This window comes from Streptomyces sp. NPDC004284 (assembly GCF_042874035.1).
In the GTDB taxonomy this organism is placed as follows: domain Bacteria; phylum Actinomycetota; class Actinomycetes; order Streptomycetales; family Streptomycetaceae; genus Streptomyces.
Genome location: NZ_JBIAMJ010000023.1, coordinates 1 through 54,627, shown reverse-complemented (window position 1 = coordinate 54,627; position 54,627 = coordinate 1). Strand labels below are relative to the sequence as shown.

The 54,627-nt window shown below is 73.6% G+C and carries 53 protein-coding genes, 2 pseudogenes and 1 riboswitch (1 of these 56 only partly in view); of the genes and pseudogenes, 29 read left to right on the top strand and 26 right to left on the bottom strand.

The genetic code is table 11. The annotated features are described in order from the left end of the window. Positions 1-997, bottom strand: partial view of an MFS transporter gene (locus ACFYUS_RS36120; RefSeq protein WP_388861992.1) — the 5' portion only. 266 nt of this gene lie to the left of the window's left edge; 997 of the gene's 1,263 nt are visible here — the first part of the coding sequence; its start codon is at positions 995-997; its stop codon lies beyond the left edge, outside the window. A gap of 130 nt (positions 998-1,127) precedes the next feature. Here ACFYUS_RS36120 and ACFYUS_RS36115 point away from each other — a divergent pair, with 130 nt between their 5' ends. Continuing rightward, positions 1,128-2,012, top strand: coding sequence for a LysR family transcriptional regulator (locus ACFYUS_RS36115; RefSeq protein ID WP_388861990.1), 885 nt, complete (start codon positions 1,128-1,130; stop codon positions 2,010-2,012). On the opposite strand, the gene ACFYUS_RS36110 is transcribed toward ACFYUS_RS36115, so the two are convergent. From ACFYUS_RS36110 to ACFYUS_RS36085, 6 genes are all read right to left on the bottom strand, one after another. Next, positions 2,009-3,307: a M20 family metallopeptidase gene (locus ACFYUS_RS36110; RefSeq protein WP_388861988.1), complete on the bottom strand. Its 1,299-nt coding sequence runs from the start codon at positions 3,305-3,307 to the stop codon at positions 2,009-2,011. The genes ACFYUS_RS36115 and ACFYUS_RS36110 overlap by 4 nt on opposite strands. 91 nt (positions 3,308-3,398) lie before the next feature. Continuing rightward, positions 3,399-3,932 (bottom strand): VOC family protein, encoded by a 534-nt coding sequence (locus ACFYUS_RS36105; RefSeq protein ID WP_388861986.1) that lies wholly within the window; start codon positions 3,930-3,932, stop codon positions 3,399-3,401. An 84-nt stretch (positions 3,933-4,016) separates the two neighbouring features. Then, positions 4,017-5,675, bottom strand: coding sequence for an acyl-CoA dehydrogenase family protein (locus ACFYUS_RS36100; RefSeq protein WP_388861984.1), 1,659 nt, complete (start codon positions 5,673-5,675; stop codon positions 4,017-4,019). Beyond that, positions 5,659-6,276, bottom strand: coding sequence for a TetR/AcrR family transcriptional regulator (locus tag ACFYUS_RS36095; protein ID WP_388861982.1), 618 nt, complete (start codon positions 6,274-6,276; stop codon positions 5,659-5,661). The genes ACFYUS_RS36100 and ACFYUS_RS36095 overlap by 17 nt, the downstream gene beginning before the upstream one ends. A gap of 72 nt (positions 6,277-6,348) precedes the next feature. Further along, positions 6,349-6,867 carry a hemerythrin domain-containing protein gene (locus ACFYUS_RS36090; protein ID WP_388861980.1) on the bottom strand — a complete coding sequence of 173 codons (519 nt, stop codon included), beginning with the start codon at positions 6,865-6,867 and terminating at the stop codon, positions 6,349-6,351. A 112-nt stretch (positions 6,868-6,979) separates the two neighbouring features. After that, entirely contained in the window at positions 6,980-7,564 is a 585-nt protein-coding gene (locus ACFYUS_RS36085; RefSeq protein ID WP_388861978.1) for a TMEM165/GDT1 family protein, read from the bottom strand. A gap of 298 nt (positions 7,565-7,862) precedes the next feature. On the opposite strand from ACFYUS_RS36085, the pseudogene ACFYUS_RS36080 reads away from it, so the two are divergent. From ACFYUS_RS36080 to ACFYUS_RS36070, 3 genes and pseudogenes are all read left to right on the top strand, one after another. After that, positions 7,863-8,471: pseudogene (locus ACFYUS_RS36080) on the top strand (TetR/AcrR family transcriptional regulator); the annotation flags it as partial. 248 nt (positions 8,472-8,719) lie between these two features. After that, positions 8,720-10,234 carry an MFS transporter gene (locus tag ACFYUS_RS36075; protein ID WP_388861976.1) on the top strand — a complete coding sequence of 505 codons (1,515 nt, stop codon included), beginning with the start codon at positions 8,720-8,722 and terminating at the stop codon, positions 10,232-10,234. Between the two features lie 88 nt (positions 10,235-10,322). Next, a complete protein-coding gene (locus ACFYUS_RS36070; protein WP_388861974.1) occupies positions 10,323-11,435 on the top strand; it encodes a PP2C family protein-serine/threonine phosphatase in 1,113 nt (370 codons plus the stop codon). 248 nt (positions 11,436-11,683) lie between these two features. On the opposite strand, the gene ACFYUS_RS36065 is transcribed toward ACFYUS_RS36070, so the two are convergent. Next, complete coding sequence (locus tag ACFYUS_RS36065) at positions 11,684-12,520, bottom strand: DUF4436 family protein (RefSeq protein WP_388862110.1); 837 nt, start codon at positions 12,518-12,520, stop codon at positions 11,684-11,686. Positions 12,521-12,878: 358 nt separating this feature from the next. Here ACFYUS_RS36065 and ACFYUS_RS36060 point away from each other — a divergent pair, with 358 nt between their 5' ends. Beyond that, entirely contained in the window at positions 12,879-13,886 is a 1,008-nt protein-coding gene (locus tag ACFYUS_RS36060; protein WP_388861972.1) for a magnesium and cobalt transport protein CorA, read from the top strand. Between the two features lie 202 nt (positions 13,887-14,088). Beyond that, positions 14,089-15,972, top strand: a complete 1,884-nt coding sequence (locus tag ACFYUS_RS36055; protein ID WP_388861970.1) for a CocE/NonD family hydrolase C-terminal non-catalytic domain-containing protein — start codon at positions 14,089-14,091, stop codon at positions 15,970-15,972. Positions 15,973-16,027: 55 nt separating this feature from the next. Here the strand turns inward: ACFYUS_RS36055 and ACFYUS_RS36050 are convergent, their stop codons facing one another. Together ACFYUS_RS36050 and ACFYUS_RS36045 are read right to left on the bottom strand one after the other, a co-directional pair. Beyond that, a complete protein-coding gene (locus ACFYUS_RS36050; protein WP_388861968.1) occupies positions 16,028-17,392 on the bottom strand; it encodes an NtaA/DmoA family FMN-dependent monooxygenase in 1,365 nt (454 codons plus the stop codon). Continuing rightward, positions 17,389-18,504, bottom strand: a complete 1,116-nt coding sequence (locus ACFYUS_RS36045) for an LLM class flavin-dependent oxidoreductase (RefSeq protein WP_388861966.1) — start codon at positions 18,502-18,504, stop codon at positions 17,389-17,391. Before ACFYUS_RS36045 ends, ACFYUS_RS36050 begins: the two co-directional genes overlap by 4 nt. Before the next feature lie 471 nt (positions 18,505-18,975). On the opposite strand from ACFYUS_RS36045, the gene ACFYUS_RS36040 reads away from it, so the two are divergent. Beyond that, the gene (locus ACFYUS_RS36040) at positions 18,976-20,148 is read left to right on the top strand and encodes an alpha/beta hydrolase family protein (RefSeq protein WP_388861964.1); all 1,173 of its coding nucleotides are present in this window, start codon (positions 18,976-18,978) and stop codon (positions 20,146-20,148) included. A 5-nt stretch (positions 20,149-20,153) separates the two neighbouring features. On the opposite strand, the gene ACFYUS_RS36035 is transcribed toward ACFYUS_RS36040, so the two are convergent. The 3 genes from ACFYUS_RS36035 to ACFYUS_RS36025 all read right to left on the bottom strand — a co-directional run bounded on the left by ACFYUS_RS36035 (position 20,154) and on the right by ACFYUS_RS36025 (position 23,110). Next, on the bottom strand, positions 20,154-20,738 hold the full coding sequence (locus ACFYUS_RS36035; protein WP_388861962.1) for a nucleosidase: 585 nt from the start codon (positions 20,736-20,738) through the stop codon (positions 20,154-20,156). Between the two features lie 90 nt (positions 20,739-20,828). After that, complete coding sequence (locus tag ACFYUS_RS36030; protein WP_388861960.1) at positions 20,829-22,226, bottom strand: VWA domain-containing protein; 1,398 nt, start codon at positions 22,224-22,226, stop codon at positions 20,829-20,831. Then, positions 22,223-23,110 carry an AAA family ATPase gene (locus ACFYUS_RS36025; RefSeq protein ID WP_388861958.1) on the bottom strand — a complete coding sequence of 296 codons (888 nt, stop codon included), beginning with the start codon at positions 23,108-23,110 and terminating at the stop codon, positions 22,223-22,225. Before ACFYUS_RS36025 ends, ACFYUS_RS36030 begins: the two co-directional genes overlap by 4 nt. 179 nt (positions 23,111-23,289) lie before the next feature. On the opposite strand from ACFYUS_RS36025, the gene ACFYUS_RS36020 reads away from it, so the two are divergent. After that, positions 23,290-24,399, top strand: a complete 1,110-nt coding sequence (locus ACFYUS_RS36020; RefSeq protein ID WP_388861956.1) for a PP2C family protein-serine/threonine phosphatase — start codon at positions 23,290-23,292, stop codon at positions 24,397-24,399. A gap of 136 nt (positions 24,400-24,535) precedes the next feature. Continuing rightward, positions 24,536-24,901 carry a luciferase family protein gene (locus ACFYUS_RS36015; RefSeq protein WP_388861954.1) on the top strand — a complete coding sequence of 122 codons (366 nt, stop codon included), beginning with the start codon at positions 24,536-24,538 and terminating at the stop codon, positions 24,899-24,901. A gap of 9 nt (positions 24,902-24,910) precedes the next feature. Here ACFYUS_RS36015 and ACFYUS_RS36010 read toward each other — a convergent pair whose 3' ends face one another. Next, a complete protein-coding gene (locus ACFYUS_RS36010; protein WP_388861952.1) occupies positions 24,911-25,402 on the bottom strand; it encodes a PaaI family thioesterase in 492 nt (163 codons plus the stop codon). A gap of 98 nt (positions 25,403-25,500) precedes the next feature. Between ACFYUS_RS36010 and ACFYUS_RS36005 the strand changes: the two genes are divergently transcribed. The 4 genes and pseudogenes from ACFYUS_RS36005 to ACFYUS_RS35990 all read left to right on the top strand — a co-directional run bounded on the left by ACFYUS_RS36005 (position 25,501) and on the right by ACFYUS_RS35990 (position 27,785). After that, positions 25,501-25,974, top strand: a complete 474-nt coding sequence (locus tag ACFYUS_RS36005; protein ID WP_388861950.1) for a winged helix-turn-helix transcriptional regulator — start codon at positions 25,501-25,503, stop codon at positions 25,972-25,974. Positions 25,975-26,050: 76 nt separating this feature from the next. Continuing rightward, positions 26,051-26,908, top strand: coding sequence for a YhjD/YihY/BrkB family envelope integrity protein (locus tag ACFYUS_RS36000; RefSeq protein WP_388861948.1), 858 nt, complete (start codon positions 26,051-26,053; stop codon positions 26,906-26,908). 49 nt (positions 26,909-26,957) lie between these two features. Further along, positions 26,958-27,176: pseudogene (locus ACFYUS_RS35995) on the top strand (response regulator transcription factor); the annotation flags it as partial. Between the two features lie 114 nt (positions 27,177-27,290). After that, complete coding sequence (locus tag ACFYUS_RS35990; protein ID WP_388861946.1) at positions 27,291-27,785, top strand: NUDIX domain-containing protein; 495 nt, start codon at positions 27,291-27,293, stop codon at positions 27,783-27,785. A 43-nt stretch (positions 27,786-27,828) separates the two neighbouring features. On the opposite strand, the gene ACFYUS_RS35985 is transcribed toward ACFYUS_RS35990, so the two are convergent. Next, positions 27,829-28,353 carry a hypothetical protein gene (locus ACFYUS_RS35985; RefSeq protein ID WP_388861944.1) on the bottom strand — a complete coding sequence of 175 codons (525 nt, stop codon included), beginning with the start codon at positions 28,351-28,353 and terminating at the stop codon, positions 27,829-27,831. 109 nt (positions 28,354-28,462) lie between these two features. On the opposite strand from ACFYUS_RS35985, the gene ACFYUS_RS35980 reads away from it, so the two are divergent. The 3 genes from ACFYUS_RS35980 (at position 28,463) to ACFYUS_RS35970 (ending at position 29,953) form a co-directional block, all read left to right on the top strand. Continuing rightward, complete coding sequence (locus ACFYUS_RS35980) at positions 28,463-29,116, top strand: DUF6629 family protein (RefSeq protein ID WP_388861942.1); 654 nt, start codon at positions 28,463-28,465, stop codon at positions 29,114-29,116. Between the two features lie 7 nt (positions 29,117-29,123). Continuing rightward, entirely contained in the window at positions 29,124-29,336 is a 213-nt protein-coding gene (locus ACFYUS_RS35975; RefSeq protein ID WP_388861940.1) for a hypothetical protein, read from the top strand. A 122-nt stretch (positions 29,337-29,458) separates the two neighbouring features. Next, positions 29,459-29,953, top strand: a complete 495-nt coding sequence (locus ACFYUS_RS35970; protein WP_388861938.1) for a peptidylprolyl isomerase — start codon at positions 29,459-29,461, stop codon at positions 29,951-29,953. A 116-nt stretch (positions 29,954-30,069) separates the two neighbouring features. Here the strand turns inward: ACFYUS_RS35970 and ACFYUS_RS35965 are convergent, their stop codons facing one another. From ACFYUS_RS35965 to ACFYUS_RS35955, 3 genes are all read right to left on the bottom strand, one after another. After that, positions 30,070-30,906, bottom strand: coding sequence for an SDR family oxidoreductase (locus tag ACFYUS_RS35965; protein ID WP_388861936.1), 837 nt, complete (start codon positions 30,904-30,906; stop codon positions 30,070-30,072). A 120-nt stretch (positions 30,907-31,026) separates the two neighbouring features. Then, positions 31,027-31,275 (bottom strand): type B 50S ribosomal protein L31, encoded by a 249-nt coding sequence (locus ACFYUS_RS35960; protein WP_388861934.1) that lies wholly within the window; start codon positions 31,273-31,275, stop codon positions 31,027-31,029. Between the two features lie 123 nt (positions 31,276-31,398). Next, a complete protein-coding gene (locus ACFYUS_RS35955; RefSeq protein WP_388861932.1) occupies positions 31,399-33,930 on the bottom strand; it encodes a SpoIIE family protein phosphatase in 2,532 nt (843 codons plus the stop codon). Positions 33,931-34,140: 210 nt separating this feature from the next. Between ACFYUS_RS35955 and ACFYUS_RS35950 the strand changes: the two genes are divergently transcribed. The 3 genes from ACFYUS_RS35950 (at position 34,141) to ACFYUS_RS35940 (ending at position 37,101) form a co-directional block, all read left to right on the top strand. Next, positions 34,141-34,905: an alpha/beta fold hydrolase gene (locus ACFYUS_RS35950; RefSeq protein WP_388861930.1), complete on the top strand. Its 765-nt coding sequence runs from the start codon at positions 34,141-34,143 to the stop codon at positions 34,903-34,905. A gap of 149 nt (positions 34,906-35,054) precedes the next feature. Beyond that, on the top strand, positions 35,055-35,651 hold the full coding sequence (locus tag ACFYUS_RS35945; protein WP_388861928.1) for a hypothetical protein: 597 nt from the start codon (positions 35,055-35,057) through the stop codon (positions 35,649-35,651). Between the two features lie 145 nt (positions 35,652-35,796). Then, positions 35,797-37,101, top strand: coding sequence for a phosphoribosyltransferase family protein (locus tag ACFYUS_RS35940; RefSeq protein ID WP_388861926.1), 1,305 nt, complete (start codon positions 35,797-35,799; stop codon positions 37,099-37,101). Here ACFYUS_RS35940 and ACFYUS_RS35935 read toward each other — a convergent pair. Continuing rightward, positions 37,085-37,933 carry a transglycosylase SLT domain-containing protein gene (locus ACFYUS_RS35935; protein WP_388861924.1) on the bottom strand — a complete coding sequence of 283 codons (849 nt, stop codon included), beginning with the start codon at positions 37,931-37,933 and terminating at the stop codon, positions 37,085-37,087. The two genes, ACFYUS_RS35940 and ACFYUS_RS35935, sit on opposite strands and share 17 nt — an antisense overlap. A gap of 3 nt (positions 37,934-37,936) precedes the next feature. Beyond that, positions 37,937-38,122: riboswitch (cyclic di-AMP (ydaO/yuaA leader) on the bottom strand. A gap of 352 nt (positions 38,123-38,474) precedes the next feature. Here ACFYUS_RS35935 and ACFYUS_RS35930 point away from each other — a divergent pair. Continuing rightward, positions 38,475-39,101, top strand: coding sequence for a hypothetical protein (locus ACFYUS_RS35930; protein ID WP_388861922.1), 627 nt, complete (start codon positions 38,475-38,477; stop codon positions 39,099-39,101). A 62-nt stretch (positions 39,102-39,163) separates the two neighbouring features. Here the strand turns inward: ACFYUS_RS35930 and ACFYUS_RS35925 are convergent, their stop codons facing one another. Beyond that, positions 39,164-41,188 (bottom strand): phosphocholine-specific phospholipase C, encoded by a 2,025-nt coding sequence (locus ACFYUS_RS35925; protein ID WP_388861920.1) that lies wholly within the window; start codon positions 41,186-41,188, stop codon positions 39,164-39,166. A gap of 157 nt (positions 41,189-41,345) precedes the next feature. Beyond that, positions 41,346-42,152: a DeoR/GlpR family DNA-binding transcription regulator gene (locus ACFYUS_RS35920; protein ID WP_388861918.1), complete on the bottom strand. Its 807-nt coding sequence runs from the start codon at positions 42,150-42,152 to the stop codon at positions 41,346-41,348. 175 nt (positions 42,153-42,327) lie between these two features. On the opposite strand from ACFYUS_RS35920, the gene ACFYUS_RS35915 reads away from it, so the two are divergent. Together ACFYUS_RS35915 and ACFYUS_RS35910 are read left to right on the top strand one after the other, a co-directional pair. Further along, the gene (locus ACFYUS_RS35915; protein ID WP_388861916.1) at positions 42,328-43,251 is read left to right on the top strand and encodes an SIS domain-containing protein; all 924 of its coding nucleotides are present in this window, start codon (positions 42,328-42,330) and stop codon (positions 43,249-43,251) included. A gap of 39 nt (positions 43,252-43,290) precedes the next feature. Further along, entirely contained in the window at positions 43,291-44,130 is an 840-nt protein-coding gene (locus ACFYUS_RS35910) for a ketose-bisphosphate aldolase (protein WP_388861914.1), read from the top strand. A gap of 66 nt (positions 44,131-44,196) precedes the next feature. Here the strand turns inward: ACFYUS_RS35910 and ACFYUS_RS35905 are convergent, their stop codons facing one another. Beyond that, positions 44,197-44,643: a nitroreductase family deazaflavin-dependent oxidoreductase gene (locus ACFYUS_RS35905; protein ID WP_388861912.1), complete on the bottom strand. Its 447-nt coding sequence runs from the start codon at positions 44,641-44,643 to the stop codon at positions 44,197-44,199. Between the two features lie 170 nt (positions 44,644-44,813). Between ACFYUS_RS35905 and ACFYUS_RS35900 the strand changes: the two genes are divergently transcribed. The 4 genes from ACFYUS_RS35900 to ACFYUS_RS35885 all read left to right on the top strand — a co-directional run bounded on the left by ACFYUS_RS35900 (position 44,814) and on the right by ACFYUS_RS35885 (position 48,583). Next, positions 44,814-45,608 (top strand): alpha/beta fold hydrolase, encoded by a 795-nt coding sequence (locus ACFYUS_RS35900; protein WP_388861910.1) that lies wholly within the window; start codon positions 44,814-44,816, stop codon positions 45,606-45,608. Between the two features lie 226 nt (positions 45,609-45,834). After that, positions 45,835-47,049 carry a S8 family peptidase gene (locus ACFYUS_RS35895; protein WP_388861908.1) on the top strand — a complete coding sequence of 405 codons (1,215 nt, stop codon included), beginning with the start codon at positions 45,835-45,837 and terminating at the stop codon, positions 47,047-47,049. 137 nt (positions 47,050-47,186) lie between these two features. Beyond that, positions 47,187-48,035 carry a pyridoxal-phosphate dependent enzyme gene (locus ACFYUS_RS35890; RefSeq protein ID WP_388861906.1) on the top strand — a complete coding sequence of 283 codons (849 nt, stop codon included), beginning with the start codon at positions 47,187-47,189 and terminating at the stop codon, positions 48,033-48,035. 14 nt (positions 48,036-48,049) lie between these two features. Beyond that, positions 48,050-48,583, top strand: coding sequence for a GNAT family N-acetyltransferase (locus tag ACFYUS_RS35885; protein ID WP_388861904.1), 534 nt, complete (start codon positions 48,050-48,052; stop codon positions 48,581-48,583). 35 nt (positions 48,584-48,618) lie between these two features. Here ACFYUS_RS35885 and ACFYUS_RS35880 read toward each other — a convergent pair whose 3' ends face one another. After that, on the bottom strand, positions 48,619-49,866 hold the full coding sequence (locus ACFYUS_RS35880; RefSeq protein ID WP_388861902.1) for a serine hydrolase domain-containing protein: 1,248 nt from the start codon (positions 49,864-49,866) through the stop codon (positions 48,619-48,621). 281 nt (positions 49,867-50,147) lie between these two features. Here ACFYUS_RS35880 and ACFYUS_RS35875 point away from each other — a divergent pair, with 281 nt between their 5' ends. The 3 genes from ACFYUS_RS35875 (at position 50,148) to ACFYUS_RS35865 (ending at position 52,958) form a co-directional block, all read left to right on the top strand. After that, positions 50,148-51,104 carry a GlxA family transcriptional regulator gene (locus tag ACFYUS_RS35875; RefSeq protein ID WP_388861900.1) on the top strand — a complete coding sequence of 319 codons (957 nt, stop codon included), beginning with the start codon at positions 50,148-50,150 and terminating at the stop codon, positions 51,102-51,104. Between the two features lie 119 nt (positions 51,105-51,223). Beyond that, entirely contained in the window at positions 51,224-52,222 is a 999-nt protein-coding gene (gene gap, locus ACFYUS_RS35870; protein WP_388861898.1) for a type I glyceraldehyde-3-phosphate dehydrogenase, read from the top strand. Between the two features lie 169 nt (positions 52,223-52,391). Further along, positions 52,392-52,958, top strand: a complete 567-nt coding sequence (locus tag ACFYUS_RS35865) for a DUF4291 domain-containing protein (protein WP_388861896.1) — start codon at positions 52,392-52,394, stop codon at positions 52,956-52,958. A gap of 91 nt (positions 52,959-53,049) precedes the next feature. Here the strand turns inward: ACFYUS_RS35865 and ACFYUS_RS35860 are convergent, their stop codons facing one another. The 3 genes from ACFYUS_RS35860 to ACFYUS_RS35850 all read right to left on the bottom strand — a co-directional run. Next, positions 53,050-53,580, bottom strand: coding sequence for a hypothetical protein (locus tag ACFYUS_RS35860; RefSeq protein ID WP_388861894.1), 531 nt, complete (start codon positions 53,578-53,580; stop codon positions 53,050-53,052). Between the two features lie 18 nt (positions 53,581-53,598). Next, positions 53,599-53,859 (bottom strand): hypothetical protein, encoded by a 261-nt coding sequence (locus ACFYUS_RS35855; protein ID WP_388861892.1) that lies wholly within the window; start codon positions 53,857-53,859, stop codon positions 53,599-53,601. A 540-nt stretch (positions 53,860-54,399) separates the two neighbouring features. Beyond that, the coding region (locus tag ACFYUS_RS35850; RefSeq protein ID WP_388861890.1) for a heme-binding protein at positions 54,400-54,627 on the bottom strand (228 nt) is incomplete at its 5' end.

Genomic DNA, 54,627 nt, shown 5'->3' with positions numbered 1-54,627 from the left:
AGATCCGCGCCTGACTGGCCACCTGGCACGAGCTGACCCCCACCACCAGCAGGTTCGCCCCGGCCACCAGGGCCGCCGGGGAGTACGGGGCGAGCCCGGCCACCGCGAGGCCGAGCCCCGCGCACGCGAGGCCTCCGGCGTTCACCGCCGAAGTCCCGTACCGGTCGGCCAGCGGCCCGGCCACCGCCGAGAGCAGCGCCGCCGGCAGCGTCAGCACCCCGAAGAGCCCCGCGGCCCCCGGACCGTACCCGAGCGGCGGCGCCGCCAGATGGAAGGCGAGCACCGACCAGAAGACACTGAACGCGGCGAAGACGCACGCCCCGAGCAGTGCCGAGATCCGCAGCTCCCGGTGGACCGCGAGGAGCCGGGGGAGTCCGGCCAGGAGCCCGGCGTACGAGGTGGGGCCCCGCGATCCGAGCCGCTCGGGCAGCCGGCGGGGCAGGACGAGGAGCAGCGCCGCCGTCGCCACGGCCGCGACCGCGTACGCGACCCGCCAGCTGCCGCTCGCGTCGGTCACGGCGCCCGAGACCGTACGGGACAGGGTCGAGCCCAGCGTCAGGCCGAGGCCCACCAGGCCCACGACCCGGCCCTGCCGCCCGGGGCCCGCGAGCACCGCCGCCACCGGGGTGAGGATCTGCGGCAGCACCGTCGTGGTGGAGAGCGCGAGCGTCGCGAGGGCGAGGGTGACGATGCCGGGCGCCGCCGCGGCGACGAGCAGGGCGGCGCTGGTCAGGGCGAGCAGCACCGAGGTGAGGCGGCGCAGCCGCGCGGAGTCGGCGAGCGGCACGAGCAGCAGGATGCCGAGCGCGTACCCGATCTGGGCGGCCGAGGCGACCAGTCCCGCCGTCCGCTCCGACACGTCCAGACCGCGCGCCACGGCGGCGAGCAGCGGCTGCGGGAAGTAGATGTTGGCGACGGTGACGGCTCCAGCGACGGCGAGGAGCAGGACGTTCACGGGCCGGGCGGGGACGTCGGAGGCGAGGGGGCGTGGGGCCATGGAGGCTCTTCCATGAGGGGGAGGGGGACGCCTTCAGGTTCCTCGCCGCCACCCCGGCGCATCAAGGTGTCATCATGAAACCGGCGTTGAGTCACGCTCAACGATCGGTGGATGGCGAAGGGTGGGACCGGTGCTCGAACGGTACGAACTGGAGGCGTTCCTCACGCTCGCCGAGGAACTCCACTTCGGGCGCACCGCGGAGCGCCTCGGCGTCTCCACCGGCCGGATCAGCCAGACCGTCAAGAAGCTGGAACGCCGCGTCGGCACCCCCCTCTTCGCCCGCACCAGCCGCAGCGTCCGGCTCACCCCCGTCGGCCACGCCCTGTACGAGGACCTCCTGCCCGCCCACCGGCAGATGCGGGCCGCCCTCGAACGCGCCATCGCCGCCGGCCGCGGGGGCCACGGCAGGCTGCGCGTCGGCTTCGGCACCCCGTGGGGCGGCGAACTGCTCACGGCCGCCGCCGACGCCGTGGCCGCGCTCCACCCCGGCTGCGAGATCACCGTCCACGAGGTCCCCCTCGACGGCGGGGTCCGCGCCCTCCAGGACGGGACGCTCGACATCCAGTGCGCCGGCTTCCCCGTCCGCGAACCGGACCTCACCACGGGGCCCGTCGTCGTCACCGACGAACGGGTCCTGCTCCTGCCCGCCGGCCATCCGCTGGCCGACCGCGCCTTCCTCGGCCCGGAGGACCTCGCGGGCCTCGACCTGATCGCCCCCGGCGGCGACGTCCCCCGTTACTGGGTCGACCACCACTACCCCCGCAGCACCCCGTCCGGCGCCGCCGTCGGCCGGGGCCCGACCGCCGCCACCTGGCAGGAGGTCCTCTCCCACGTGAGCGCCGGCCGGGGAGCCTCCCCCGGTGCGGCCCGGGGCGCCCTGTACCACCCGCGCCCCGGCATCGCCTACGTACCCCTGCGCGGCACCCCGCCCCTCACGTATGGCCTCGTCTGGCCCACCGCGTCCGACTCCGCCCTGCTCAGGGCCTTCGTGGCGGCGGTCGGCCAGGCCCGCTAGCCCTCCCGCCGGGCGACCAGGGCACCCGCCAGATGGTCGTACGCCACGTGCGCGTGGAGGCGGACACCGGTGACGAGGGTGTCGTCGTCGGCGTAGAAACGCGGGTTGTGGTTGGTGGCCAGACCGCGCCCGCCCGCCACGGGCACCGGCCGGCCGGCGGCGTCCAGCACCGCGTCCTGGACGCCGAGCATCACGTACAGGCCGCCGAACCGGCTCACGAACTCGGAGACGTCGTCGTACCCGAGCGTCGCGCCCGTCTCCACCACGCGCTCCGCGCCGGCCACCCGGCGGAAGGTCGGCAGCCCCGCCTCCACCCACGGCCCGCTGTTGTGCACGGGCGGCACGGACTGGAGGTACTCCACCGAGGCCGTCGCCCCGTACGCCGCCGCAGAGTGCTCGGCCAGCGTCGTCAGACGCCGCCGGACCTCGGCCATGTCGGACTCCACGGCACAGCGGACCGTGCCCCACAGGGTCACCGTCTCGCCGATGATGTTGAAGCGGCCCACGTCCTCGACGTGCCCGATCGTCACCGTGACCGGGTCGAAGGCCGAGACCTGCCGGTACAGCTGGCCGATGCCGGTGAGGACCGCGCCGGCCGCCGGCATCGGGTCGACCCCCTCCCACGGCGTGGAGCCGTGGACCTGCTTTCCGGTGAGGACGATGCGGACCAGGGTGGACGCGCCGTACTGGTTGCCGACCTTGTACCCCACGTACCCCTTCGGATACGGCGTCACATGCATGCCGAAGGCCATCGTCGGCACCGGGTCGGCGAACGCGCCCGCCTCCACCATCGCCCGCGCCCCGCCCGCCTCCGTCACCGGCGGGCCCTCCTCGGCGGGCTGGAAGACGAAGAGGACCGTGCCGGGAAGCCGGTCCCGGACACCCGCGAGCACCGTCGCCGCGCCCATCAGCATCGCGGTGTGGCAGTCGTGCCCGCAGGCGTGCGACACGGGGAACGGGCCGCCCGGGTAGTCGGCGTCCACCGCGGCGGAGGCGAAGTCCGTCCCGCAGAGGTCCCTCACCGGCAGCGCGTCCATGTCCGCCCGCAGCGCCGCGACCCGCCCGGCGCCCGGCGCCGTTCCGCGCAGGACGCCCACGACCCCGTGCCCGGCGATGCCCGTACGGACCTCGTCGAGACCCAGCGCGCGCAGGTGGTCCGCCACCAGACGGGCCGTGTTCACCTCACGGTTGGGCAGTTCGGGATGCCGGTGCAGATGGCGCCGCCAGGCCACCACCTGCTCCGCCGCCTTCGCGGCCCGCCCGTCCAGTTCGTCGTGGATCGCCTCGCTGCCCAACGGGGACTCCCTCTCGTACCGGCTGACGCCGTGGCCCGGGAACCGTGCCCGACCAGACTGCCATCCGGGACGAGCGACGGCACCGCTCCGGTCAGCGGGCCGGGTCCACGGGGGCACTGCTGCGCCCCCGGTCCTTCCCGGTGAGCTCGGCGTCGAGCGTCTCCTGGGCCACGCGCATGGTCTCGGCGTACACCGGGTCCTTGAGCCGCCGCCACATCTCGTCCTCGGCGACCTCCTCGACGAGGCCGCTCACCCACCAGATGTTGCCGAACGGGTCGCGGACCCGCCCGCCGCGCTGCCCGAAGGCGTCGTCGGCGAGCGGGGTCACGACATGGGCCCCGGCGGCGGTGGCCCTGGCGAACGCCTCGTCCGCGTCGGCGACGAACACCCGCAGCAGGCTCGGCAGCACCGGCCAGTCCGCGCGCCGGTCGAAGGCCAGCACAACGGTGTCGCCGACCCGGATCTCGCCGTGACCGATCGCGCCGTCCTCGGTGGCCACCCGGGCGAGCTCCTCGCCGCCGAACGCCCGGGCGACGAAGTCGAGGAAGGCCCCCGTGTCATCGGTGACGACCCAGGGCGCCACGGTCGTGTAGCCCTGCGGAGTGGTGCCGGTGTGCTCGGACATCCTGATCCCTTCGCCGATGTGCCCCTCGTCGTACGGGAGTCACGCTAGGCGCGAAGTAGGTCAGGTGCTGTCCGGCATGACCGGTCAGGCCGGCGCGCCCACCGCGTCCGGGCCGCTGCGCGCGATGATCGACTCCGTGTCCACGCCCGCCGGGAGCGTGCCGAAGGCCAGGCCGCGGTCGCCGTCGAGGCGGGAGGCGCAGAAGGCGTCGGCGATCGCCGGGTGGCCGTGCCGGACGAGCAGCGAACCCTGGAGGACCAGGGCCAGGCGCTCGACGAGCCGCCGCGCCCCGTACGCCACCGCGTCCGGGTCGCCGAGCCCCGCGAGGTCCTTGCGGAGGCCCGCGACCGCCGCGTCGAGCCGCCGGTCGGCGCCCGCGCTCCGGTCGACCTCCGCGAAGTACGCCTCCACCGCCTCCGGCTGACGGGCCATCGCCCGCAGCACGTCCAGGGCGGCGACGTTCCCGGAGCCCTCCCAGATGGACGGCAGCGGCGACTCCCGGTAGAGCCTCGGCAGGCCCGAGTCCTCGACGTAGCCGTTGCCGCCGAGGCATTCGAGCGCCTCCGCCGCGTGCGCGGGCGCCCGCTTGCAGACCCAGTACTTGGTGACCGCCAGCCCGAGCCGCCGCAGCTGCTCCTCCTCGGCGTCACCGCGCGCCGCCCGGTCCACCGCGCCCGCCAGGCGCAGCGCCGCCACGGTGGCGGCCTCCGCCTCCACGGCCAGGTCGGCGAGCACGTTCCGCATCAGCGGCTGGTCCACGAGCCGCGCCCCGAACGCCTCGCGGTGCGTGGCGTGGTGCACCGCCTGCACGAGCCCGAGGCGCATCCCGGAGGCCGAGCTGATGGCGCAGTCGAGCCGCGTCATGTTGACCATCCGGATGATGGTGGCCACCCCGCGCCCCTCCTCGCCGACCAGCGTGCCGAGGGCGCCCTCGTACTCGATCTCGGAGGAGGCGTTGGACCGGTTGCCCAGCTTGTCCTTGAGGCGCTGGAGCCGGATCGCGTTGCGCGTGCCGTCGGGCAGCACCCGGGGCACCAGGAAGCAGGACAGGCCGCCGGGCGCCTGCGCCAGGGTGAGGAAGACGTCCGACATCGGCGCCGAGGTGAACCACTTGTGGCCGGTCAGCGCGTACTGCCCGGGCTCGCCCGTGGGCACGGCCCGGGTCGTGTTCGCCCGGACGTCCGAACCGCCCTGCTTCTCGGTCATCGACATCCCGGCGATGAGCCCGCGCTTCTGCGTCGGCACCCGGAGCCCGAAGTCGTAGGTCGAGGAGGTGAGCAGCGGCTCGTACACCTCGGCGAGCTCCGGCTGCACGCGCAGCGCCGGCACCGCCGCGTACGTCATGGAGACCGGGCACAGGTGCCCCGCGTCGGCCTGTCCCCACACGAACACCTTCGCCGCCCGCGCCACATGGGCGCCCGGCCGCTCGTCGCGCCAGGGAGCACCGTGCAGTCCGTGCCGGACGGCCACGTCCATCAGCTCGTGCCAGTACGGGTGGAACTCGACCTCGTCGATCCGGTGCCCGTACCGGTCGTGGGTGTGCAGGACGGGGGAGTGGCGCTCGGCGAGCCGCCCCCACTCCTGGGCCTCCTCGCCTCCCGCCCTCGCCCCGAGCTCGCGGACCTCGGCCTCGGCCCAGCCGGCGCCCTCGCGGCGCAGCGCCTCCAGGAGCGCGGGGTCGGCGGAGACGTCGTAACCGGTCAGCGGCGGTGCCTGGTTGGTGACCTCATGCGTGGTCGGCATCGGGAACTCCCAGTGCTCGCAGGGTGAAGGTGACGAGTGCGGGTACGGTCTCGGGCCCGACGGAGCCCTCCGCCAGCGGCCCGACGAGCGCCTCTGCGCCCGCCCCGACCAGCGCCGAGGCCGTCAGGACCGGGTCCTGGGGCGGCAGTTCGCCCGAGCGCACGCCCTCCTGGACGCGCGTGGCGAACACGTCGCGGAACGTGCGGCGGAAGACGAGCCGCTCGGCGTCCACGGCCGGGTCGACCGGTTCGGCGAGCAGCGCGTAGGCCAGGCGCGGCGACTTCAGGGCCCGCAGGGCGAAGGTCTCGATGACGGCGACCACCCGCTCGGCCGCCGAACCGTGCCCCGGGTGCCCGGCCGCCTCGGAGACGGCCGCGACCTCCCGGCCCACCACGGTCCTGAACAGCTCGACGGAGAGCTCGGCCTTGCTCGGGAAGTGGCGGTACACGCTGCCCGTGGCGATGCCGGCGCGCGCGGCGACGGCGGCCATCGTGCAGCCCGCGTACCCCTGCTCGGCGAGCAGCCCGAGGGCCGCGTCGACGACCGAGGCGCGCTGGGCGTCGAGCCGGGCCTGGACGGCGGGGGTGCGTCGGTAGGGCATGGAAGGAGTGAAGCAGCGATTCAGTGCTTCATCAAGAGGCCGGACAGGGCGCGCGCCCGGCGGCGCCGGGGATCAGCCGCCCGTCAGGTCGCGGAGCGCGAAGTCGTCCGGCAGCGGGGTGTCGAGCTCGTCGAGGGCCGAGACGAGCTTCTTCTCCTCGTACGTGAAGTGCGACTCCACCAGCGCGAGGAGACCGTCCAGCTCGCCGCGCACCCGCCGTGCCTCCGCCGGGTCCGGGTCGGTCCCCGGCTCGGCCGGGAGCGTGTCGAGGAGTTCCTGGAGGCGGACCAGGACCTCCTCCACCTGCACGTGGTCGCGGGCCAGTTCGTCGAGCACGGGCCGCAGCGCCGGATGCGTCTCGGCGAGGGCGGGGAAGACGTCCCGGTCCTCGGCGGTGTGGTGGCGGGTGAGCGCGGAGCAGAAGGCGAGGCAGTGCGCGCGGAGGTCGCGGGGGCGGGCGCCGCCGCCGGAGAGGAAGGAGTCGAGATCCTCGCGGAGGCGGGCGAGCTCCTCGCGGAGCCAGAGGTGTACGTCGACGAGCTGGTTCCCGAACGCCGCGAGGCGGTCGGTTGGTTCGGAGGTGGTGGCCATGCGGCGCATGATTCCACCGGGTGCGGGGCCGGTGCACGCCCCTGTGCCGCACCGGAAACGGCGTACGCCCCTTCCCGGGAGGGAAGGGGCGTACGCCGGACGGGGAGCGGGCTCAGCCGGTGAAGACCTCGGTGAGGGACCAGAGCGCGAGGCCCGCCATGCAGATGCCGCCGATGCGCTGCACGGTCTTGAGGGGGACGCGCTTCGCGATGAAGCGGCCCGCGACCAGGGCGAGGGCGGAGACCGTCGTCAGGGCGGCGAAGGAGCCGATCGCCGTCGACCAGGTGCCGTTGGTGGCGGCCAGGTTGGCGGTGGTGATCTGGGTCAGATCGCCCCACTCGCTGATGAAGACGGCCATGAACGCGGTCGAGAAGACCGGGAAGAAGCCGCTGACCGTCCGGCCGCCCTCGTCGGCCTCGTCGTCGTCGCCCCCGCCGCGCAGCAGCATGAACGCGCCGAAGCCGAACATCAGGGCCGAGACCAGTTTGACGGACCAGCCCGGGAGCAGCCCGAGCAGGCTGCCGGCGCCCACCGCGATGGCGACATGGGCCAGGAAGGCGGTGGAGGTGCCGATCCACACGTACAGCGGACGCATGCGCGTGCCCATGGCGAGGGACGCGAACATCGTCTTGTCGGGAAGCTCGGCGAGGAAGATCAGCCCGAAGGCGGTGAGGATCGCCAAGGGGTCGAGGTGCATACCGGGGCTCTCTGCTCGGTCCGGGCCCCGTGGCTCCGGGCACCGCCTCGGTGGGCGACGGGAGGACCACTCGGCCCGGCATGACGGACCACGCCCACGGGAACGCGGACGCGGTTGTTGCCTGGCCGAAGGTCTCGCCCGTCCGCGTCGTGCGCGGACCCGGTCACCGGGAACCCGGGGGTTCCAGTGTGTCGACGACCGGTTCGCAGGGCTACTCCCCTTCGCTGTCGCCCAGTGTAACCGATGGGGGCGCGAAGGTGAGTAGACACTGTCTACTCGATCTTGGTAGACAGTGCCCATGTCCCTGTACGAGAACGGCTCCCCACACGAGAACGGCCACGAGGGCGACGGCGCGGACGGGCTGCGCGCCCGGCTCGTCCGGGTCGGCGTCGAACTGGTGAACAGCGAGGGCGCCCAGGCCCTCTCCCTGCGCGAGATCGCCCGCCGCGCCGGCGTCTCCCACGGAGCTCCGCGCCGCCACTTCCCGACCCACCTGGACCTGCTGTCCGCCATCGCCCGCCAGGGCTTCGCCGAACTGGCCGCGCGCGTCGCCGGGGAGGACCCCGAAGGAGCCGCGCCGCGCGAGCGGATCGAGGTCCTCGCCCGCGTCTACCTCGACTTCGCCGGCGAACGGCGCGGCATGTACGAGCTGATGTTCCGGCACGACCTCCTGGAGAGCGGCCGGCTCGGGCTCCGCGAGACCAGCCTGCCGCTCTTCGCCCACCTCACCGGCCTCGTCGCCCGCGTCCGCCCCGAGGCCGACGCCACCCTCCTCACCGGCGCCCTCTGGGCCAACCTCCACGGCATCGCCCAGCTCTGGCACTGGGGCAGCCTCCGCCTCGCCACCGGCGCCGACACCCCGGCCCCCCTCCTTGCCACCGCACTCACCGCCCACCTCGGACCCGCCGGGGCCGCTGCCCGCGACGCCGGCCTCGGCCCGGGGGAGCCCGCCGCTCTCGGTGCCCGCCTCGCCCCGGGGGAGTCCGCCGCTCTCGGTGCCCGCGTCGGCCCGGGGGAGCCCGTCGCCGACCCCGTGAAGCCCACCGCGCTCGACGCCCGCTCCGGCCCCGGGGAGTCATCCGCTCCTGAGGCCGCCCTCGGCCCGGTGGAAGCCACCGCCTTCGACGCTCCCCCCGCCCCCGGGGAGCCCACCCCGTGAACCGCACCCTCGCCTGCAGTGTCCTCGGTGCCGCCGTCGTCGCCCTCGACGGCACGGTCCTGACCGTCGCCCAGCCCGCGCTCCAGCGGGACCTGCACGCGCAGGTCGGTCAGGTGCAGTGGACCAGCACCGGCTACCTCGTCGCCGTCGCGAGCCTGCTCGTCCTCGCGGGCCGCCTCGGTGACCGCTACGGCCACCGCAGGGTGTTCGCCGTCGGCGCCCTCGGCTTCGCCGCCGCCTCCACCGGCATCGCCCTCGCACCCGGCATCGGCACCGTGATCGCGCTGCGCGTGCTCCAGGGTGTGAGCGGGGCGCTCCTCCAGCCCGCCACCCTCGGCATGCTGCGCACCGCCTTCCCGCCCGAACGGCTCGCGACCCCGATCGCCGTGCGCACCGCCGCCATCGGCCTCGCCGCAGCGGCAGGCCCCCTCGTCGGCGGCGCCCTGGTCTCCTCGTACGGCTGGCGCGCGGTCTTCCTCCTCGGCGTGCCCCCGACCCTCGCGATCGGCCTGCTCGCCCTGACCTCGCCGGACCGCCCACGGACGGACCTCCCCGACCGCCCGGCATCCGCCCCGGCCTCGCCGGACCAGCCGCCGACGGGTCCGCCCGGCCGCCCGGCGTCCGGCCTCGCCGCGCTCGATCCGCTCGGTGCCCTCCTCCTCGCCGCCGCGCTCGCGCTGCTGGTCCACGGCCTCGACGAGACGTCCCGCCCCGGGGCCGCCGGAGCCGCCGTCCTCGCCTGCGGTGCGGCTCTCGGCGTGGGGGTCGCCTTCGCCCGGCACGAGCGTCGGGTCGCGCACCCCCTGCTGCCCCCGGAGCTGCTCCGGAGCAGGCCGATCGTCGCGGGGCTCGGCGTGCTCCTCGCGGCCTCGGCGGCCCTCTCCGGCTCGCTCTTCGTGGCGACGTACTTCCTCCAGGACGTCCAGGGCCTCGACCCCCTCGACTGCGCGCTGCGCGTGCCGCCCCTGGCCGCCCTCATGGTCCTGGGCGCGCCGTTCTGCCCGCCGCTCCAGCGCCGCTTCGGGCCGCGGCGCACCGCGACCGCGGGGGCAGCGCTGCTCACGCTCGGGGTCCTGCTGCTCTCCCGGCTCGACGCGACGGCGGGCGCGGCCTCCGTCGGGGCCGCCTCCGCGCTCCTCGGCGCCGGGTTCGTCACGCTGATGGTCACCGCGACCTCCGTCGTGGTGCACCGTGCCCCCGAGGCCCACGCCGGAGTCGCCGGCGGCCTCCAGCAGACCGCGATGAACGTCGGGCCGGCGCTCGGCGTCGCCACCGCGGCCCTCCTCCTCGCCCTCGTCCCGGACGGCGGCTTCGTACCGGCCGGGGGCACCGCCCTCCCGGCCCTGGCGGTGCTCGCCGCGCTCGCCCTCCCCGCCGCCCTCGCGCTGCCCGGCCGCGCCGAAGGCCCCGGGGCCCGTCCGGCCGATCCCGTCGGGTCGGGTCCGCCCGGCACCCGCTACGGGGGAGTCCCGGCCGCACACCGATCGCACGCGCCGGACGACCCGGCCTGATCCGGCAGGCGGGGGCGGACCGGCCCCGGGACACGCCAGGAGTCGACGGCACCCCGGCCCGGCCGGGAGCCGTGCGTACGATCATGAGATGCCCGAAGCCGGTCTCCGCCGCCCTCCCGGCCCGGCGACGCGCACCCAGTTCAACCTGGGGCGCGCTCTGCCCTTCCTGGTCCTGGTCCTGACCGTCGTCATCGATCTGGTCACCCCGGACCGGGAGCGTTTCGACCGTCTCCTCGTCGCCGCGCCCGCGCTCGCCGCCGTCACCTGGAGCGTCCGCGAGACCATCGGCATCGGACTGACCGCGATGGGCGTCCGCGCGCTCCTCGCCGTCACCAGGGGCGAAGGGTTCGGCTCCGAGCTCCTCGCCAGCGAGGCCATCATCGCCGCGGTGACCGCCGCCGCTGCCTGGATCAGCCGGGTCAGGACCCGCTACGAGCAGGACCTGCGGGAGGTCACCGCCGTCGCCGAGGTCGTCCAGCGGGTCGTCCTGCGCCCGCTGCCCGAACGCCTCGGACGGTTCGAACTGCACCTGCTGTACGTCGCGGCCGCGGCCAAGGCGAGGATCGGCGGCGACTTCTACGAGGCCGTCAGGATCCCCGGCGCGGTGCGCGTCATGCTCGGCGACGTCCAGGGCAAGGGCCTCGGCGCCGTCGAGACCGCCTCCGTCCTGCTCGGCTCCTTCCGCGCCGCCGTCAACGACGCCCGCGACCTCGCGGCCCTCGCGGACCGGCTCGACGAGGGCCTCGCCCGCTACGGCGCCTGGGACCCGGACTCCGACGCCGCCGAACGCTTCGCCACCGTCGTCCTGGTGGAACTCCCCGACGGCCGCGACGTCGTACGGCTCCTCAGCTGCGGCCACCCCGCCCCGCTGCTCCAGCGCGCGACCGGCGTCGAGCCCGTCCACTTCGCCGACCCCTCGCTGCCCGTCAACCTCGCGGGTCTCGCGGAGAACCACCACCGGATCGAGGAAGTGCCCTTCGGGCCGGGCGACCGGCTGCTCCTCTACACCGACGGCGTCAGCGAGACCCGCGACCGGACCGGCACCTTCTACCCGCTGGAGCTGCGCCTGCGCGGCTGGGCCCGGGAACCCGCCGCGGAGCTGCCCGAACTCCTCCACCGCGACCTCGCCGCCTACGGGGCGGGCGGCCTCGACGACGACGTCGCCGCCGTCGTCGTGGTCCGCCCGCCCGAAGCCCCCTGAGACGCGGTCTCGCACCCCCGGCCTCCCACCGGCACGGGAGGGCGGCGCTCCCGCACCGCACCTCGTCACGCCCGCTCGGGCGGCCCTGACCAGGTGAGGACGGACCGCTCCGAGCGGCGCTCCCCGCGCCGCTCGGCACGGTCGCCCGGACGGCGGGCGACAGCCGGGTCCCTGCCCGAGGACGGCGGGCCCGATCCCCGGCCCGGCGCCCGCCCGCCGCGGAACGCCCACCGTGCCCGAGAACCGCCCTACGAGGAGTGGGCCTCGTCCGGGCGGAGGGCGGTGCGGACGCCGGTGACCACCACGGCGATCAGACACAGGGCGATGATCGTCTCGGCCCACAGGAAGGCGAACCAGTCCAGCACACAGCCGATCGGCGGAGTGCCGGGGGCGGTGTTGCGGAACGCCGCCAGGGCGAACAGCGTGGCGGCCATCCAGGCGAGGGCGGGCCAGACCAGGCCCTCGCCACGGGTGCCCAGGTACCAGGCTCCGATGAGCACGGAGGCCGCCAGCGCCCACATCACCACCATCATGAAGACCGCGAAGACCAGCAGGCTGCCCGATCGGACCACCCTCAGCCCCACGACCGCCTCTTGAGGCGGGGTCGTGGACGTCGGGGAGATCGAGAAGAGCGTGTCGTTGTGGGAGAACAGCACCCGCACCGGCACCTGCTCACCACCGAGCACCGCCCAGAACTCGATGTCCGTCTCGTAGGCGTCGAACGGATAGTCGCTGATCGAGCCGCCCGTGAGCGCGACCTTCACGTCCCTGGTCGTGATCCGCTCGTGCGCCTTGAACACCAGGTCGCCCTGGGTCGCCGCGGAGGTCTGGAGGACGAGATCGGCCGCCGGGGCGATCCCGCCTTCCTCGGCGAGGGTCCCCCGCGGGGTGACCCGGACCCGCATCACCAGCTCCCGGGCCGCGGCGTCGACGCGCTGGACGGTGGCCTCGACGTCCACCCGGTCGGCGGCTCCGGAGCCGGACGTGTGGACCGTGTCGAGCGCCTGCCGCTCGGCGAACTGCAGCCACGACCCCACGGACACCGCCACCACGATCAGGATCGCGAGGGGGACCAGAACCGCCAGGATCGACCCCCCGAAGCGGCGTGGGCGAGGCGGGGCCGAAGGTTCCGGAGGTGGGGCCACGGCGACTCCGACGCGCTGGGAGGGGGGACGGCCCTGTCCGGCCCGACGCCGGGAGGAGACCCCGCAGGGCGATCCTCGTCGACCTCGCCCGCGAACCGCCGCATCCGGGCGGGCGTGTCGGCGCCGACCGGACGGCCCGGTCCGTCTCGACGGGCGCGGGGGTCACCGGGGCCGGACGTGAGGACATTCCCGACGCGCCGGAGGAGCATCTATTGCTGTGAGGCCGACACGACGCGCCACGCGCCGTGAGCAAGGGACGGCGCACGTCGGCCGGCCGCGAGGAGGAGGCCAGGAGGCCATGATCGTCGACTGCGCACACTACCGGGACGGGCGCCGGCAGCACGAGGGCGCGATGCCCCTGGAGCAGGCGGCCGCGCGCTGCAAGCAGGGCGGTTTCGTCTGGCTGGGCGTCTTCGAACCGGGGCCCGAGGAACTGACCCGGGTCCGTGAGGTCTTCGGACTGCACGAGCTCGCCGTCGAGGACGCCCGGACGTTCCACCTGCGGCCGAAGGCCGAGCAGTACGAGGACGGCACCGAACTGATCATCCTGCGCACGGCACGCTACGACGACGAACGCGAGGAGATCGACACCGGAGAGATCAGCGTCTTCCTCGCCGAACACTTCGTGATCACCGTGCGCCAGGGCATCGCGAGCGAGCTGCACGAAGCCCGGAACCGGCTCGAAAGCCGCCCCGAACTGCTGAAGGCCGGCAGCGCCTCCACGCTGTGGGCCATCTTCGACCAGGTGGTCGACAGCTACGCGCCGGTCGTCGAGGAGCTCGAACGCGACATCGAGGAGATCGAGGCCACCGTGTTCTCCGGGACGGTCGCCCCGACCGAACGGATCTACTTCCTGCGCCGCGAGGCGACGGACTTCTACCGCGCCGTACACCCGCTGCTCGCGGTACTGGGACGCCGCCTGCAGCCCGGCAAGTCACCGCCCGCGCTCCTGCCGTACATCCGCGACGTGCACGACCACCTGCTGCTCGTCAACGAGGAGGTCGCCGCCCAGCGCGACCTCCTGACCACCGTCCTGGAAGCGAACATCGCGGTCATCTCCGTCGAGCAGAACAAGATCAGCCTCCGGCAGAGCGCCACGATGGAGCGGCTGACCATCCTCGCCAGCGTGTTCCTCCCGCTGTCCTTCGTGGTCGGCTTCTTCGGGCAGAACTTCGACTGGCTGGTCGGCCACATCAACGGCTTCGCGACCTTCCTCACCCTCACCGTCGTCGGACTGCTGCTGCCGAGCCTGATGCTCTACCTCTGGCTGCGCCGACGCCGCAGCCGCCCGCCCCCCACGGAGTGAGGGCCGAGCCGCCGCACGTACGGAAACCCGGAGCGCGGGCCGGGCGCCGGACACCGGCTCCGGGACGTCTTGTGCCGTTGACGCCCGGTTGCGCGTCCCGTGCGCCGTTCGTGCGCTCTGGCCGCTCCGTTCCCGGTACGTGAGGCTTGCGACCGTCCGCAGCGCGGACAGCCAGCAGCCCAGTCGAGAGGAACGGGTGCACGTGCCCCAGGACAACCCCTTCGCCAACGGATCGTCCGAAGAATTCCCCGGCTTCCCGGGCGTCACGGCGCGCCTCACCGCCGCCGAGGTCTCCCGCATCGCAGGCCGCGGCCTGTGGGCCGCCGACGGAACCGTCGACCCCGACGCCGTCCGGCTCGGCCAGACCCTCACCACCGCCCTCCTGAACGGAAGCGGCGGCGAACTCCCCGCCGAGCTCGCCGCGCACGTCGAGGAGGTACGGGGGCTCGCCCTGCCCGCGTACCACCGCATCGAGGCCACGGACGGCATCCGGCTCTCCGCCTTCAGCCTCCGGCAGCTCGGCCCCGGCCCGCACCCGCTGGTCGTCGTCCCGGCCGGCTGGACCCCCTTCGGCTGGCCGCTGTTCCTCTGGTCGTACCTCTCCCTCGCCCGCCGGGGCTACCACGTCCTCGCCTACACGCCCCGCGGCCTCGGCATCCCCGGACTGCCCTCCACCTCCGAGGGCTTCGTCGACGTCGCCGGACCCCACGACTGGGCCGACGGCTCCGCCGTCATCGACTTCGCGACCGAGCACCTCGCCCCGAGCGCGATCGGCTTCCTCGGCGAGTCCTACGGCTCCGGCATCAGCCAGCTCGTCGCCGCCCACGACGACCGCGTCGCCGTCGTCGTCGCGCTCAGCACCTGGGGCAACCTCGCCACCAGCCTCTACGACCACGACACCCGCCACCTCGCGGCCGTGAAGGCCCTCCTCGCCCTCACCGGCGGCCCGGTGGAGACCAAGTTCGACGAGGCCAACCGGGAGGTCCTGGCCGACTTCCTCGCCGGCCGGAACCTCGACAGGGTCGTCGAGTGGGGCCGGCTGCGCGCCCCCGAGTCCTACCTCCACCTCACCGACGACAACGAGACCCCCACCTTCTTCTCGAACACCTGGCACGAGGGCCTCTTCGCCGTCAACCAGCTCCTGACGACCTTCGACGGCCTCGACGTCCCCAAGCGGCTGAACCTGTGGATCGGCGACCACGCCGCCCCCGAAGGGCCCGGGCTCATCGGCACGGAGCCCGGGAAGACCGATCTCCCCCTGGCCGAGGCGTACGCCTGGCTCGACCACCACCTCAAGGGCGAGCGCAACGGCGTGGAGGAGTGGGAGCAGGTCTGCAACCAGGTGATGTTCACGTACGTCACCGAACCCGTCCCGGACCCCGTCACCGGCGAGCCGACCGGCGAGAACCGGATCGTCGAGGAGGCGGTCCGGGAGAGCCGTGCCGACTGGAGCCGGGTCACCACCGGCGTCGAGGTCCTCGGCCTCACCGGCGACGGCGCGGGCGGCGCCGACGGCCGGCTCCTCCCCGCGGGCGAGACCGCGGACCCCTCGGAGGTCACCGGCTGGCGCCGCGCCTTCCTCGCGGGCGTGGACACCGAGGCCACCGTCATGGACGCGCTCATGAAGACCGGTCAGGCGGAACGGGCCGGCAACCCCAAGACCTACGACACCCGCAAGATCGACCGCCGGCACGCCCTCGTCTGGACCACCGCGCCGCTCACCGCACCGGAGGGCGAGGGCACGGCCGGCCGCCGGATCCGGGGCATCCCGAGGCTGCGCCTGACGGTCCGCTCCACGGCCGCCTCCGCGAGCCTCATCGCCCACCTCTTCGACGTCGCCGAGGACGGCACGGCCCGGATCATCACCCACGAGCCGCTCAGCGTGTACGGGCTGACGCCCGAGGAGGACCGCACCGTGACCTGGAAGCTCCAGGCCGCCGCGTACGACATCGCCGCGGGCCACCGGCTGATGCTGGTCGTCGACAGCAAGGACCCGCTGTACGGGGACGCCTCCGTCACCTGGACGCAGACCGTCGTCACCTCCCCGGGGGAGGCGCCGGCCTTCCTGGAACTGCCGCTGGGCTGACGGCCGTACGACGGACGCGGGCCCCCGGGAAGCCGGGCACCCGCGTCCGGGGGCGTCACGCCACCGGCGCGAGCCCCAGATGCTCCCGGAGCGTCGTCCCCGTGTACGCCGTCCGGTACACGCCCCGCTCCTGGAGCTCCGGCACGAGCAGCTCGACGATGTCGTCGAGTCCGTCCGGCACCAGGTACGGCGAGATGTTGAAGCCGTCGATCGCCCCGTGCCGGGCGAACCGGGCGAACTTCTCCGCGAGCCCGGCCGGGGTCCCGACGTGACCGCGCTGCGGACCGAGCTCGATCACCGTCTCGCGCAGCGACCAGCCGTTGGCATCGGCCTTCGCCCGCCACTCGGCCACCGTGGCCAGGGTCTCGCCCAGCTGGCGGGTGCCGAACTTCCCGTCGTACGCGGCGACCACCGGATCCTCGGCGGGCAGCGGCCCGTCCGCGTCCCGCCCGGACAGGTCGAAGCCCCACAGCCGGCTCGCGATGCCCAGCGCGACGGCGGGCGTGACCTGTTCGAGGCGGACCCAGCGGGCCTTCTCCTCCGCCTCCTTCTCGGTGGCCCCGATGATGATCTCCGTGCCCGGCAGGATCCGCAGGGCGTCCTCCGGCCGTCCGGCCGTCCGCAGCCGGCGCCGGATGTCCTCGGCGAAGGCGAGCGCGTCGTCGAAGTCCGTACCGTGCGCGGAGAAGATCACGTCCGCGTTGCGGGCCGCGAAGTCCCGGCCCTCGCCGGAGTCGCCCGCCTGGAAGATCACCGGATGCCCCTGCGCGCTGCGCGGCAGCGTCGGAGTCAGATCGACGTCGAACTGATCGGTCCGCGACCGTACGCGTCCCACCGCGCCCGGCACCGACCAGGACCGGGCGTCGGCGGAATCGGCGACCGCGCCCTCCGCCCAGCCGTTCCACACGGCGCGTGCGAGGGAGAGGAACTGCTCGGCGCGCCGGTAGCGGTCGGCGTGGTCGAGGAAGCCGCCCCGCCGGAAGTTCTCGCCGGTCCAGGCGTTGTGGGTGGTCACCATGTTCCAGCCGGCCCGGCCGCCCGACAGCAGGTCGAGACCGGCGAGCCGCCGGGCGAGGTCGCCGGGCTCGTTGAAGGTGGTGTTGGAGGTGGAGACGAGACCGATCCGCTCGGTCGCGGCGGCGAGCGCCGACAGCTGGACGATCGAGTCGGGGCGGCCGGCGACGTCCAGCTCGTGGATGCCGCCCTCCGACTCGCGCAGCCGCAGCCCGTCCCCGAGGAAGAACGCGTCGAACAGCCCGCGTTCGGCGGTCCTGGCCACCCGCAGGAAGGTCGCCGGATCCATCTGGGAGCCGCTGGACGGGTCCGACCAGATCGTCCAGTGGTTGACGCCCTGGAAGAACACCCCGAAGTGCAGCCGCGCGTCCGGGCGCGGGACGTCGTGCGCATCGGCGCGGGTCATCGGGTCTCCTCCCCGACGAGCGCGGCGGCACCGTCGGTCGTGAAGCGGCTGAGGGGCCGGGGGAGGCCCAGGGAGGTGCGCAGGGTGGTGCCCGGCAGCGGGCGGGCGGCGATCCGCCGGACGAACAGCTCGGGCAGGACGAGACGGGAGAGCACCGCCAGGTCCTCGTCGAGGACGAGCGGCCGCAGCCGCACCCCGTCGACATGGCCGCCGAGCTCCGTCAGGAGGTCCACCAGACCGGCGGCGGAACCGGTGTACCGCAGCCGGTCCGGGCCGCCCTCCCAGGGGGCGTACCGCTCCAGGTCGGCGATCCGCTCCCGCGCCGACCCGCCCGGGGCGTCGAGGGCGACCTCGACCTCCGCGAAGGCGAGCGGCGCGCCGGCGGCCGCGGCCGCCGCCCCCGCCTCGGCCGGCGTCGCTCCGCCGACCAGCGCCACATCGACGAGACCGGCCGGGACGAGCCCCGGGCGGGCGAGGACCACGGGCCGGCCCTGCGGCGGGCGCGGCACGATCGACGGCCCCTTCACGGAGTACGTCTCGCCGGTGAAGTCGACGGCGTGGAGCCGCGACCGGTCCAGGTAGCGGCTGGTGGCCACCGACCGGATCACCGCGTCGTCCTCCCACGAGTCCCACAGGTCCCGTACGACACGGAGGCCGTCGCGGGCCTCGCGGGCGAACGCGTCGGCGCCCTCGACGACCGGGCGCCCCCAGGCGCGGGCGGCGGCCGGATCCTCCTCGACCCCCACCACCCAGGCCGCCCGGCCGGACGAGACGTGATCGAGCGAGGCGAGCTGCGAGGAGACGTGGAACGGTTCGGCGTACGTGGTCGCCACGACGGGCGCCACGCCGAGGACGCTCGTCGACGCGGCCACGAACGCGGCCCGCTCCACCGCGCCGATCCGCCCCACGGGATCGTTCGCTGGACCGGGCGGCAGGATCGAGTCCTCCAGGGTGACCAGGGTGAACCCGGCGTTCTCGGCGGCGGCCGCGACGCGGGCGAGCCGACGCGGGGTCAGCAGCTCGCCGGGGGAGTGCACGGCACGGCGCCACGCGGCCGGATGGGCACCGTCGCCGTCGATCTCGACGGCCAGGTGCAGGGCGGGACGGGGCATGGGAGTCCTTCCGAACGACAGGAACGCGCGGCGGCACGGCAGCGGCACGGGGCACGACTGCACGGGGGCCGGGCGGGACGGGACGTCACGGGACGCGCGGACCCACGAGGGGTGGGGTCAGGCGCGAGGGGAAGGACAGATGGCCGAGGAGGTACGGCAGAAGTCGACGTGCCGCCGGCAGACGAGGCGGGCGCACGTACGGGCGGGCACATGCGCCGTGTCGATCACTGCGAGCACGTGCGCCTCCCCTCCCGGTTCCGGCCCCGCCCAGGTGTGCGAGCGGGGACACCTCACCATAGGCAGGCCGCCTTCCGCGCTGTCAAGGTCGTTCCGCTCGGCGGGACGTCAGGACGGCGCCGGAGGAAGGGAGTCGGGGGGGACCGGATGCGGGGCCGTGTCAGACCCTGGGCTGATCGAGGGTCGGCCCAGGGACGGACGCGCGGGTCAGGCACCGGCGCCTAGCGTGCCCGCATGATCCGATTCAGCAGGGCGGCCGCGGCCGCCGTACTCGCCTGTTCCCTCGCCTTACCGGCCGGCGTCGCCACGGCCGCCGCCCCGGACACGCCGAGCGCGGGAGCCCCGGCCCGGGCGGCACGGCCCGCCGTGCTGCCGGACCCCACCGGACCGTACGCCGTCGGCAGCACGGTGCTGCCGCTCGTCGACCGCTCCCGCACCGACCCCTGGGTGCCCACCGCCGACGGGCGCGCGCTCATGGTCACGCTGCACTACCCGGCGGCCCGCCGGGGCGGCGGCGGCCCCGCCCCGTACGCCACCGGGGAGGAGGCGCGGCTGCTCGCCGAGCAGCTCGGGCCGGGGGTCTCCGGGGACGTGCTCGCCCGTACGCGTACCCACAGCAGGACCGACGTCCGGCCCGCGCCCGGCCGCCACCCCCTGGTGCTGCTCTCGCCGGGCTTCGGCGTCTCCCGCTGGACGCTCACGAACCTCGCCGAGGACCTCGCCTCGCGGGGCTATGTCGTGGCCTCCGTCGACCACGCCTACGAGTCGTACGGGATCAGCCTCCCCGACGGCCGTACGCTCACCTGCGTCGCCTGTACGGCCCTCGACGGGGGCGGGGTGCACGGCAGCGTCGTCACCTCGACCCGCGCCGCCGACATGCGTGACGTCCTGGACCGGCTCACCGGACCGAAGCCGGTGTGGCGGTACGCCGACGTGATCGACGCGCGGCACGTCGGCATGGCCGGCCACTCCATCGGCGGGGCGAGCGCGGCGAGCGCCATGGCGGCCGATCCGCGCATCGACGCCGGGATCAACATGGACGGGGCGTTCTGGGAGGACCTTCCGGCCGGAGGCCTGGGCGGACGGCCGTTCCTGATGCTCGGGACCCACGACTCCATGCACCTGCCCGGCGGGCAGGACACCAGCTGGGACCGGACGTGGAGCGCGCTCGACGGCTGGAAGCGCTGGATCACGGTCGCCGGATCCGAGCACTTCACCTTCTCCGACGGCCCCGTGCTCGCCCGCCGCTTCGGACTGCCCCAGCCGGAGCTGCCCGCCGACCGGGCCGTCGCTATCACCCGGACCTACGTCGCGGCCTTCTTCGACCAGCACCTGCGCGGGATCCCGCGCCCGGTCCTCGACGGCCCGACGGCCGAGAACCCGGAGGTCCACTTCCAGCACCGCTGAGATGCTCAGGAGCGGTACGGGGTGTTCGCCTCCGCCCAGTCGGCCAGCGCCCGCGCGCACTCGGCGACCGATTCGCGCCAGGTGCGCGCGGCACCGTCACCGGCCTCGTCGCTGACGTGCTTCACGATGCGCAGCGGCACCCCGGCGAGCTCCGCCGCCGCGGCGAGCGCGTACCCCTCCATGTCGACCAGCGGCGCCCGCTCCGCGAGCCGCGCGCGGGCCGCCTCGTCGGAGATGAACGCGTCCCCGGTGGCCAGGACCACGTCACCGCCGTCCGGCAGCGTCAGCGGCGCGCCGTACGTCTCGCCGGTCAGCGTGGCGAGCAGCTGCCCGTCGAGGTCGTGCTGCACCACCGTGCCGACGACGTGCGTCCCGGTCCAGCCCGGCCGCAGGGCCCCGGCCGTCCCCAGGTTCACGATCCCGGACGGCCGCGGCCCCCGGCCGAGCACGGTCGCGAGCGCGATGCCCGCGTTCACCTTGCCCATGCCGGTGAGCAGGACGGGCAGCTCCGTGTCGAGGAACTGCGCCTCCTCCTTGACGGCGAGGACGAGCAGGGGACGGTCGGCGGTGATCTCTCCCAAGAGTTCCATGGGGGCCACGCTAGTTCGAGGGCCCGCCCGTCGTACAACCGGGCGTGGCCCGGGCCGGCGAAAACCGCCGCTCGGCGAGCTCTGCCGCGCTCACACCGGCAGCAGGCGACCGATCAGCTCTCCCAGCTGCCGGGCGTTGCGGCACGGGCGCATCTCCACGAGCTCCGCGTAGGCCGGGGCCACGGAATCGCCCGTGCCCCACAGCGAGGGCTGTTCGGGATTGAGCCAGTGGACCCGGCGCGCGCGGTCCGCGACGAGCCGGAGCGCGGCGAGGTTGGGGTCGGCGCCGTTGGTGCGGGCGTCGCCGAGGACGAAGACCACCGTGCGCGGGCCGACCGCCTCCGCGTACCGCTCGGCGAACTCCCCGAGCGCCGTCCCGTAGTCGCTCTGTCCGTGCCACCCCGTGAGCTCCGCCTCCGCGAGGATGCGGTCGCCGAGCCCCGCCGGGTCCGCGGCGCCCCGTGCGATCAGCCCGGTCACCTCGTCCACCCGGTTGACGAAGGCGAAGACCCGCACCCGGCTGAACTGGTCGTGCAGGGCCTGCACGAGCAGCATCGTGAACTGGGCGAAACCGGCCACCGACCCCGACACGTCGCACAGCAGGACCAGCTCGGGGCGCCGGGGACGGCGCCGCCGCAGGACCGGGCGCACCGGCACGCCGCCGGTCGACAGCGAGCCGCGCAGCGTCCGCCGCAGGTCGATCTCCCCGCGTGCCGCCCGGCGCCGCCGGGCCGCGAGGCGGGTGGCCAGTTTCCGCGCCAGCGGCCGTACCGTACGCCGCAGCCCGTCCAGCTGCGCCCGCCCGGCGAGGAGGAAGTCCACGCTGTCCGCCGTGCCCGCGACCGCCCGCCGCGCGACCCGGTCACGGCCCTGCCGCTCGGCGACACGCCGCCGGGCCTCGGTCCGCACCCGCTCCCGGAAGGCCTCGATCCGCCGCCGGATCTCGTCGTCGAGGAGCCGCTCGGCGAACTCGGGGTCCCCGGCCGTGTCCGCCGCCCGCAGCCGCTCGCGCACCCGGGCGAGCAGCGTCTCGGGGCGGAGCCGGGAGAGCGTCTGGTACGAGGACCAGCCGTCCGAGTCCGGGCCGGAGCCGTACCCGCCGAACCCGCCGACCGCCTCGGCGGCCAGCCGGTCGAGTGCGGAGCCGTCCCCGGCGGTGAGGGCCTGTGCGAGCCGCTCCCGGAGCGCGGCGAGGTCCGCGGCGGTGTCCTCGTACGCCCCGGCCCGCCCGGGAGCGCCGCCGAGGGGGAAGTACAGGTCGAAGACCTGGTCGAACACCGTGCGCTGGCCCTCCCCGTGGAGCAGTGTCGCGGCCAGCGCCTCCCGGACCCGCGCCCGGTCGGTGAAGCCGACGGCTTCGAGCGCGAGCCCCGCGTCCACGGTCTCGCCGGTCCCGATCCCGAACCCGTGCGCGCGCAGCGCCGCCACGAGCCCGGTGAGCCGTTCGACGGCGCCGGTCGCCGGACCGGCCGCCTCCGCCGGGTTCACACCGCGTCCAGGTCGAGTTTGGCCGCCGCCTTCACGATGTCGTCCTGGTGCTTGAGGAGGACGCCGAGGGTCTCGCGCACGACCCGCTCGTCCAGCCGGTCCGCGCCGAGCGCGAGCAGTGTGCGGGCCCAGTCGATCGTCTCCGACACGGACGGCACCTTGCGCAGGTCCATGGCCCGCAGCGCCCCCACGACCCGCACGACGGACGTGGCGAGAGCGGCGTCGAGGCCGGGCACCTTGAGGGTGACGATCCGGCGTTCGAGCTCCTCCTCGGGGAAGCCGATGTGCAGGAAGAGGCAGCGCCGGCGCAGCGCCTCGGACAGCTCGCGGCTCGCGTTCGAGGTGAGCACGGTGAAGGGCCGCCGCGTCGCTCTGATCGTGCCGAGCTCGGGCACGGTCACCTGGAAGTCGCTGAGCACCTCCAGGAGCAGCCCCTCCACCTCGACGTCGGCCTTGTCGGTCTCGTCGACGAGGAGCACCGTCGGCTCCTCGGACCGGATGGCGGTGAGCAGCGGCCGGGGGAGCAGGAACTCCTCGCCGAAGATGTCCGTGCGCGTCTCGTCCCAGGACTCGCCCCGCCCGGCCGTGATCCGCAGCAGCTGCTTGGCGTGGTTCCACTCGTACAGCGCGCGGGACTCGTCGACGCCCTCGTAGCACTGCAGCCGGACCAGGCGCGCTCCCGTGACCTCGGTGACCGCCTTGGCGAGCTCCGTCTTGCCGACGCCGGCCGGGCCCTCGACGAGCAGCGGCTTGCCCAGCCGGTCGGCGAGGAAGACGGTGGTGGCGACGGCCGGCGACGCCAGGTAGCCGGTCGTGGCGAGCCGTTCGGCGACGTCGTCGACGGAGCTGAAGAATCCGGTCGTCACGGCTGATCCGGTCGTCATGCTGTCCCCCCGGGAGCGGAATCTCGTACTGGCCAGTAGCCTCAGCTGTACTTGATCAGATCAGGCACCGCCGCACAACCGTCCCGCACGAGCTCCGTACCGTGCGCGGGGCGGCGGCCACTGGTGCAATGGGGGAACCGGGTGCACCACCCGGAGGCCCGCACGGCGGTGGAGGTGTCGTGGCGGAACGGGACGAGGCCCTCCTGGGCAGGACACGGGCCATGGAGCAGGCGATCGGCGAGATCGGCACGACGCTCGACGAGACGACCACCTGCCGTGAACTCGCGTCCTTCCTCGCCCGCCACCTGCACGCCTCCGTCACGATCGACCTGCTCGACGAACCGGGGGGACCGGTCCGGCGCGCGGCATCGGCGGGAGCGGCGGCCACCGGCGGCTCCGGCCGCGCCCCCAGCCTCGCCGTACCCCTCGCCGTCCGGGACGGGGACCCCCTCGGGAGCGTGATCGTCACGCGCGACGGAGGCCCCGGCTTCGCCGCCGACGAGGTGGCGGTCCTGCGGCACGCGGTCCGGCTCGCCGCCCGGCACCTCGGCCACGCCCGCCGGCTCGTCGCCACCGAGGAGACCGCTCTCCACCTCCAGCGCGCCCTCGTCGCCGAACCCGGCCGGCCGCATCCCAATCTGGAGATCGCGGGCGGCTACCTCCCGGCGGGTCCGCGCGCCCTCGTGGGAGGCGACTGGTTCGAGACCGTACGGCTCCACTACGGCCGCAGCCTCCTCGTCGTCGGCGACGTGATGGGCCACGGGCTCGACGCGGCCGTCGACATGAACGCCTATCGCACGGCGCTCCGCGAGGTCGCCGCGACCGATCTGCCGCCGCACCGGGTCCTGCGCCACCTCGACTCCGTGGTCGCCGAGGACGACGCCCGCCGCCCCGCCACCTGCCTGCTCGTCCGGATCGACCCGGCCCGTGGCGCCGCCACCTTCGCCAACGCCGGGCACCTGCCGCCCGCCGTGTTCGGCGCGGACGGTTCCGTGGAGATCGTCGACCTCCCGGTGGGGCCACCGCTGGGCACCGGCATCGGGGGCTACGAACCCACCACGCGCCCGCTCGCCACCGGCGAGACCCTGCTGATGTTCACCGACGGCCTCGTCGAACGGCGCGACGAGGACATCGACGTCTCGCTCGCCCGTCTCGCCGACCTCCGGCTCCCGGCGGACTCCGGCCCCGAGCAGGTCGTCGAGGAGGTGCTCGGCCGCCTCGACGCCCACCACGCGGAGGACGACGTGGCCGTCCTCGCGGCCCGCATCCGCGCACGCCCGGAAGCGTGACACGGGGTCACACCCGCCCCACGCGCCGCCGTGACGCACGGTCACACCGCCCCCGCCGGCAGCTTGTTTCGCGCCTCGGCGGGATTCTTTCGGTAGGACGCTTGTGCGTGGCCCCCGGGCCCGGCACGCTCCTCGTATGAACACGGCCAGGCATGCCAGTGAACGTCTGATGAGCTGGCCCTCGCTGACCCCCGGCCGCGCCCATTGCGGCGCCGAGCTCGGACTGGGCACCGGGACGCAGGAGATCGTCCACTTCCACGGCGAACACGAGGCGGACGTCCACCTCACCCGCGCCATGATCGCGAAACTGCGCCCGGCGCTCCTCGGATCGAGCGCGGTCCGGCTGCGGGCCGGATCCGGCTGGGTGACGGTCCGTCTGGACATGGGCTCGGACATCGATCTGCTCGCCACCCTGGTGAGCGCCGCGCTCCAGGCCAACGGAGTCCCCGACGCCGCCCCGGACGGCTGCACCCGCACCCGCCCGGTCCCCGGCACCCGCTGAACCCGCCGCCTACGAAGGGACCGGGAACAGCATGCACGTGCTGGTCGCGTGACCGAGGAGCCGGTCCTCCGCGTCGTACAGACCCGCCTCGGCGAGTGCCGTGCGGCGCCCCTGCGACAGCACCGTGCCGACGGCGCGGATCCTGCCCGTGTCCATCGTGACCGGGCGGAGGAAGCGGGTCGACAGGTCGAGCGAGGTGTACGCCATGCCCTGCGGGAGCGTGCTGTGGACCGCGCAGCCGGCCGCCGAGTCGAGCAGCGTCGCGTACACGCCGCCGTGCACGCTCCCGATCGGGTTGTAGTGCTCCTCGCCCGGTTCGAGCGCGAACACCGCGCGCCCCGGCTCGACCTCCTCCAGGGCGAAGCCCAGGAGGGAGGCGATCGGCGGCGCGGGCAGCCGGCCCGCCACCATCTCCCGCAGGAAGTCGATGCCCGCCATGGACATCGCGGCCCGCGCGGTGGCCCCGGCGTCCTCCCACTCGACCGTGCGTGACCGCCCCATCACCACTCCACTCCGCCGATCATCTGACTTTGTAAGGCGAAGCTAGCTTCCGTGTCCGCTGACTGTCAACGACAGAGCCAGGTGGCTACAGTGGGCGGATGAACTGGCTGGATACGGATACGGAGAACTGCCCGGTCCGCCGTGCCCTGGACGTCGTGGGCGAGAAATGGAGCCTGCTCATCCTGCGCGAGGCCTTCAACGGCGTCCGCCGGTACGACGAGTTCCGCGGGCACCTCGGCCTCTCGGAGGCCGTCCTCGCCGACCGCCTCCGCAAGCTCGTCGCCGCCGGCGTCCTGCGCAGCGAGCCCTACCGGGAGCCCGGCGCCCGCACCCGTCACGAGTACCGCCTCACCCGCAAGGGCGTCGACCTCTGGCCCGTGCTCCTCGCCCTCAAGCAGTGGGGCGACACCCACGCCGCCGAGCCCGAGGGCCCCGTCCTCGACGTCCGGCACGCCGACTGCGGCGCCCCCGTCCGCGTCGTCGTCCAGTGCGAGGGCGACGAACGGGCCGTCCTCACACCCCGCGACGTCACCGTCCGCCCGGGCCCGGCGGCCCGCCCCCGCCGAACCTGAGGCGCCACCGGATCCGTCCACCCGTTCGGCCCCACCCTTGCGATGTCCGGGCGCCCGGCCGGGTACCTCACCAGGCATGCCCCCCACACCCGGTCCGCCGCGCGACGGTGCCCCCGCCGAACACGGCCACTGGGCCGCGCGGCTCCACGCCCGCCTCCTCACCTCGTCCGTCGGTCTCGCCTGGAGCCGGGGCCGGGCGATGGAACTCATGCACCGCGCCATGGGCTTCGCGGCGCTCAGCCTGCTCACCCTCGTCCCGCTGCTCATCGTCGTCGCCGCGGCCGACCTCGCCAGCGGCCACGGCTTCGCCCGCTGGCTGGTGCAGGGCCTCGGCGTCTCCGACGTCTCGCAGGAGGAGGTCGAGCGGCTCTTCGGCCAGCCGGGACAGGCCCTGCAACGCACCACGGCCTTCGGCCTCGCCGCCCTCGCCGCCTTCGGCGTCACCTTCGGGTCGGCCGTACAGACCGGGTACGAGCGGGTCTGGGACCTCCCCACCGCCCGCTGGCACACCATGTGGCGACACGTCGTCTGGCTCGCCGTCCTCGTCGCGTCCCTACTGCTCTTCGTCGCCTTCCCCGCACCCGACAACGCGACCCTGGGCGTCACCGCCGTCGTCGCCCTCGGCGACGTCCTCGGCACCTTCGTCTTCTTCTGGTGGTCGCAGCGCTTCCTGCTCTGCGGCCGCATCCGCTGGCGCGCCCTCGCGCCCGGCGCCGTCCTCACCGCGCTCGGCCTCCTCGGGCTGCGGATCTTCTCGCAGCTCGTCTTCTCCCCGCTGATCGCCTCGAACGCGGTGACGTACGGACAGTTCGGCACCGTCCTCGTCCTGCAGTCCTGGCTCGTCGGCGTCGGCTTCGTCGTGTACGGAAGCGCCCTCGTCGGGCGCCTCGTCCACGAACACCTCGTCCGCCGCAGGCTGCGGCGCCCCCTCTGAGCGCTACTGGTCCCGGTGCCGCACCACGGAGCTACCGACCGCCCCAGGGCCACGCCCGCGCCGCCGCGCGGAGGGGATCACCGACCGCGAGCGCGAGGTCCTCACCCTCGTCGGGCGCGGCCTGTCCACCACCGAGATCGCCGGTGAGCTCCACATCGGCATCGCCACCGCGAAGACCTGCGTCACCCGGCTGCTCGCCGAGCCGGACGCCCGCGACCGTGTGCAGCTCGTGATCATCGCGTACGAGGCGGGCCTGGTCTCCGCCTCCCGAAAGCTCCGGTCGCTCACACGATCCGGTGATCCACTCGCGAGCCGCCGGCCGGACCGCCCCGGACCGCTTGGATGGAGGAGATCCATTCGGTCCGTCGAGAGAGAGCCGCCCATGGCGAACACCTGGCTGCCGCCCGCCGAGTACGTCGACACCCTGCCGAGAGCGACGGCGTACGCCTGCCTCTACTTCACCGACACCGCCGGCCGCCCCTTCCAGCTCCGGGCCACCTACAAGAACGAGCCGTGGCAGTGGCCCGGCGGCAACATGGACCCGGGGGAGACCCCCTGGGAGACCGCCGTGCGGGAGTGCCGGGAGGAGACCGGGCTCGTCTTCACCGGAGAGCCGCGCCTCCTCGCCACCCACTTCGTCACGGACCGGGGCGAGGACTGGCCGGCCAACCACATCGGCTTCATCTTCGACGGCGGCGAGCTGACGGACGAGCAGATCGCCGCCGTCGTCCTCGACCCGGAGGAGCACAGCGAGTACCGCCTGCGCACCCTGGACGAGTGGGAACGGGAGATGCACCCGCGCGAGTTCGCCCACCTCGTCGAGATCGACCGGGCACGGAGGACCGGGTCGACCGTGTACGTGGAGACCGGAGCGTGACGGCGGGGCCCGTCCGTCGGGACGGGCCCCGGCCGGGCGGCGCTCAGGCCCGGCAGCCCACCATCGGGTGGGCGATGTCGACGACGAACCGCTCCGGCGAGTGCAGCCGGAAGGTCTTGAACTCGGGCTTGGTGTCGAAGGCGGCTCCGATGGTGACCACGCCCTCGAAGTCGCCGGTCAGGGCGACTCCCTTGAGCGCGGGGAGATGGATCTTGACCAGCCGGGGGCCGCGGTAGACGGACCGGCCGGCGTCGTCGTGGGTCGCGGCGGGGGAGAGCCTGATCTCCAGGAAGTGCTTCCCCGCCAGCGGGACCCTGTTTCCCGATCCGTCGTAGTGCAGCGAGCGGACCTGATGGACGGTGACCGGGGGCAGCGTGCCCCGGACGTCGATCACGAGCCGGTCGAAGGTGGCGTGACCGCCCCAGCGGGTGTTGACGACCAGGGCCGTGGCCGGGGTCGAGGTGCTCGGGGTGGGGGCGTTGGCCGCGCCTGCCGGGATCGTGGCGCCGATCCCGGAGGTCAGCAGGATGCCCGCGGCGACGGCCGCGAGGGTGTGGCGGTGCTGCATGACGTCCCCCAATTTCTGCTGTTCCGGGGACAGTGGAGTCACTGGCAGAGACAACCACCACAACCATACGGTTCCCACCGATATGAGCGATATGGGGTAAAAGTTCCTCATGTGCTGGAGTGCGACCGCCGACCTCTGGGCGGGCCTCGGGATCGGCGCCGTCGGCGTGGCCTCCCTCGCCTCCGTACGCCGCCCCGGGGACGCGCCGCTCGCCGCCCTGCCCCTGCTCCTCGGCGCCCACCAGATCGTGGAGGCCGCCGTCTGGCACGCCGGGGGCGGTGCCGGGCCCGCCACCCTCGCCTGGGCCGTGATCGCCCTGCCCCTGCTGCCCCTCTGGGTGCCCCTCGGCGTCCTGACCGCCGCCCGCCCCGCGGACCGGCCGCGTCTGTCCGTGCCGCTCGCCGCCGGCCTCGTGACCGCCCCCGTCCTCGCGTACCGCCTCGCCGCCCGCCCCGTCTCGGCCGAGGTCCACGGTCACGCCCTCGGCTACGCCGTCGACCTGCCGTACGCGCCGCTGGTGCTCGCCGGATACCTGCTCGCCACCGTCGGCGCCCTGCTCCTCGCCCGCGACCGGCTCCTGCGGGTCCTCGGGCTCGTCACCGGCGGCGGAGCGGCCGTCTGCGCCCTCCTGTGGCGCACCGCGTTCGTCTCCACCTGGTGCGCCCTCGCGGCGGTCGCCTCGCTCCTGCTGCTCGCCTGGGTCCGCGGGCGTCCGGGGCCGGATCCGAACCCGACCGTAACCCCACGGCCTCTCAGCAGTTGACCAGGGCATGAAGAAGCGCAGCATGCTCGCCATCGCCTCCCTCGCCGCCGGTGTGGTCACCGCCATCGTGACCCCGCCGCCGCAGGCCAGCGCCACCGAGAACCCCCTCGCCGGCACCACGGGGCTCCTCCAGGAGGACCAGACGGCGCACGTCCTCCACGAGACCGTCCAGGGCGCCGAGGGCGCCCTCCAGAACCAGCAGGCGGGCGGGCTTCTCTGACTCCGCCCCAGGTGGCGACCGGTGTCCCGCGTTCCCGGAGGAACGCGGGACACCGGCACGCCGTGACCCGGTAGGAGGCGGCCCGTGCGCGCGCCGTGCGCGACTAATGACAGGATGTCCCCATGAGCGACAACGTTTACTTCGACATCACCATCAACGACGAGCCCGCGGGCCGCATCGTCTTCAAGCTGTTCGACGAGGTCGTCCCGAAGACGGCCACGAACTTCCGCGAGCTCGCGACCGGCGTGCACGGCTTCGGCTACGCCGGTTCCTCGTTCCACCGCGTCATCCCGGCGTTCATGCTGCAGGGCGGCGACTTCACCCGCGGCAACGGCACCGGCGGCAAGAGCATCTACGGCGAGAAGTTCGAGGACGAGAACTTCAAGCTGAAGCACGACCGCCCGTTCCTGCTCTCGATGGCCAACGCCGGCAAGAACACCAACGGCTCGCAGTTCTTCATCACCACGATCGTCACCGACTGGCTCGACGGCAAGCACGTCGTCTTCGGCGAGGTCGTCGAGGGCCAGGACCTGGTCAAGAAGATCGAGTCCTACGGCTCCCAGTCCGGCGCCACCAAGGCCAAGGTCACCATCGCCGAGTCCGGCATCGTGAAGTAAGGCGCCCGATCGCCTCGACGGTCCGAGCGGGGGCCAGCGCCCTCGCTCACCCGTCCGGCCGGGGCGGGGAGCGCGGTCCAGCGGACCCGCTTCCCCCGCCTCCGCCGTGTGCCCCCTCAGGCGAAGGCCGGCGCGTTCCGCTCCGCCCACGCCGAGAACGGCCGGGGCGCCCGCCCGAGCACCCGCTCCACGTCGGGGCTCACCCGCCGCTCGTCCGCGCGGGGCTCGCCCAGCACCGACAGCATCCCGTCGACGGCCTCCTCCGGCAGGAACCGCACCAGCTGCGCCCGCGCCTCGCCCGCGCTCTGCGCGACGAACTCCACCGGAGCGCCCAGCGCGTCGGCCAGCGCCCGCACCTGCTCGCGCGGCGAGACCGCGACCGGTCCGGTCAGGACGTACGTCCGCCCGCCATGCGCGGGATCGCGCAGCGCGACGGCCGCGACCTCGGCGATGTCCGCCGGGTCCACCACCGGCAGCGCCACATCGGCGAACGGCGCCATGACGGTACGGGCGGAGCGCACCGGCCCGGCCCAGAGGAAGGCGTTGGACGCGAAGCCGCCGGGCCGCAGCACCGTCCACTCGACACCCGACTCCCGCACCGCCGCCTCGAACGCGCGCAGGATCTCGTGCGACACCGAATCGGTCCGCGTCCCCGCCAACTGCGAGGACTGCAACACGATCCGCCGCGCCCCGCAGGCCACCGCCGCCGCCACGATCTCGCGCGGACGCAGCTCGTCCCCGAGCCCCCCGACGAGCAGATACACGGCCTCGGCACCCTCGAACAGCCCCTTGAGGCCGTCGACATCGGCCAGGTCGCCCTGTCGGTGCGTCACACCGGCGGGCAGGCCCTCGGCCGCACGGCGGCTCACCGCTGTGACCTCCTCGCCGGCCGCGGCCAGCAGCTCCACCAGCGGTCGTCCGACGTTTCCGGTCGCTCCGGTCACCACGATCACAGCTGTCCCCCTCCAGGGATCCGGTGGCGGAGCGCGAGCGCCCCGCCGTCTTCGTGACCTCATCCTGGAAGGCGAACCGGTCATCTTCTGGCCGGTTTCACGAGCTGGATCTCCCGGAGGTCAGTCCTCCTCGCCGAAGCGGCGCTGGAACTTGGCGATCTGGCCCTCGGAGTCCAGGGTCCGCGCCGTGCCCGTGTAGAACGGGTGGCTCTCGGAGGAGATCTCGACATCGACCACGGGGTACGTGTTGCCGTCGTCCCACTCGATGGTCCGGTCGCTGGTCGCGGTGGACCGGGTCAGGAACGCGTACCCCGCCGAGCGGTCACGGAACACCACGGGGCCGTACTCGGGCTGCTTGTCCTTCTGCACGTGTCCTCCTCGGGCTGCCGCCCTGGCTCGTCCGGCCTGATCGGCACGGCACCACCCAGCCTCCCCGTGCCCACGGCCCCCGACCAGCGCCACGCGCCCGACCGGGTGACGGCCCGGGAAGGCTCAACCGGTCTCCGCCCACCGCGCCGCGAGCAGCAGCGCGATGTCGTCCGGCCGGGACGTGGCGGCCCGGGCCTCCCGGATCAGCCGGTCGGCGGTGTCCGCGAGCGGCAGCGATCCCGTCGCGGCGAAAGCGTGGCTCAGCCGCTCGATCCCCTCGTCGATGTCGCGGCCCGGCCGCTCCACCAGGCCGTCCGTGAACAGCGCCAGGACGGCCCCGGGCTCCAGCCGCAGCCGCGTCAGCGGGTACGAGGCCCGGGCGTCGACCCCCAGGACCATGCCGCCCGCCAGGTCCACCTGCCGCGTCGTCCCGTCCGGCGTCCGCACCAGCGGCTGCGGGTGCCCCGCCCGCACCGCCCGCGCCTCACCCGTCTCCGGGTCGAGCAGGACGTAGCAGCAGCTCGCGAACTGCCCCGGGTCCAGGTCGATCAGGAGCCGGTTGGTGCCCCGCATCACCTCCTGCGGCCGATGGCCCCCCAGCGCGAACGCCCGGACGGCGCTGCGCAGCTGCCCCATGGTGGCCGCGGCCGCCACACCGTGCCCCTGCACGTCGCCGATCACCAGGGCGAGCCGCCGCTGGTCCGTCTCGATCACGTCGTACCAGTCGCCGCCCACGTCCATGCCCTGCGTGCCCGGCAGATAGCGGCCCACCGTGTCCACACCGTCCCGCACCGGCAGCCGGTGCGGGAGCAGCGCGTCCTGCAGCCCCCGCGCGACCGCCGACTCCGTGTCGTACCGCTGCGCCCGCTCCAGGGCCTGCGCGATCAGCCCCGCGAGCGCCGTGAGGACGGTCCGCTCCTCCGGGCTGAAGCCGCGCGGCTCGTCGAAGCCGAGGATGCAGGAGCCCACCGGCCGCCCCGAGGCGATCAGGGGGAGGAAGGCCCGCGCACCCGAGTGCGCGTCCATCGGAAGGTCGGGATACGCCCGGCCCAGCTGTTCCATGGACTCGAAGAAGAGCGGTCTGCCGGTCGTCAGGGTCTCCACGCCCGGCATCCGGGTGTCCAGGGCCACCCCGTCGAAGGGTTCGAGGAAACCCGGAGGGAAACCCGTCTCCCAGGCCAGGTAGAGGCGCCGGTCGCTCAGCAGGTAGATCGCCAGCTGCCGCCCGCCGAAGGCCGGCAGCAACTCCTCCGTCACCACCGCCGACACCTGGCGCGCCGTCACCGCCTCGGAGAGCGCGATCGCCAGGGCCACCGGCCGGTACAGGGCCGCCGCCCGGTCACCGGCCGCGGACAGGACGTCGTCCGTCCTGCGGGTGTGCGCCGCGTCCGGCGCGCCCCGCGCCGGATCCTCCTCCGGGACCAGCACCATCGTCACCCCGTCCCGGCCCGGATGGAGCGAGACCGACAGCCACCGGCCCCGCTCCGGCCGGGCCAGGAAGCGCACCGGCTCTCCGGAGAGGAGGGCGGCGCGCAGTTGCTCCTCGTGGAAGGGATGGCCGAACCAGGGCAGCGCCTCCCACAGCGGCCGGCCCGCCAGTGCCCCGCGCGGCCGGCCCAGCAGGCTCTCGGTGCGTTCGTTGACGTAGGTGACGCGGCCGAGCCGGTCGATGGCCAGGATCGCCCGCGGCAGCCGGTCCGTGGCGTCCGAGCCGACCAGACCCGTACCGAGGTCCACGAGGGTGCCTTCGAGCCGCCCGCCGCCCGGGGGACCCGTCCCCGGCGCGGTCCGCCGTGTCCGCGCGGACACCTCGAGGAGGTGCAGGCCGCCGTCCGGGCCCTTCAGGCGGATCCTGCGGACCGACGGCCCTCCGTCCGTCCCCGTCGCCTGCCGGGCCGCCGCCCACAGCGCGTATCCGTCCTCGGGGTCGAGGAGGGACGTCAGCTTCTCGATCGAGCAGGGCGAGGAGATGCCCGCGCCGAGGATGGCGAGGAGCCCGTCGTCCAGCGTGACCGTGCCCGTGTCCAGGTCCCAGGCGAAGGAGCCGAACCGGACCGGGGGGCCCGAACCGATGGGCAGCTGCACGCACACCGGGTCGCCGGGCCACTCGACCTCCGTCCCCTGCCGGGTCAGGTCCGCCAGGGCCTCGCCGAGGCGGAGCGCGCCCCGCGTCATCCGGTTCCGGTCCCGGGCGTCCACCGGCATCCCCGGGGTCGGCGCCCGCAGGGCCACGAGCACGCCGAAGCGCTCACGGCCGGCGACCACCGGCGCGTACAGCGAGGCGAACGGGAAGGGGAGGCTCGCCACCAGCTGCGGGAACCGCCGCATGGCCTCCTCGACGTCGGGGAGGTGGACGGACTGCCCCGAGCGGTGCGCCTCCGCGACGGGGAACGGCCGGTTCGCGTGCATCCGCCACCACGGACGGAACAACGACCCCGGGAGCCCCACCAGGACCGCCATCCTCAACAGCCCCGGGGTGCCGGAGCGCAGGTACACCCCGCCCGCGTACCCGCCGACCTCCTCCACCGTCGCGAGCGCCGCCTCCGCCAGGGCCCATGTCAGCGCGCCGGAAGGAGGCCCGTCGTCGGCTCCGTTCCCGGACGGAAGCCCGCTGCCGCCCGCCGGGCCGTGGCCGGACGCGCCGTACGAGGTCACACAGACAGCATGCGCCCGAGGCGAAAGAGGCCGCATCCCGGACCGGGGGCGGACGCGTCCGTGGGCCGGCGGCGCCCGCGGCGCGCGCGTTCGACACGCTCCCGCGCGCCCCGCCGGACGGTGTTGACCCCACGCGTCCGTGCCGTCACACTCGGTCGTCGACCGCCGCCGTCGGCGCGCGGCGGCACGACCTCGCGAGCAGGGGGCACGATGACGGGCCAGGTTCTTCCGTACGACGTACACGGCGAGGGGCCCGGGAGGGCCCTCGTCCTTCACAACTGGTTCGGCGACCGCACCAGCTTCGCTCCGCTGCGCGCCCACCTGGACGGCGCCGTCGGCACGTACGCCTTCGTCGACTGCCGGGGCTACGGCGATGCCCTCGACCGCGCGGGCGCCTACACGATGGAGGAGGTCGCGGCCGACGCGCTCGCGGTCGCCGACGACCTCGGCTGGGACGACTTCTCCGTCATCGGCCACTCGATGGGCGGCAAGGCGGCCCAGGTGATGCTCCTCGACGCCCCGGACCGGATCCGTTCGCTCATCGGCATCTCGCCGGTCTCCGCGGCCGGCCTCCCGCTCGACGGGGAGACCTGGGAGCTCTTCGCCGGAGCCGCCGACGAACCGGCCAACCGGCGCGCGATCATCGACAACACCACCGGCGGCCGCTACGACGACGCCTGGCTGAGCGCGCTCGTCGACCGTTCCGTCACCCGCTCCTCCGCGACGGCCTTCCGCGCCTACCTGGACTCCTGGTCCCGCACCGACTTCCACGAGCGCGTCCGCGACAACCCCACCCCCGTCCTGCTCGTCGTCGGCGCCCACGACCCCGCGCTCGGCGCCGAGGCGATGGAGGCCACCTGGCTGCGCTGGTACCCCAACGCCCGCCTCGAAGTCCTCAAGGACGCCGGTCACTACCCCCCGGAGGAGACCCCGCAGGCCCTCGCCGAGGCCATCGAGGCCTTCCTCGGCGCCTGAGGGAACCCCGTCCCGGGTCTCATCCGAAGGTCGTCGGAACCGACGACTTTCGAGGACAGTGGCGGGGCCCCTCGCTAGTGGATCATCGTGCTCACGACATCGCAGGGCGGTCTTCCCGGGACCGTCCACGACCGGCAGGAGCACGACCGATGGGCCTCGCACAGTCTCAGCACCGCTTTCTCGTACGGCAGAAGGTGACGCTGATGGCCAACCGGTACCTGGTGCACACCATCGGCCCGGACGGCAAGGAGGACGAACTCGTCGCCTTCGCCCACCAGAAGAGGATGGCGCTCAAGGAGCACGTCACCTTCTACACCGACGAGTCCAAGCGCCAGGTCCTCTTCACCTTCAAGGCCCGCCAGGTCATCGACCTCGGTGCGACGTACGACGTGTTCGGCGCCTCGGGCACCCGACTGGGCAGCTTCCGGAAGGACTTCGGCGCGTCCCTGCTGCGCAGCACCTGGCACCTGAGCCGGGAGGGCGAGGGGCGGGAGGCCACCGGGCAGGAGCGGAACGAAGTGGTGGCGCTGCTGCGGCGCGCCTGGGAGTTCCTGCCCTTCACGGACCTGCTCCCGTTCGTCGTGCCGTACCACTTCGACTTCACCGAGGGAGGGCGCTCCGTCCTGTCGGTCGACAAGCTGTTCGGGATACGGGACCGGTACGTGCTCGACATAGCCGACCCGGAGCTCGACCGGCGGCTCGCCCTGGCCCAGACCGTGGCCCTCGACGCCCTGCAGTCCCGCTGACCGGGCCCCGGTCCTCCCGGAGCACCCGCTGATCGAGCCCTCCCCGTCGACCCGCCCGTCGCGTCTACCCTGGAGGGACGGGCAGGGAACGGGACACGGCGTCCCTCCCCGCGCCCGGGCCGCGTGGACGGAAGGGCGGCGGACCATGTTCTTCAGCGATCGCAGTGACGCGGGGCGGCAGCTCGCCGCCCGGCTCGACCACCTCAAGGGCCATGACGTCGTGGTCCTCGGGCTCCCACGGGGTGGCGTGCCGGTGGCGGCGGAGGTCGCCGACGCCCTCGACGCGCCGCTCGACATCTGTCTCGTACGGAAGCTGGGAGTGCCCTATCAGCCGGAGCTGGCGATGGGGGCGCTCGGGGAGGGCGGCGTGCGGGTGCTCAACGAGCGGGTGCTCCGGGAGACCCGCGTGAGCGACCGCGACCTCGCCGCCGTGGAGGAGAGGGAGCACACCGAGCTCGACCAGCGCGCCCTCCGCTACCGGGGCAGCCGGACGCCCGTGCCGCTGGACGGGCGGACGGTCGTCGTGGTCGACGACGGGCTGGCCACGGGCGCCACGGCGCTGGCGGCCTGCCGGGTGGTCCGCGCCCGGGGCGCCGCACGGATCGTGCTCGCGGTTCCGGTGGCGCCGAAGGGCTGGACGGCCCGCCTCGGCGGCGAGGCCGACGAGACCGTCAGCGTGCACGCGCCGGAACTCTTCTTCGCGATCGGGCAGTTCTACCGGGACTTCTCGCAGACCCCGGACGCCGAGGTCATCGCCTGCCTGGACCGGAACAGGGCCGCGCGGGTCCCCGTCGTGCGGGACACGGACGTCCGGATCCCGGTCGACGAGGTCACCCTCGGCGGACGCCTCGCGGTGCCCGAGGACGCGCGCGGGATCGTCCTGTTCGCGCACGGCAGCGGCAGCAGCCGCCACAGTCCGCGGAACCGGGCGGTCGCCGCGGCGCTCAACCGGGCGGGCCTGGGGACGCTGCTCTTCGACCTGCTGACCGAGGCGGAGGCGACCGACCGGGCCCATGTCTTCGACACCCCGCTGCTCGCCGGGCGGCTCGCCGGGGCCACGGAGTGGCTGGCCGGGCGGCCCGAGAGCACCGGGCTCCCGCTCGGGTACTTCGGCGCGAGCACGGGCGCGGCCGCCGCGCTGTGGGCGGCGGGCGATCCCGCGTCCCCGGTGGGCGCCGTCGTCTCGCGCGGCGGCCGGCCGGACCTCGCGGCCGAGCGCCTGGCCCAGGTGCGCGCCCCGACGCTCCTGGTGGTGGGCGGCGCGGACGCGCTGGTCCTGGACCTCAACCGGCGGGCCCTGGCCCTGCTGCGCTGCGAGAACCGGCTCTCCGTCGTGGGCGGCGCCGGCCACCTCTTCGAGGAGCCGGGCGCCCTGGAGGAGGTGGCGGCCCTCGCCACCTCCTGGTTCGCCGAGCACTTCCGGCGTGCGGGGATCAGTACGCCGAGTTGACGTTGTCGATGGAGCCGTAGCGGTCGGCCGCGTAGTTGCAGGCGGCGGTGATGTTGGCGACCGGGTCGAACAGGTCCATGGACGTGCCGGGCACGTGGTAGGCGAGGAAGGTCGGCTCGATGACCTGGAGGAGGCCCTTCGAGGGGGTGCCGGCGACGGCGTTGGAGTCCCAGAGGTTGATGGCCCGGGGGTTTCCGGAGGACTCGCGCATGACGTTGCGCAGGATCCCGTCGTAGGTGCCGGGGATGTTCTGCTGGCCCATGATGGCCAGCGACTCCCGGATCCAGCCGTCGAGGTTGTCGGCGTAGTTCGTGGCGGCGACGGCCGGGACGGCCGCCGCGGCGGAGGCGCCCGTTCCGGTGGCGACGGCGGGGGCGGCCGACCGGTGCTCGGAGCGGCTCGCCCGCTCGGTCGTGGCGGACTTCTTCGCCTGCGCGGGGGCGGCCTTCGCGGAATCCCGACGGATCGTCAGTTCGAGACCGGGGTGAATGAGTGAAGGATTGTCACCCACGGCGCTCTTGTTGGCACGGTAAAGGCTCTTCCAGCCCCCCTGAATTCCCTTCTTGTGGGCGATCAGGGAAAGCGAGTCACCACTCAGGACGGTGTACGTGTGGACCGCGCTCGGGGCGGCGGGCGCCTTGACCACGATCGGCGCGGCGGGAGCGGCGACGGACTGGGCGGCGACGGCCGGGGCCCCGGCCACGGGCGCGGCACTGGCGACGGCTGGGACGATCAGCGGCAGGGTGAGGGCGGCGCCACCCGTGCCGACCAGGGCGAGGCCCCGGGAGATGTGGCCGAGGCGGGGACGGCGGTGCTTACCGTGAGCAGGCATGACAGGTTTCCTCTCCGGCGCCTGCGAGGTGAGCTGTCGGGTTCGGACGGGAGATGTCCGGCCGCGCGCACGCGGCTGCACCCCGAGCCGTTCCGGATTCCGGACCGGCGTATTCGTGGGTCCCCCGCTCCTGCCGTCGGGTGAAAGTGAGGTTTACCGAGCGGCGGCAGGATTGGGCGTTCCGCTCGAATGGAGGTGACCGTAGGCCAGTAATGCGACGGATAACAAGACGAGCGGACCCCGGGAATGGGGAAATGGATCACGGAATTCGGGGAATTCAAGATCGATGCCGCGCCGGGGGTGTCGAACTTCCTTGTGCGGCATGGGGTGGGAGGAGGTGCCTCAGAGGCCCCGGGGCGGGCGAGTGAGTCGCGTCACGCGGACGGTAATGTCCGAATATGGGGTGTAATTCCGTAGTAGGTAAATAAGGGGGAAATCCCCGGGATCGGGCGTTCGGGCGGGTGGCTCGCCGGGAGGGTCAAAAGTCGCAAAACAGACATTTATCTTGAAAGATGGAGGGAACCGACTCAGGAGACACCTCATGCCGCCCTCCACCTCCCTGCTCAGCCCCGACAGCCTCGACCGCGAGGCGGCCGCCCTCTTCGAGAGCGCCGCCTGGCAGCGGATCGTCACGGACTGGACCGCCCCCGCGGTGCCGGGGCCGACGGCCCCCGAGGAGTCGCCGCCGGCGGAGGAGGGCTGGCGGGAACTGCTCAGCGTGCCGGTGGACCGGCTCGTGGCCGACGCGCTCGCCGCCCTGCCGCCGGAGCTCCCCGCCGAGCGCCGCATCCCGGGACGGCTCGGAGCCGTCCTGCCGGACCGGCTGCACATGTGGCGCCGCATCGGGCAGGCCGACCTGCGTCCCTCGGTCCACCTCGGCTACGCCCGCCTGGTGCTGGCGGAGTGGGGCTGGCAGAACGCCCCGTACAAGCTGCGCGACACCCGTGGCGCCCGGTGCCTCTGTGGCGCCCTCCTCGCCGCCCACCGCCTCGGCTACGGCAGCGCGGACACCATGAACGAGGCGGCCGCCTGGGTCATGACCGAGCTCCGGTCGCGGGGCTGGCAGGGGCTGATCGGGCCGTGGAACCGGGCCCCCGGCCGTACGGCCGCCGACGCGGTGGCCCTCCTCGACGCCACGGTCCGCCGCGCCGCGCACGCCGGCCGCTGACGCCGTGCCCGCGTGCCGGGCGGCGACCGGAAGGCCGCCACCCGGCACGCGAGGGGAGGGGGTCAGCCGCTGACGCTCGCGGCTCCGGTCTCGATGTGGCCGGTGTACCGGCGCGACCAGGTGCCGTCGATGTCGGCGAGGATCGTGAAGTCGTACCAGCCGCCGTTGTACGCCACCGCGTTGAAGAAGTCCTCGCGGCTGGAGTTCGCCGGCACCGTGTAGGTCCACGGCCCGTCCGAGCGGTAGGCGTTCGAGCGGATCGTGAAGGTGACGGGACCGGACGAGCTGTTCGTCATCCTGAACCACAGGGCCGTCTTGCCCGTCCCGCTCTCGGGCGCGAACCGGGCCGCCACCTCGACGTCCTTGCCCGCCTTGGAGGCGTCCCCGATGAACCGGCGCAGGAAGCGGTTGGGGCCCATCATCGAGATGTCGTACTTCCCCGAGCCCGAGCCGAGCCCGATGTTGAAGTAGTCGGAGGCCGTGGTGCCGGGGTCGACGGTGTACTGCCAGGCGGCCGTGTCCCGGTACTGGTGCGGATGGATCGAGAAGTGCGCCGACCGCTTGGCCTCCGCGCCCTGGTTCGCCATCGAGAACCAGGCCAGGATCTTGCCCGCGGCGCCGAACTCGAAGCGGTCGAGGTTGCCGTTCACCTGGTACGGCAGGGCGCGCGCCGGTCGCGTGCCGGACTCCTGCGCGGGCAGCGCGTTGTTCTGGGGCGCCGGGTTCGGCAGCGGGCCGCAGGTGGCCTGCCCGATCACCTTCGCCGTCGAGGGAAGGCCGGCGGGCACTCCGTACACCGGGTTGGCGAAGTCGAAGACACCGGTCAGATCGCCCGTCACCTTCCGCCGCCAGGCGCTGATGTTGGGGCAGGCGGCCGGGGTGCCGAGGGCCGCCGTCCAGGTCTCCATGAAGCGCAGCACCGAGGTGTGGTCGAAGACCTCGGAGCTCACCCAGCCGCCCCGGGTCCACGGGGACATGACAAGCATGGGGACGCGGAAGCCCAGTCCGATCGGCACGCCGTCGAGGTACTCGCCCGCGGTGCCCGGAGGGGCGACCGGCGGCGGCACGTGGTCGAAGAAGCCGTCGTTCTCGTCGTAGTTGAGGAACAGCACCGTGGAGTCGAACACCTCGGCGTTCGCGGCCAGCGCGCGGTAGACGAGGTCGACGAAGTGGGCGCCGTCCCCCGGAGGGGCGTACGGGTGCTCCGAGAAGGCCTCGTTCGCGACCACCCACGACACCTGCGGCAGGGTGCCCGCGACGACGTCGGCGCGGATCGCCGCAGCGATGTCGTCCGGCGTCGAGCCGGTCGCCTTCGGGACCGAGCCCATGCCCCGGTCGTACAGCGGATCCCCGGGCTTCGCGTCGGTGAACTTCTTGAAGTACGCGAGACCGTTGTCGCCGTAGTTGTCCTGGGCGTTCTGGTAGACCTTCCAGCTCATCCCGGCGCGCTGGAGCGCCTCGGCGTACGTCTCCCAGGTGAGGCCCGACTCGTCGCCCCCGTCCTTGCTGGAGCCGTCGACCTTCCCGCTCCACAGGAAGGTGCGGTTGGGGCCCGTGGCGCTCAGCGTCGAGCAGAAGTACGCGTCGCAGATCGTGTAGTTGTCGGCGAGCGCGTAGTGGAAGGGGATGTCCCCGCGGTCGAGGTGGCCGAGCGTCCGGGTGTTGCCCACGCCCGTGACCCAGTTGTCGAGGCGCCCCTTGTTCCAGGCGGCGTGCTGCGAGGTCCAGCTGTGCGGCAGGTCGCCGTTGCACTGCGCGAGGGTCTCGCCGTCGACGCCGCCGGCGGGCGGGGTGTCGCTGAGCTTCCAGGGGTACTGGCGGCCGCCCCAGTTGGGCTGGTTGAACATGCCCCAGCCGCCGGGAATGTTGCCGGCGGCGCGGTCGCCGAAGCCCCGCACGCCCTTCAGGGTGCCGAAGTAGTGGTCGAAGCTGCGGTTCTCCTGCATGAGGATCACCACGTGCTTCACGTCCGTGATGGTGCCGGTCGCGGCGCTCGTGGCGGCGGACGCCTGGACCGGAGGCAGCGCGGCCCCCGCCATGAGCCCCGCGCCGATCCCGACGAATCCCCTGCGGCTGATGGGAATCATGCCCCGCCTCTCCTGTCACGGTGTGCCCCAGCGGCACGTCGGAGACATGATGGGGGAGGGGAGCGTAAAGGTATACGTCCGTGCGGTAATTACTGCATGAACACACAGAGGCCCGGAGATACCGAGCCTCCGATTGGTCCGAATTCAGACCAATGAGTCAGACGGCGAGGACCTTCACCCCGGCCTCGGTGAGCTGCCCGACCGTCTCCGGGGCGATGCCGGTGTCGGTCACGAGCAGGTCGATCCGGTCCAGACCGCAGATCCGCGCGAACGCCCTGCGGCCCATCTTCGAGGAGTCGGTCACCACGACGACCCGGCTCGCCCGCTCCGCGAAGAGCCGGCTGATGCTCGCCTCGTCCTCCTGGTGCGCCATCGCGCCGAGCTCGGGATCGACCCCGTCGACGCCGAGCACCACCACGTCGAGCACGACCTCGTTGAGCACCCCGACCGTCAGCGGGCCCACCAGCTCGTAGGTCTGGGGCCGGGCGACCCCGCCCGTGGTGACGATCTTGATCTGTGGACGCACCGCCAGTTCGCCCGCGATGTTCAGCGCGTTGGTGACCACCGTCAGCGCGGGGCCGGCCGGCGCCGCCGCTCCCGGAGCCTCGGTGCGCCCGCTCGCGAACCGCAGCGCGAGGGCCCGCGCGACCTCCGTCGTCGTCGTGCCCCCGTTGAGCCCGACGACCTCGCCGGGCGCGACCAGATCCGCCACCGCCTCGGCGATCCGCCGCTTCTCCGGCGCGTGTCGCGTCGACTTGTACCGCAGCGGCAGTTCGTACGAGACGCCGTGCGCGACCGCCCCGCCCCGTGTCCGTACGAGCAACTGCTGCTCGGCGAGCTCGTCCAGGTCCCGGCGGATCGTGGCGGCGGAGACGTCGAGCGCGGTCGCCGCCTCCTCGACCTCCAGCTTCCCCGAGGCCGCGAGCAGCTCCAGAAGCGTGTTCCACCGCTCGTGCTTGGACATGGGTCCCTCCCTCTGCCGGGGTCGTTCCCGCATGGCCGCCCCGCTCGTGCGCGCGTCCGATTCTAGCCGCCGACGGCCGCGGGATCTGGAAAGAGGATGCATATTTCTGCTTGAATAGGCGCGTCTTCAAGCATCTTCCGTCATCATCGCGCACTCTTCTTGCAAGGAGATCGGCATGACCACCACCCGTACCGCCGTGGAGATCGCTTCCCAGCCGGCGACCTGGCGCCAGGCGGCCCGCACCCTGCCCCAGCACGTCGCGGCCCTGCCCCGACGCGGCGAGCGGGTCGCGGTGATCGGCTGCGGCACCTCCTGGTTCATGGCCCTGGCCTACGCGGAACTGCGCGAGTCCGGCGGCCACGGCGAGACCGACGCCTTCGCCGCCTCCGAGTTCCCCTACGGCCGCCGCTACGACCGCGTCGTGGCCATCACCCGCTCCGGCACCACCAGCGAGGTCCTCGCCGTCCTGTCCCGGCTGCGCGGCACGGTCCCCACCGGCGCGATCACCGCCGACCCCACGACCCCGGTGATGGACCTCGCCGACGAGGTCGCCGTCCTCGACTTCGCCGACGAGGAGTCCGTCGTCCAGACCCGCTTCGCGACCACCGTGCTCGCCCTCTTCCGCGCGCACCTGGAGGCCGAGGACGCCCTCCCCGAGGGACTCGGCACCCTCGAGGACGCCGCACGCGATGCCGAGCAGGCGCTCACCTCCCCGCTCGACGAGACCGTGCGCACGGCCGAGCAGTTCACCTTCCTCGGCACCGGCTGGACCTACGGACTCGCCCTGGAGGCGGGCCTGAAGATGCGCGAGGCGGCCGGCGCCTGGACCGAGGCGTACCCGGCCATGGAGTACCGCCACGGCCCGATCAGCATCACCGGACCGGGCCGCGTGACCTGGGGCTTCGGCGCCCTGCCCGCCGGGCTCGCGGACGAGGTGCGCAAGGTCGGCGGCACCCTCGCCGAGAGCGGCCTCGACCCGCTCGCGGACCTCGTCCGCGCCCAGCGCCTCGCCGTCGCCGTCGCCGAGGCGCAGGGGCTCAACCCGGACACCCCCCGGAACCTGACCCGCTCCGTCGTCCTCACCGACGTCCATGCCTGACCGCCGCCCCGCACCCGCCCACCGCCCGGGAGAAGCACCATGCCGCTGACGCCCACCGACGAGATCGTCCGCCGCGCCCGCGCCGCGGGCACCGGGGTGGGGGCGTTCAACGTCCTCCAGCTCGAACACGCCCAGGCCATCGTGGCCGGCGCCGAGAACGCCGACCGGCCGGTCGTCCTCCAGATCAGCGAGAACACCGTCCGCTACCACGGTGCCCTGGAACCGGTCGCGCTCGCCTCCCTGGCCGTCGCCCGCGCCGCCAAGACGCCCGTCGCCGTCCACCTCGACCACGCCGAGAACCCCGACCTCGTCCGCGAGGCCGTCGCCCTCGGCCTGGGCTCGGTCATGTTCGACGCCTCGAAGCTCCCGTACGCGGAGAACGTCGCCGCGACCCGCGAGGTCGTCGAGTACTGCCACAGCCACAGCCACGGCGTCTGGGTCGAGGCCGAGCTCGGCGAGGTCGGCGGCAAGGGCGGCGCCCACACCCCGGGCGTGCGCACGGACCCCGAGGAGGCCCGCGCCTACGTCGCCGCGACCGGCGTCGACGCCCTCGCGGTCGCGGTCGGCAGCTCGCACCAGATGACGACCCGGGACGCCGTCCTCGACCTCGACCTGATCGCCCGGCTGCGCGCGGCGGTGGACGTCCCGCTCGTCCTGCACGGCTCCTCGGGCGTCGCGGACCCGCACCTCACCGAGGCGGTCGTGGCGGGCATGACCAAGGTGAACGTCTCCACCCACCTGAACAAGGCCTTCACCGAAGCCGTCCGCGCCCATCTCGCCGAACACCCCACCACGGTCGATCCGCGCCACTACCTGACCCCCGCCCGCGCGGCCGTGGCCCGCGAGGTCGCCCACCTCCTGGCGGTACTGACACCGTGACCGCCCCGCCCGGGCCTCCTGAACACCGTCAGGAGGCCCCGTGCGGCCGGCGGTTCCGGGTGCGTCCTACTCGTCCTGGACGACCGGTTCGGCGACGAACAGGGGGATCTCCCGGTCGGTCCTGCGCTGGTAGTCGGCGTAGTCCGGGAACGCGGCGACGGCCCGCTCCCACCACGCCCGGCGCTCCTCGCCCGTGACCAGGCGGGTCTTCATGTCCCACAGCCGCGTGCCGTCGCGCAGTTCGACCAGGGGCGTGGCGACCAGGTTGTGGTACCAGACGGGATGCTCGACCGCGCCGCCGTTGGACGCGACGAGCGCGTACGCGCCCTCGTGCTCGACCCGCATCAGCGGGGTCTTGCGGAGCTTGCCGCTCCTGGCGCCGAGGTTCGTGACCAGGACGACGGGGAGACCCCGCATCGTCGTGCCCTCGGTGCCGCCGGACGACTCGTACAGCTCGACCTGCTCGCGTACCCACGGCGTCGGGCTGGGCTCGTACTCGCCTTCGAGGGGCATGGTGGGCCTCCTTCCGGATGGCGGCCGGTGTCACCGGCCTGCTTGCCCCGACGCTATCCGACACCCCGTGCCGCGGGCGGCGGACGCCACGACCGGGGCGTTGTCGGTGCCGGCTCGTAGGGTTGCCCCCGACGGTAGGACAGCGGCGCGGCACAAGGGGAGAGTTCGGCATGCGGGAGTTGTTCCTGACGGGGGAGCAGGCGTACATCCGGTGGATCGACCTGCCGGGTGAGGGGCCCGTGCGGGTGTTCGTCCACGGGCTCGGGTGCACGGCGGCCTCCGACTTCGCCCACATCGCGGCCCGTCCCGCGCTCGGCGGCGGCCGGGCGCTCCTGGTGGATCTGCTCGGGTACGGGCTGAGCGACCGGCCCGCGGACTTCGACTACCGCATGGAGTCCCAGGCGGCCGCGGTGGCCGCCGTCCTCGACCACCTCGGTGTCACGGGGGTGGACCTCGTCGGGCACTCGATGGGCGGCGCCGTGGCGATCCATCTGGCGGCGGCCCGTCCGGACCTGGTCGCCCGGCTCGTGGTGGCCGAGCCGAACCTGTACGCGGGCGGAGGGGCGTTCAGCTCGCCGGTGGCCGCGCAGGACGAGGACGCGTTCGTGGCGGAGGGGTTCGCCCGGATGCTCGCCGGCACCGACCGCCCGGACTACGCCGCCCGGCTGCGGCTCGCCGACCCGCGGGCGGTCCACCGCAGCGCGGTCGCCCTGGTGGAGGGGAGTGTCCCCGCGCCGGGCGACCTGCTGGCCGGGCTTCCGGCGCCCCGGACCTTCCTCGTCGGGGAGTTGAGCCTGCCGGACGCCGACGCGGAGAAGGCGGCCGCGTCCGGCATACCGGTGATCGAGGTGCCCGGCGCGGGGCACAACCTGATGCTGGACAACCCGGACGGCTTCGCCACGGCCCTCGCGCTCGCCCTCGCGGACGCTCCGGCGACCCCGGTTCCCGGCCACCGGAGCGTCTGATCCAGCCAGGTGGGACCCCGTCGACGGGGGTTCGATTGCAGGCGTATGGCGGATGCATGACAAGACTCCAACTCCCTTGAGCCACGCCCCGTGGAGCGGCCAGGCTGCTGATCACGCCGGGACCGGACACACCGGTCCCGACCGTGTACGTGGCCCCACGTGCACCCCCCACAGTCGTGCCGCCCCACCTGTCGGGCGCGACGTCCATGAGGAGGACTCCCTCGTAATGGCACTCCCCACGACCAAGAAGACCCGCCTCGCCGTGACGGCCTCCGCCGCGACCGCCGCCGCCCTGCTCGGCACCTTCGCCGCCGTCCCCGCCCACGCGGCCCCCGCCGAAGGCACCGTCCTCGCGGCGGACTCGGCCGACGCGGTCCCCGGCAGCTACATCGTCACCCTCAAACAGGGCGCGGGCTTCAAGGCCGCCTCCGCCAAGGGGCGGAACCTGATAGCCGGCTACGGCGGCACGGTCCGCAAGACCTTCGGCTCCGCCCTCAACGGCTACACGGCCACCCTCGGCGCGACCGAGGCCCGCCGCCTCGCCGCCGACCCGGCCGTCGCGTCCGTCGAGCAGAACCGGATCGTCCGCGCCGACGCGACGCAGAGCAACGCGCCCTGGGGCCTGGACCGCATCGACCAGACCGACCTGCCGCTCTCCGGCACGTACACGTACCCCGACAGCGCCGGCAGCGGCGTCACCGCCTACGTCATCGACACCGGCGTCCGGATCACCCACTCCGAGATCGCCGGGCGCGCCGTGAACGGCTACGACGCCGTCGACGGCGACTCGGTCGCCCAGGACGGCAACGGGCACGGCACCCACGTCGCCACGACCATCGCCGGCTCCACCTACGGCGTGGCCAAGGCGGCGAAGATCGTCGCCGTCCGCGTCCTCGACAACAACGGCTCCGGCACCACCGCCGGAGTCATCGCGGGCATCGACTGGGCCACCGCCGACCACACCGCCGGCGCCCCCGCCGTGGCCAACCTCTCCCTCGGCGGCGGCGCCTCCACCGCCCTCGACAACGCGGTGAAGAACTCCATCGCCGACGGCATCACCTACGCGGTCGCCGCCGGCAACTCCGGTACCAACGCCTCCTCCTCGTCACCCGCCCGGGTCGCCGCCGCCCTCACGGTCGGTGCCACGAACAACACCGACGCCAAGGCCAGCTGGTCCAACTACGGCTCGGTCCTCGACCTCTTCGCCCCCGGCGTCTCCATCACCGCGGGCTGGAACACCAGCGACACCGCCACCAACACCATCTCGGGCACCTCGATGGCCACCCCGCACGTGGCGGGCGCCGCCGCGGTCTACCTCGCCGGCCACCCCTCCGCCACCCCGGCCCAGGTCGCCACCGCCCTGGTCAACGGCGCCACGCCCAACAAGGTGACCAGCCCGGGCAGCGGCTCCCCGAACCGCCTCCTGAAGATCGTCCCGTAGTACGGGGGCACGAAACGTACGGGATGCGGAACCGCCCCGGAGGCCGCCGGCTCCTCCGGGGCGGTCTCCCGCGCCCACCGGACGGTGCCGGGAGGATCGTCGACACCGTCCGGTCCCGGCCCCTTCAGGAACAACTCGTGCAGACCCTCGCGTACGCCGACGTCAGGACCGCCGCCGACCGGATCGGAGGCCGCATCCGCCCCGTCACGGTGACCCCCGCCGATCCCGGGGACGAGCCGTACACACTGCACCTCGCGTTGGAACTCATGCAGCACACGGGCTCCTTCAAGGCCCGTGGAGCGCAGAACTTCTCCTCGCCCACCGGGAGGAGGGCACCCTCCCGCCCGCCGGAGTCACCATCGCCTCCGGCGGCAACGCCGGCCTGCGCCTGCGCCTGCGCCTGGGCGGCCCGTCGGCAGGGCGTCCGGGCCGCCGTCTTCCTCCCCACCACCGCACCCCGGGTCGAGGTCGACAAGCTGCGCGGCCACGACGCAGACGTACGCCTCGTCGGGACGGAGTACGCGGAGGCGCTCGCCGCCTGCGAGGCGTTCGCGGCCGACAGCGGCGCCCTCGCCTCCCACGCCTACGACCACCTCCTGATCGCCGCCGGAGCCGGCACCCTCCTCGACGAGATCCACCGGCGGATCCCCGACCTCGACGCCGCCCTCCGCGCCGGACACCCCGTCGACGTGACGGTCGACTCCGTCGCCGCCGACTTCCTCGGCGCCCGCCGCACCTCCGCCCTCGCCGTGAACACCGCCCGGCACCAGGACGTCCACTCCGTCCTCGTCACGGACGCCGACATCGTCCGGGCCCGCCGGACCCTCTGGGACGACCGCCGCCTCGCCGTCGAACACGCCGCCACCACCCCGACCGACGGCCGCCCCGCCACCGGCTGCCGCCCGGCCCCGGGCGAGAAGATCTGCGTCGTCCTCTGCGGTGCCGACACCGACCCCACGGACCTCACCCGGCCGCCGGCGAAATGAGCCAGGATGGGGCCATGACCGAGATCCGTACCCCCCGACTCCTGCTCCGTCGCTGGAGCGACGACGACCTCCTCCCGATGGCGGAGATCAACGCCGACCCCGAGGTCATGCGGTGGATCGGCGACGGATCGGTCCGGGACCCGGAGCAGACCGCGCAGGCCATCGAGCGCTGCGAGGAGACCTGGGACGAGGAGGGCTTCGGGATCTTCGCCGTCGAGCTCCTCGCCTCCGGCGAGCTGATCGGCTTCGCGGGGCTCTCCGTGCCGGAGTTCCTGCCGGAGGTGCTTCCCGCCGTGGAGATCGGCTGGCGCCTGGGGCGGCAGTTCTGGGGCCGGGGATACGGCTCCGAGGCCGCCCACGCGGTCCTGGAGTTCGCCCTCCAGGACCGCGGGCTCGACCGGGTCGTCTCCATCACCCACACCGGCAACCGGGCCTCCGAGAACATCATGCGCAAGCTCGGCATGGTGCCGGAGCGGGAGACGAGCCACCCGGTCTTCGGTCTTCCCCTGCGGGTCTACGCCATCGACCTCACCGAGTACCAGGTCTGATCACCGGGACCCGTCGAGGACCCGCCGGGGAGCCGTCAGTGGCGCTCCGGAAGGTCCCGCTCCGCCGGCAGCGACGAGAAGTCACGGGCCGCGGGCGACGAGGCCGCCGCCTTCTTCCCGCCGCAGAAGGCCGCCTCCAGGGTTCCGCCGAGCGCCGTGTTGGCGGCGCCGTGGTTCGAGGTGTTCGCCATGGCCGACAGGCTGCGCAGACCGTCGCGGGTCGAGAAGGCGTACGTGTAGAAGCCCTGCACGGTACCGGTGTGCCCGTACACCCTGGTGCCGCAGGACAGGTCGTAACGGCGCAGGCCGAGACCGTAGAACCGGGTGCCCGTGGTGTCCGCCGGGGTGACCGTCGTCATCGCCTCCAGCATCGCCGGGGACAGCAGCCGGCCGCCCATGAGCGCACTGGTGAAGGTGTTCAGGTCGGCCGGGCTGGAGATGACGGCACCGGCGGACTGCGCCCAGGACACGGTCTGCTCCGTGGAGTCCACGAGCGGGTCGCCGTCCGCGTCCGGGTGCAGATACCCCCGTACGTGCAGGCCCTCGATGCGCGTGTCGGGGTGGACGTACGAGGTGTCGCGCAGCCCCAGCGGCTCGAAGACGCGCTGCTCGTACGCCTTGGACACCGGGCCGCCCGTGAGCTTCTCGATGAGCATGCCGACGACCACGAAGTTCGTGTTGGAGTACTTGTACGCCGCCCCGGGCCGGCCGGTGCGGGGCTCGTCCAGGGAGAGGCCGACGAGCTCCCGGTAGCCGAACACCCGGTTCCGTACGGCCTCGAAGCCCGGCACGGTGTCGGCGAACATGGCGTTCGTGTAGTCGGCGAGCCCGCTGCGGTGGGTGAGGAGGTGCCGGACCGTGATGCGGTCGTCGGGGAGCAGCCCGGGCAGGTACCGGTCGACGGGCGCGTCGAGCTCCAGCCGGCCCTCCTCCACCAGCTGCAGCAGCACGACCGTGGAGAACGTCTTGCTGACGCTCCCGATCCGGAACCGCGCGCGAATGTCCATCGGCGCCCCCGACACCCGGTCCCGGACACCGACCGTACGGCTCTCGACCCCTTCGGGGCCCGAGAACCGGGCCATCGCCCCCGGCGCGCCGTCGGCCCTGGCCGAGTTCAGCGCGGCGACCACACCCCCCATGTCGGGAGCGGGCGCCGAGGACGAGGCCGCGGCGGCGGGGGAGAGGGGAGAGGCCGACGCACCGGCGGCGGGCACGACACCCGCCGCGAGCGCGGCGATCAGGGTGGTGCTCACGGCCAGGCGGCGGTGCGACGACAGGGGCACGGTGACTCCTCGACTGCTTCCGGATCGTTCGGTACGGCACCCGGCGGGGCGGGCCGCGGGGCGGGGACGCGCCGCTGTCGCGCGGCACCTCCCGCGCCCAACGATCGAGTCCCGCCGTCCGAGAACGGCTCCTGACACGGGGACACGGTCCCGGACGGAGTAGTCCCGACCCGCCGTCGGGCGACCGCCTCGTACCGCCGCCCCCCCTGCGGGCCAAGCCGCTCACCGGCCCCGGACCGCCACTGACCAGCGGGGACACACGGCCGCGTACCCTCTTGGACGTGTCTGCCTCACGTCTCCACCGCGTCGCCGTCCTCGTCCTCGAAGGCGCGAAACCCCTCGACGTCGGAATCCCCGCGCAGGTGTTCACGACCCGGGCGAGCATGCCGTACGAGGTACGGGTCTGCGGCGCCGAACCCGGCGTCGTGGCCGGCGGCGACGGCCTGTCGTACCAGGTCGCCCACGGCCTGGAAGCGCTCGCGTGGGCCGACATCGTCTTCGTCCCCGGCTACCGCCATCCCGACCGCGAGGACCCGCCCCGGGCCGTCGTCGACGCGCTGATCGCCGCCCACGACCGCGGGGCGCGGCTCGCCGCCATCTCGACGGGGGCCTTCGCCCTCGCCGCCACCGGCCTCCTCGACGGCAAACGCGCCACGACGCACTGGCACTACGCACGGGCACTCGCGGCCAAGCGCCCCCTGATCCACGTCGACGAGAACGTCCTCTTCGTCGACGAGGGCCGCATACTCACCTCCGCCGGCGCCGCCTCCGGCATCGACCTGTGCCTCCACATCCTGCGCCGCGACCTCGGCATCGCCGCCTCGAACCACGCGGCCCGGCGCCTCGTCGCCGCCCCGTACCGCAGCGGCGGCCAGGCGCAGTACGTGCCGCGCAGCGTGCCGGAGCCGCTCGGCGAGCGGTTCGCCGCCACCCGCGAATGGGCGCTGCACCGGCTCGGCGAGCCCCTCACGCTGGAGATCCTCGCCCGGAACGCGGCGGTGTCACCGCGCACCTTCTCGCGCCGGTTCGTCGAGGACACCGGCTACACGCCGATGCAGTGGGTCATGCGTGCCCGCATCGACATGGCCCGTGAACTGCTCGAACGCTCCGAGCGGGGCGTCGAGCAGATCGCCGCCGACGTCGGCCTGGGCACCGGGGCGAATCTGCGCCTGCACTTCCAGCACATCCTGGGCACCACACCGAGCGAGTACCGGCGCACCTTCACGCAGGGGGAGTAGACGCTCCCGGGAGCGCTTGGCGCGATCCTTGCGGACCCTGGCGATCACGCCGCTGGTTGAGACCAGCGATCCGCGCGAACCTGGGTGGCGAATCAGAAGGTCGGAAGGGACACCCGCTCATGACTCGCATCGCCATCAATGGTTTCGGTCGCATCGGACGCAACGTGCTGCGTGCGCTTCTGGAGCGCGACACCGACCTCGAGGTCGTCGCCGTCAACGACCTCACGGAGCCCACCGCCCTCGCGCGGCTCCTCGCCTTCGACTCGACGTCGGGCCGTCTCGGCCGTCCGGTCACCGTCGACGGCGACACCCTCGTCGTCGACGGCCGCCGCATCAAGGTCCTCGCCGAGCGCGAGCCGGCGGACCTGCCGTGGGCCGAACTCGGCGTCGACATCGTCCTGGAGTCCACCGGCCGCTTCACCTCGGCCAAGGCCGCCCGCGCCCACCTCGACGCCGGCGCGAAGAAGGTCCTCGTCAGCGCGCCCGCGGACGGCGCCGACGTCACCCTCGCCTACGGCGTGAACACCGACGCGTACGACGCCGAGCTGCACACGATCGTCTCGAACGCCTCCTGCACGACCAACGCGCTCGCGCCCCTCGCGAAGGTCCTCGACGACCTCGCCGGCATCGAGCACGGCTTCATGACGACGGTCCACGCCTACACGCAGGAGCAGAACCTGCAGGACGGCCCGCACCGCGACCCGCGCCGCGCCCGCGCCGCCGGCGTCAACATCGTGCCGACCTCCACGGGCGCCGCGAAGGCCATCGGCCTCGTGCTGCCGAACCTGGACGGCAAGCTGTCCGGCGACTCGATCCGCGTGCCCGTCCCGGTGGGCTCGATCGTCGAGCTCAACACGACCGTCGCCCGCGACGTGACCGTCGAGGACGTCCTGGCGGCCTACCGCACCGCGGCCGAGGGCCCGCTCGCCGGTGTCCTCGAGTACTCGGAGGACCCGCTGGTCTCCGCCGACATCGTGGGCAACCCGCACTCGTCGATCTTCGACTCGGCCCTCACCCGCGTCGAGGGCCGCCACGTCAAGGTCGTCGCCTGGTACGACAACGAGTGGGGCTTCTCGAACCGCGTGATCGACACCCTCCAGCTCCTCGCCGCGCACTGACGACGAGCCGAACGGCCGGCTCCCCCTGAGCGGTGGGAGCAGACACCGTCACACGCCGACTCCCACCGCACGGAGTCGGCGTGTGACGCGTTTCGGAGGGGACCGCCGGGCGGGTCCCGCCCGGGAAAACCGTTCGCCCGTCCGTCGGCCGGATGACAGGGTGCGGTGCATGGCATCCCAGTACCAGATCCGTGCCGACTACGACGCCCGCACGATCGTGGTCTACCAGGCCTACTCGCCCGCCATCGCCGACGCGGCACTGCGTGCGGGGCGCTTCGTCGCGCCGTTCTCGTTCCAGCGGATGACTTGGATCAAGCCCTCGTTCCTGTGGCTGATGCACCGCAGCAACTGGGCCCGCAAACCCGGCCAGGAGCGGATCCTCGCGGTGCGGATGACCCGCGAGGGATGGGAAGAGGCCCTGTCCCGGGCCGTGCTGACGACCTCGGACCCGGCGGCCCTCGCACAGGCGGCCGTGCACGTCCAGTGGGATCCGGAGCGTTCGGCCCGCGGGGCGGCCCTGAACCACTACAGCATCCAGGTCGGGATCAGCCGCCACCTGATCCGGGCGTTCACCGACGACTGGACCGTGAGCCTCACCGACGTCACACCCCAGGTCCGCAAGGCCGCGACGGTGCTGCGGACCGGACGCGCCGCCAAGACCCAGGGCCTGCTCCCCACCGAGCGGGTCTACCCGCTGCCCCGGACACTGGAAGACCTCCTGTCCCCGGGACGATGACGGGCGGCCAAGAACTCTTGGCCGCCCCGACGTTCATCGTCCGCTTCTCACGTCGAAACCGTCCTGCGACGCTGTCGACGTCCGATGCGATTCAGTCGCGGTATTCCTCATCCGATGTTTCGGACAGCGTCCTCGGGATCTGCTCGATCGTCCAATCCTGACCGCCGTCCGCCAGGCCGTGGCGCGTGCAGCCGCGGAAGGGGTCATCGTGGGTGAGGAGTTCGTGCATCGCCTGAGCGGCACTGCTCAGTTCCACGGCGCAGTCGCCGGCGCCACGGTCGTCCAGCCCCTGGGCGACGTGCGCGAACCATTCCTCCTGGTCCGTCACGACGAAGTCCCAGCGGCCCGTGACGCTGATGCGTTCGGCGTCTCCGGACACCGGGCCGTCACCGAACTCGTTCCCTTCCCCGTCCTCGACCTGTTCCTCGTCCTCGAACAGGTCGGAGAACGGACTCCCCCAACCCGATGATTCGAAGGTTGCGTCGGAGTAACGCGCTGCGGCGACACGTACCCGCTCGATGACGTCGGCAGCCCTTCGCGGGGCCACTTCCTGCTCGGACATCACCTCGGCGTGTTCGGTCAAGGCAGCCACGAGCTCGTTCAGCGCGGCAGGGATACTCATGCGCTCGACACCTTTTCCTCAGGTCTGGTGCGACCAACCGGCGTGACTGGTCGTCTGTTCCCGCACGAACTCGGTGACCGTGTCGGACACCACCATGGTGCCGTCGCTGTCACGGGTGCAGGCGCGCCTGACCGCGGTGCCGGTGGGGTCCTCGGTCTGGGCGAGGGTGTAGCCGCCGGGCGACTCCTCCGTGGCGACCGGGCCATCCGCGTCGTACGTGAGGTCGAGGTCCGGGTGACGCCGTCGGCGGTGTCGGTGCCGACCGCGGCGTTGCCCCACCAGTCGTACTGGGTGGTGGCGGCCGGCGGTTGCGCCGGGTTTCCGCCGCCGGTGCGCCCGCTTTCGACGCCGGGGCGTGTCGTCACGGCCGGGTCCGGCCCGGCGAACTCGGTGACCGTGCCCTCGGGGTCGGAGAGGGGGAAGCTGCCGGTCACGCTCCCGGCGAGGGTCAGATCCTCCGAGCCGGGCTCCGGTGTCCAGCCGTTCCTGGCCGCGTTCGCGGTGAAGGAGGTCTCCTCGCCCCCCAGGTCCACCACGGGCACGGCCGTGCCCGAGCCCTCATGACCAGCGGGCTGTTCCTGCCGCCGCTGAGCGGCACCGGCCAGTGGTCGGCACGGTGCCGCCGGAAGTGAGCTGACCGGCCGGGATCGTCACCCGGGAGTCGGCCTCGGAACGGCGCCAGGAGGAGAAGACCTTGTCGTACTCACCCATCGGCCCCGGCGACCAGCGGCAGACGGCGGGCGGTGCGCTCGCCTTCGTTCGGCTGGACGAATCCGCCGGGACCGGTGCGGTCGGCGAGGGCTTCCTGCGGAGGACGCGTCAGCGCGGCAGCTCTTCGAGTGCGGTGGTGGCGAAGGAGTGGTCCTGTTCGGGGGCGCCGCCGCCGATGCCGATGGCGCCGATGAGGCGGCCGTCGCGGTGGACGGGGATGCCGCCGGCGATGAAGAGGAGCGGCTTGTCGAGGGCGGTGGGCAGGGTGTGGAACGGTCCGTCGGGCTTGACGAGGTCGGCGAGGTCGGCGGTCGGGGTGTTCAGCTGGAGGGCGGT

Bases quoted from the DNA above. Each gene is read 5' to 3' on its own strand.
- ACFYUS_RS35910 (WP_388861914.1), top strand. From the start codon at position 43,291: ATGCCGCTGACGCCCACCGACGAGATCGTCCGCCGCGCCCGCGCCGCG.
- ACFYUS_RS35865 (WP_388861896.1), top strand. From the start codon at position 52,392: ATGGCATCCCAGTACCAGATCCGTGCCGACTACGACGCCCGCACGATC.
- ACFYUS_RS35980 (WP_388861942.1), top strand. From the start codon at position 28,463: ATGTGCTGGAGTGCGACCGCCGACCTCTGGGCGGGCCTCGGGATCGGC.
- ACFYUS_RS36040 (WP_388861964.1), top strand. From the start codon at position 18,976: ATGATCCGATTCAGCAGGGCGGCCGCGGCCGCCGTACTCGCCTGTTCC.
- ACFYUS_RS35975 (WP_388861940.1), top strand. From the start codon at position 29,124: ATGAAGAAGCGCAGCATGCTCGCCATCGCCTCCCTCGCCGCCGGTGTG.
- ACFYUS_RS36025 (WP_388861958.1), bottom strand. From the start codon at position 23,110: ATGACGACCGGATCAGCCGTGACGACCGGATTCTTCAGCTCCGTCGAC.
- ACFYUS_RS35950 (WP_388861930.1), top strand. From the start codon at position 34,141: ATGACGGGCCAGGTTCTTCCGTACGACGTACACGGCGAGGGGCCCGGG.
- ACFYUS_RS35940 (WP_388861926.1), top strand. From the start codon at position 35,797: ATGTTCTTCAGCGATCGCAGTGACGCGGGGCGGCAGCTCGCCGCCCGG.
- ACFYUS_RS35985 (WP_388861944.1), bottom strand. From the start codon at position 28,353: ATGCAGCACCGCCACACCCTCGCGGCCGTCGCCGCGGGCATCCTGCTG.
- ACFYUS_RS35860 (WP_388861894.1), bottom strand. From the start codon at position 53,580: ATGAGTATCCCTGCCGCGCTGAACGAGCTCGTGGCTGCCTTGACCGAA.
- ACFYUS_RS35935 (WP_388861924.1), bottom strand. From the start codon at position 37,933: ATGCCTGCTCACGGTAAGCACCGCCGTCCCCGCCTCGGCCACATCTCC.
- ACFYUS_RS35930 (WP_388861922.1), top strand. From the start codon at position 38,475: ATGCCGCCCTCCACCTCCCTGCTCAGCCCCGACAGCCTCGACCGCGAG.
- ACFYUS_RS35885 (WP_388861904.1), top strand. From the start codon at position 48,050: ATGACCGAGATCCGTACCCCCCGACTCCTGCTCCGTCGCTGGAGCGAC.
- ACFYUS_RS36090 (WP_388861980.1), bottom strand. From the start codon at position 6,867: ATGGCCACCACCTCCGAACCAACCGACCGCCTCGCGGCGTTCGGGAAC.
- ACFYUS_RS36100 (WP_388861984.1), bottom strand. From the start codon at position 5,675: ATGCCGACCACGCATGAGGTCACCAACCAGGCACCGCCGCTGACCGGT.
- ACFYUS_RS36010 (WP_388861952.1), bottom strand. From the start codon at position 25,402: ATGGGGCGGTCACGCACGGTCGAGTGGGAGGACGCCGGGGCCACCGCG.
- ACFYUS_RS36070 (WP_388861974.1), top strand. From the start codon at position 10,323: ATGCCCGAAGCCGGTCTCCGCCGCCCTCCCGGCCCGGCGACGCGCACC.
- ACFYUS_RS36015 (WP_388861954.1), top strand. From the start codon at position 24,536: ATGAACACGGCCAGGCATGCCAGTGAACGTCTGATGAGCTGGCCCTCG.
- ACFYUS_RS36005 (WP_388861950.1), top strand. From the start codon at position 25,501: ATGAACTGGCTGGATACGGATACGGAGAACTGCCCGGTCCGCCGTGCC.
- ACFYUS_RS35915 (WP_388861916.1), top strand. From the start codon at position 42,328: ATGACCACCACCCGTACCGCCGTGGAGATCGCTTCCCAGCCGGCGACC.
- ACFYUS_RS35945 (WP_388861928.1), top strand. From the start codon at position 35,055: ATGGGCCTCGCACAGTCTCAGCACCGCTTTCTCGTACGGCAGAAGGTG.
- ACFYUS_RS35905 (WP_388861912.1), bottom strand. From the start codon at position 44,643: ATGCCCCTCGAAGGCGAGTACGAGCCCAGCCCGACGCCGTGGGTACGC.
- ACFYUS_RS36060 (WP_388861972.1), top strand. From the start codon at position 12,879: ATGATCGTCGACTGCGCACACTACCGGGACGGGCGCCGGCAGCACGAG.
- ACFYUS_RS35895 (WP_388861908.1), top strand. From the start codon at position 45,835: ATGGCACTCCCCACGACCAAGAAGACCCGCCTCGCCGTGACGGCCTCC.
- ACFYUS_RS36045 (WP_388861966.1), bottom strand. From the start codon at position 18,504: ATGCCCCGTCCCGCCCTGCACCTGGCCGTCGAGATCGACGGCGACGGT.
- ACFYUS_RS36095 (WP_388861982.1), bottom strand. From the start codon at position 6,276: ATGCCCTACCGACGCACCCCCGCCGTCCAGGCCCGGCTCGACGCCCAG.
- ACFYUS_RS35920 (WP_388861918.1), bottom strand. From the start codon at position 42,152: ATGTCCAAGCACGAGCGGTGGAACACGCTTCTGGAGCTGCTCGCGGCC.
- gap (WP_388861898.1), top strand. From the start codon at position 51,224: ATGACTCGCATCGCCATCAATGGTTTCGGTCGCATCGGACGCAACGTG.
- ACFYUS_RS35990 (WP_388861946.1), top strand. From the start codon at position 27,291: ATGGCGAACACCTGGCTGCCGCCCGCCGAGTACGTCGACACCCTGCCG.
- ACFYUS_RS35900 (WP_388861910.1), top strand. From the start codon at position 44,814: ATGCGGGAGTTGTTCCTGACGGGGGAGCAGGCGTACATCCGGTGGATC.
- ACFYUS_RS36105 (WP_388861986.1), bottom strand. From the start codon at position 3,932: ATGTCCGAGCACACCGGCACCACTCCGCAGGGCTACACGACCGTGGCG.
- ACFYUS_RS36035 (WP_388861962.1), bottom strand. From the start codon at position 20,738: ATGGAACTCTTGGGAGAGATCACCGCCGACCGTCCCCTGCTCGTCCTC.
- ACFYUS_RS35970 (WP_388861938.1), top strand. From the start codon at position 29,459: ATGAGCGACAACGTTTACTTCGACATCACCATCAACGACGAGCCCGCG.
- ACFYUS_RS36085 (WP_388861978.1), bottom strand. From the start codon at position 7,564: ATGCACCTCGACCCCTTGGCGATCCTCACCGCCTTCGGGCTGATCTTC.
- ACFYUS_RS36050 (WP_388861968.1), bottom strand. From the start codon at position 17,392: ATGACCCGCGCCGATGCGCACGACGTCCCGCGCCCGGACGCGCGGCTG.
- ACFYUS_RS36000 (WP_388861948.1), top strand. From the start codon at position 26,051: ATGCCCCCCACACCCGGTCCGCCGCGCGACGGTGCCCCCGCCGAACAC.
- ACFYUS_RS35925 (WP_388861920.1), bottom strand. From the start codon at position 41,188: ATGATTCCCATCAGCCGCAGGGGATTCGTCGGGATCGGCGCGGGGCTC.